At 74.1% G+C, this 57,671-nt stretch carries 42 protein-coding genes (1 of these 42 running past the window's edge); 26 read left to right on the top strand and 16 right to left on the bottom strand.

Translation table 11 applies throughout. The features are described from left to right. Positions 1–187 carry the 5' portion of a winged helix-turn-helix domain-containing protein gene (locus ABTZ17_RS00210; RefSeq protein ID WP_502994562.1) on the bottom strand. 542 nt of this gene lie to the left of the window's left edge, so only the first 187 of its 729 coding nucleotides appear in the window; it begins with the start codon at positions 185–187; its stop codon lies beyond the left edge, outside the window. On the opposite strand from ABTZ17_RS00210, the gene ABTZ17_RS00205 reads away from it, so the two are divergent. Both ABTZ17_RS00205 and ABTZ17_RS00200 read left to right on the top strand, forming a co-directional pair. Beyond that, the gene (locus ABTZ17_RS00205) at positions 130–750 is read left to right on the top strand and encodes an SGNH/GDSL hydrolase family protein (RefSeq protein WP_352193221.1); all 621 of its coding nucleotides are present in this window, start codon (positions 130–132) and stop codon (positions 748–750) included. The genes ABTZ17_RS00210 and ABTZ17_RS00205 overlap by 58 nt on opposite strands. Positions 751–760: 10 nt before the next feature. Then, on the top strand, positions 761–2,020 hold the full coding sequence (locus ABTZ17_RS00200) for an acyltransferase family protein (RefSeq protein WP_352193220.1): 1,260 nt from the start codon (positions 761–763) through the stop codon (positions 2,018–2,020). 114 nt (positions 2,021–2,134) lie between these two features. Here the strand turns inward: ABTZ17_RS00200 and ABTZ17_RS00195 are convergent, their stop codons facing one another. Beyond that, a complete protein-coding gene (locus ABTZ17_RS00195) occupies positions 2,135–2,731 on the bottom strand; it encodes a VOC family protein (protein ID WP_352193219.1) in 597 nt (198 codons plus the stop codon). 235 nt (positions 2,732–2,966) lie between these two features. Here ABTZ17_RS00195 and ABTZ17_RS00190 point away from each other — a divergent pair, with 235 nt between their 5' ends. After that, the gene (locus ABTZ17_RS00190; RefSeq protein WP_352193218.1) at positions 2,967–3,989 is read left to right on the top strand and encodes an NADP-dependent oxidoreductase; all 1,023 of its coding nucleotides are present in this window, start codon (positions 2,967–2,969) and stop codon (positions 3,987–3,989) included. A gap of 64 nt (positions 3,990–4,053) precedes the next feature. On the opposite strand, the gene ABTZ17_RS00185 is transcribed toward ABTZ17_RS00190, so the two are convergent. The 3 genes from ABTZ17_RS00185 to ABTZ17_RS00175 form a co-directional block, all read right to left on the bottom strand. Continuing rightward, positions 4,054–4,665, bottom strand: coding sequence for a dihydrofolate reductase family protein (locus tag ABTZ17_RS00185; protein ID WP_352193217.1), 612 nt, complete (start codon positions 4,663–4,665; stop codon positions 4,054–4,056). A gap of 204 nt (positions 4,666–4,869) precedes the next feature. Further along, positions 4,870–5,370, bottom strand: a complete 501-nt coding sequence (locus ABTZ17_RS00180) for an NUDIX domain-containing protein (RefSeq protein WP_352193216.1) — start codon at positions 5,368–5,370, stop codon at positions 4,870–4,872. A gap of 173 nt (positions 5,371–5,543) precedes the next feature. Then, a complete protein-coding gene (locus tag ABTZ17_RS00175) occupies positions 5,544–6,302 on the bottom strand; it encodes an SDR family NAD(P)-dependent oxidoreductase (RefSeq protein ID WP_352193215.1) in 759 nt (252 codons plus the stop codon). Positions 6,303–6,451: 149 nt separating this feature from the next. Here ABTZ17_RS00175 and ABTZ17_RS00170 point away from each other — a divergent pair, with 149 nt between their 5' ends. The 6 genes from ABTZ17_RS00170 to ABTZ17_RS00145 all read left to right on the top strand — a co-directional run bounded on the left by ABTZ17_RS00170 (position 6,452) and on the right by ABTZ17_RS00145 (position 12,635). Next, entirely contained in the window at positions 6,452–7,378 is a 927-nt protein-coding gene (locus tag ABTZ17_RS00170) for an AraC family transcriptional regulator (RefSeq protein ID WP_352193214.1), read from the top strand. Positions 7,379–7,543: 165 nt separating this feature from the next. After that, positions 7,544–8,044: an SMI1/KNR4 family protein gene (locus ABTZ17_RS00165; RefSeq protein ID WP_352193213.1), complete on the top strand. Its 501-nt coding sequence runs from the start codon at positions 7,544–7,546 to the stop codon at positions 8,042–8,044. A gap of 51 nt (positions 8,045–8,095) precedes the next feature. After that, the gene (locus tag ABTZ17_RS00160) at positions 8,096–8,482 is read left to right on the top strand and encodes a hypothetical protein (protein WP_352193212.1); all 387 of its coding nucleotides are present in this window, start codon (positions 8,096–8,098) and stop codon (positions 8,480–8,482) included. Positions 8,483–8,513: 31 nt separating this feature from the next. Continuing rightward, positions 8,514–9,359 carry a helix-turn-helix transcriptional regulator gene (locus tag ABTZ17_RS00155; RefSeq protein WP_352193211.1) on the top strand — a complete coding sequence of 282 codons (846 nt, stop codon included), beginning with the start codon at positions 8,514–8,516 and terminating at the stop codon, positions 9,357–9,359. Positions 9,360–9,408: 49 nt separating this feature from the next. Then, positions 9,409–10,026 carry a DUF3291 domain-containing protein gene (locus ABTZ17_RS00150; RefSeq protein ID WP_502994561.1) on the top strand — a complete coding sequence of 206 codons (618 nt, stop codon included), beginning with the start codon at positions 9,409–9,411 and terminating at the stop codon, positions 10,024–10,026. A gap of 470 nt (positions 10,027–10,496) precedes the next feature. Then, complete coding sequence (locus ABTZ17_RS00145; RefSeq protein ID WP_352193210.1) at positions 10,497–12,635, top strand: D-alanyl-D-alanine carboxypeptidase family protein; 2,139 nt, start codon at positions 10,497–10,499, stop codon at positions 12,633–12,635. Between the two features lie 84 nt (positions 12,636–12,719). Here ABTZ17_RS00145 and aroQ read toward each other — a convergent pair whose 3' ends face one another. The 3 genes from aroQ to ABTZ17_RS00130 form a co-directional block, all read right to left on the bottom strand. Next, positions 12,720–13,334, bottom strand: a complete 615-nt coding sequence (aroQ, locus tag ABTZ17_RS00140; RefSeq protein ID WP_352193209.1) for a gamma subclass chorismate mutase AroQ — start codon at positions 13,332–13,334, stop codon at positions 12,720–12,722. Between the two features lie 221 nt (positions 13,335–13,555). Next, a complete protein-coding gene (locus ABTZ17_RS00135) occupies positions 13,556–14,887 on the bottom strand; it encodes an MFS transporter (protein ID WP_502994566.1) in 1,332 nt (443 codons plus the stop codon). A gap of 651 nt (positions 14,888–15,538) precedes the next feature. After that, positions 15,539–16,954, bottom strand: coding sequence for an MFS transporter (locus ABTZ17_RS00130; RefSeq protein ID WP_352193208.1), 1,416 nt, complete (start codon positions 16,952–16,954; stop codon positions 15,539–15,541). Positions 16,955–17,246: 292 nt separating this feature from the next. Between ABTZ17_RS00130 and ABTZ17_RS00125 the strand changes: the two genes are divergently transcribed. After that, complete coding sequence (locus ABTZ17_RS00125) at positions 17,247–18,182, top strand: LysR family transcriptional regulator (protein ID WP_352193207.1); 936 nt, start codon at positions 17,247–17,249, stop codon at positions 18,180–18,182. Between the two features lie 42 nt (positions 18,183–18,224). Here the strand turns inward: ABTZ17_RS00125 and ABTZ17_RS00120 are convergent, their stop codons facing one another. Further along, positions 18,225–18,791, bottom strand: coding sequence for a hypothetical protein (locus ABTZ17_RS00120; RefSeq protein ID WP_352193206.1), 567 nt, complete (start codon positions 18,789–18,791; stop codon positions 18,225–18,227). Next, positions 18,788–19,510 (bottom strand): zinc metalloprotease, encoded by a 723-nt coding sequence (locus ABTZ17_RS00115; RefSeq protein WP_352193205.1) that lies wholly within the window; start codon positions 19,508–19,510, stop codon positions 18,788–18,790. Before ABTZ17_RS00115 ends, ABTZ17_RS00120 begins: the two co-directional genes overlap by 4 nt. 398 nt (positions 19,511–19,908) lie before the next feature. Here ABTZ17_RS00115 and ABTZ17_RS00110 point away from each other — a divergent pair, with 398 nt between their 5' ends. Further along, positions 19,909–20,463: a YbaK/EbsC family protein gene (locus tag ABTZ17_RS00110; protein ID WP_352193303.1), complete on the top strand. Its 555-nt coding sequence runs from the start codon at positions 19,909–19,911 to the stop codon at positions 20,461–20,463. Positions 20,464–20,675: 212 nt separating this feature from the next. Here the strand turns inward: ABTZ17_RS00110 and ABTZ17_RS00105 are convergent, their stop codons facing one another. Further along, the gene (locus tag ABTZ17_RS00105; RefSeq protein ID WP_352193204.1) at positions 20,676–21,416 is read right to left on the bottom strand and encodes a class I SAM-dependent methyltransferase; all 741 of its coding nucleotides are present in this window, start codon (positions 21,414–21,416) and stop codon (positions 20,676–20,678) included. Positions 21,417–21,805: 389 nt separating this feature from the next. Here ABTZ17_RS00105 and ABTZ17_RS00100 point away from each other — a divergent pair, with 389 nt between their 5' ends. Continuing rightward, positions 21,806–22,105: a hypothetical protein gene (locus ABTZ17_RS00100; RefSeq protein ID WP_352193203.1), complete on the top strand. Its 300-nt coding sequence runs from the start codon at positions 21,806–21,808 to the stop codon at positions 22,103–22,105. A 141-nt stretch (positions 22,106–22,246) separates the two neighbouring features. On the opposite strand, the gene ABTZ17_RS00095 is transcribed toward ABTZ17_RS00100, so the two are convergent. Further along, positions 22,247–23,398: a helix-turn-helix transcriptional regulator gene (locus ABTZ17_RS00095; protein ID WP_352193202.1), complete on the bottom strand. Its 1,152-nt coding sequence runs from the start codon at positions 23,396–23,398 to the stop codon at positions 22,247–22,249. Positions 23,399–23,776: 378 nt separating this feature from the next. Between ABTZ17_RS00095 and ABTZ17_RS00090 the strand changes: the two genes are divergently transcribed. Then, positions 23,777–25,198, top strand: a complete 1,422-nt coding sequence (locus ABTZ17_RS00090; protein ID WP_352193201.1) for an MFS transporter — start codon at positions 23,777–23,779, stop codon at positions 25,196–25,198. Between the two features lie 135 nt (positions 25,199–25,333). Here ABTZ17_RS00090 and ABTZ17_RS00085 read toward each other — a convergent pair whose 3' ends face one another. The 3 genes from ABTZ17_RS00085 to ABTZ17_RS00075 all read right to left on the bottom strand — a co-directional run bounded on the left by ABTZ17_RS00085 (position 25,334) and on the right by ABTZ17_RS00075 (position 28,430). Further along, positions 25,334–26,260, bottom strand: coding sequence for an NmrA family NAD(P)-binding protein (locus tag ABTZ17_RS00085; protein ID WP_352193200.1), 927 nt, complete (start codon positions 26,258–26,260; stop codon positions 25,334–25,336). Between the two features lie 46 nt (positions 26,261–26,306). Next, positions 26,307–27,239: a hypothetical protein gene (locus ABTZ17_RS00080; RefSeq protein WP_352193199.1), complete on the bottom strand. Its 933-nt coding sequence runs from the start codon at positions 27,237–27,239 to the stop codon at positions 26,307–26,309. A 237-nt stretch (positions 27,240–27,476) separates the two neighbouring features. Continuing rightward, positions 27,477–28,430, bottom strand: a complete 954-nt coding sequence (locus ABTZ17_RS00075; RefSeq protein ID WP_352193198.1) for a methionyl-tRNA formyltransferase — start codon at positions 28,428–28,430, stop codon at positions 27,477–27,479. 358 nt (positions 28,431–28,788) lie between these two features. On the opposite strand from ABTZ17_RS00075, the gene ABTZ17_RS00070 reads away from it, so the two are divergent. The 8 genes from ABTZ17_RS00070 to ABTZ17_RS00035 all read left to right on the top strand — a co-directional run bounded on the left by ABTZ17_RS00070 (position 28,789) and on the right by ABTZ17_RS00035 (position 49,665). Beyond that, complete coding sequence (locus ABTZ17_RS00070; protein WP_352193197.1) at positions 28,789–30,171, top strand: lysine N(6)-hydroxylase/L-ornithine N(5)-oxygenase family protein; 1,383 nt, start codon at positions 28,789–28,791, stop codon at positions 30,169–30,171. A gap of 157 nt (positions 30,172–30,328) precedes the next feature. After that, positions 30,329–31,393 (top strand): FecCD family ABC transporter permease, encoded by a 1,065-nt coding sequence (locus ABTZ17_RS00065; protein ID WP_352193196.1) that lies wholly within the window; start codon positions 30,329–30,331, stop codon positions 31,391–31,393. 76 nt (positions 31,394–31,469) lie between these two features. Beyond that, the gene (locus ABTZ17_RS00060; protein ID WP_352193302.1) at positions 31,470–32,522 is read left to right on the top strand and encodes a FecCD family ABC transporter permease; all 1,053 of its coding nucleotides are present in this window, start codon (positions 31,470–31,472) and stop codon (positions 32,520–32,522) included. A gap of 205 nt (positions 32,523–32,727) precedes the next feature. Further along, on the top strand, positions 32,728–33,636 hold the full coding sequence (locus ABTZ17_RS00055) for an ABC transporter ATP-binding protein (RefSeq protein ID WP_352193301.1): 909 nt from the start codon (positions 32,728–32,730) through the stop codon (positions 33,634–33,636). Positions 33,637–33,847: 211 nt separating this feature from the next. Then, positions 33,848–34,906 carry an iron-siderophore ABC transporter substrate-binding protein gene (locus tag ABTZ17_RS00050; RefSeq protein ID WP_352193195.1) on the top strand — a complete coding sequence of 353 codons (1,059 nt, stop codon included), beginning with the start codon at positions 33,848–33,850 and terminating at the stop codon, positions 34,904–34,906. 2 nt (positions 34,907–34,908) lie between these two features. After that, positions 34,909–36,720, top strand: a complete 1,812-nt coding sequence (locus ABTZ17_RS00045) for an ABC transporter ATP-binding protein (protein WP_352193194.1) — start codon at positions 34,909–34,911, stop codon at positions 36,718–36,720. A gap of 62 nt (positions 36,721–36,782) precedes the next feature. Further along, positions 36,783–47,876: a non-ribosomal peptide synthetase gene (locus ABTZ17_RS00040; protein ID WP_352193193.1), complete on the top strand. Its 11,094-nt coding sequence runs from the start codon at positions 36,783–36,785 to the stop codon at positions 47,874–47,876. Between the two features lie 169 nt (positions 47,877–48,045). Continuing rightward, on the top strand, positions 48,046–49,665 hold the full coding sequence (locus tag ABTZ17_RS00035) for an ABC transporter ATP-binding protein (protein ID WP_352193300.1): 1,620 nt from the start codon (positions 48,046–48,048) through the stop codon (positions 49,663–49,665). Positions 49,666–49,802: 137 nt separating this feature from the next. On the opposite strand, the gene ABTZ17_RS00030 is transcribed toward ABTZ17_RS00035, so the two are convergent. Beyond that, complete coding sequence (locus ABTZ17_RS00030; protein WP_352193192.1) at positions 49,803–50,984, bottom strand: alpha/beta hydrolase-fold protein; 1,182 nt, start codon at positions 50,982–50,984, stop codon at positions 49,803–49,805. A gap of 183 nt (positions 50,985–51,167) precedes the next feature. Here ABTZ17_RS00030 and ABTZ17_RS00025 point away from each other — a divergent pair, with 183 nt between their 5' ends. The 5 genes from ABTZ17_RS00025 to ABTZ17_RS00005 all read left to right on the top strand — a co-directional run bounded on the left by ABTZ17_RS00025 (position 51,168) and on the right by ABTZ17_RS00005 (position 57,587). Further along, positions 51,168–51,383 (top strand): MbtH family protein, encoded by a 216-nt coding sequence (locus tag ABTZ17_RS00025; protein ID WP_352193191.1) that lies wholly within the window; start codon positions 51,168–51,170, stop codon positions 51,381–51,383. A 146-nt stretch (positions 51,384–51,529) separates the two neighbouring features. Further along, positions 51,530–53,113 (top strand): amidohydrolase, encoded by a 1,584-nt coding sequence (locus tag ABTZ17_RS00020; protein ID WP_352193299.1) that lies wholly within the window; start codon positions 51,530–51,532, stop codon positions 53,111–53,113. A 444-nt stretch (positions 53,114–53,557) separates the two neighbouring features. Beyond that, positions 53,558–54,712: an IMP dehydrogenase gene (locus ABTZ17_RS00015; RefSeq protein WP_352193190.1), complete on the top strand. Its 1,155-nt coding sequence runs from the start codon at positions 53,558–53,560 to the stop codon at positions 54,710–54,712. Positions 54,713–55,368: 656 nt separating this feature from the next. Then, positions 55,369–57,207: an ABC-F family ATP-binding cassette domain-containing protein gene (locus ABTZ17_RS00010; protein WP_352193189.1), complete on the top strand. Its 1,839-nt coding sequence runs from the start codon at positions 55,369–55,371 to the stop codon at positions 57,205–57,207. Positions 57,208–57,380: 173 nt separating this feature from the next. Next, positions 57,381–57,587, top strand: a complete 207-nt coding sequence (locus ABTZ17_RS00005) for a hypothetical protein (RefSeq protein WP_352193188.1) — start codon at positions 57,381–57,383, stop codon at positions 57,585–57,587. Positions 57,588–57,671: the final 84 nt, after the last annotated feature.

Genomic DNA, 57,671 nt, shown 5'->3' with positions numbered 1-57,671 from the left:
TCGAGTGGCGGGGAGGAGGGGCGGTCCTCCGCGACCGTCCGTCAGGACGCCGGCACGGACAGCGGCGGCAGCACGGGTTCCGGAACCGGCAGCGGAGGCGGCGGCAAGCCGCCCGCCCGTCTGCTCTGGATGGGCGATTCGATCGCCGACGCCGAGTCCCCCGCCCTCCTGGCGGCTCTGAAGGCATCCGGCATCGAGGCCACGTCCATGGCGGCCGCGGGCGGCGGCGGGGTCGTCGGCGAGATCGGCGCGGGCACCTGGAAGGACCTGCCCGGCAAGATCTCCGCGGTGCGGCCGGAGGTCATCGCGTACCAGATCACCACCTACGACTGGGACACCCCCGAGGGCCAGAAGCGCGACTACGAACGGCTCGCGCGGGCCGCCGAGAAGGCCGGGGCCCGGCTGCTGCTGATCAGCGCGCCGCCGTTCGACGCCGACGACGCGTTCTACAAGAGCCACAAGAAGGAGATCGAGAGCGCTCCGAAGGCCGCGAAGGAGGTGGCCGACGCCCATCCGGGCAAGGTCACCTACCTCGACGCGAGCGCGCTGTGGGGGACCGACCGGACGGCGGAGAAGGCGTACCGCTCGAAGGACGGGATCCACTCCTGCCGGCAGGGGTCGGCGGCCTTCGCCCAGTGGTTCACGAAGGAGCTGTCCAAGGTGACCCCGTTCACCCTCGCCGCCCCCGACACGTGGGCGAACGGCCCGTGGACCGGCGACGAGCGGTACGCGAAGCTGGGTTGCAGCTGACGTGCGGACCGTGACCTCCCTTCCCCCGGGCCGGACGGTCGTTCCCCACCGGTCCCACATCGCCCCGCTGGACGGACTGCGCGGGATCGCCGTCCTCGGCGTGCTGCTCTTCCACGCGGACCGGTTCCCGGGCGGGTTCCTCGGTGTGGACCTGTTCTTCGTCCTGTCCGGGTTCCTGATCACCGGGCTGCTGCTGCGCGAGGCGGAGACCCGCGGCACCGTGGACCTGGCGGCCTTCTGGGGCCGCCGGGCCCGGCGCCTGCTGCCCGCGCTGCTGGCCACGGTGGCGGGGACCCTGCTCCTGGCCGCGTTCCTCGGCACCGCCGCCCAGTTCCGACTGGCCCGCGCGGACGCCCCCTGGGTGCTCGCCAACCTCGCCAACTGGCACTTCATCGCCGGACGGGACGGCTACTGGAACACCGACGGCACCCGCCTCTTCGCCCACCTGTGGAGCATCGCGGTGGAGGAGCAGTTCTACCTGTTCTGGCCGCCCGCCCTGCTGCTCCTGTGGCGCCTGGGCCGTACGGCCCGGATCCGGGCCCGGGCCCTCGCGGCGACCGCGGCCGGCGGGATCCTGCTGTCCGCCGTGGCGATGGCGGTGCTGCTGGACCCCGTCGACAGCACCCGCGTCCACGAGGGCACCGACACCCGCGCCTTCGCCCTGCTCCTCGGCGCGCTGGCCGCGACCCCCACCGTCCGCCGCCGCACCGCCCGCCTGGGCACCCGCACGACGACGGTCCTCTCGGGAGCGCTCGTCCTGGCGCTGGGCGCGGGCTGGGCCCTGGCCTCGGGGACCGGCGCGGGCTCGGCGGTACTGTTCCGGGGCGGCCTGCTGCTGCACTCGGCGGCCTGCGCGGCGCTGGTCGCCCTCCTCGCGCACGCCCCGGGCACCGCGCCGGGGCGCCTGCTCGCCGCTCCGCCGCTGCGCTTCCTCGGCGGGATCTCGTACGGGCTGTACCTGTGGCACTGGCCGGTGTTCCTGCTGCTCGACACCGCCCTCCCGCAGCCGGCCGGACCGTGGGAGGGTTGGCCGAGGGCCGCGCTGTTCATCCTCGTGTCGGTGGCCGTGGCGGTGGTGTCGAAGGCGTGTGTGGAGGACCCCGTCCGGTACCGGGCGCGTTGGGCGCACGGCCGCACCGGTGCGCTGGCCCTGGGCGCGGCGGTCCTCGCCGTACTCGCCCTGTGGTGGCTCCTCCCGGCCGCCGTGCCCGTCCCGGGCGGTCCGGCGGTGGACGTGACCCGGCTGGCCGTGGGGGCGGCGGCCCCGTGAGGCCGTGGCGGTGGAAGGCGGACGGTGGGCCGCGCGCCACCACGGGCCGTGGACTGCCGGTGGTGGGCGGTGGACGGTGGACGGTGGACGTGGGCTGCGCGTCCTGGCGGTCGGTCAGTTGACGAGGTGGTAGGCGTTTCCGGCGCTGTCGAGGTACTCGCCCGGCTTCCGGGACGGATCCGTGATCTCCGGGCGCAGCCGGTTCCGGCCCCGGGCGGGGGCCGCGGGCGGCCCCATGAGGAGGGAGACCGGGGCGGTGGGAGTACGCCGCAGCCGGAAGCCCCATTCCCGGGATTCGGCCACCGGCCAGCCCGCCAGCGCCGGCCACTGCTCCTCCTGCGCGGGACGGTCCGCCTCCGCCACGTCGAGGCAGACCGCGACGAGCCCGGAGTCGGCGAGCACCCCGTGGTGCCCGGGGCGCAGCAGGCAGAACTCGTTGCCCTCGGGGTCGGCGAGCACGTCCCAGGGCACGTCCCCCTGGCCGATGTCGGTGTGTCGCGCGCCCAGCGCCAGGAGCCGGTCCAGCTCGGCCTCCCGGTCCGGTCCGCCCGCGAGGTCCAGGTGGAGCCGGTTCTTGTGCCCGGCGGGCTTCGGCTCGGCGGCCGTGGCGAACCGCAGGCGCAGGCCGTGGGTCCGGCCGCGGGTGGCCTCGCGCCAGAAGAGTTCCAGGCGGGGGACGTCCAGTGCGTCGATCACGATCCCGGTCAACATGCGCGTGCTCCGTCCGACTCTTCTCCGGCCCCGCTGTGGTCGGTTGCCCATTCTGCCCTCGCCGCGTGACCGCTGATCCACGATCCGGTGATCCACGATCCGGCCGGCGAGGGTACGGGAGCGGTCGGCCGGACGTGGAACGGGAGGAAATCGGTCCGAGGGCCTGCTGGTTGCTCTGTGAGACGCCCGGCGAAAACCCTTGAGGATGTGGATTGTTGAATGAACAATGATCTTCATGACCGAGACTGAGAACGGCACCGCCTCCCTGTCCGCCGCCGCCGATACCACCGCCCCGACGGCCTCCGCCGCCGACCCCGCCACCCCGACGACGCGCGTGATCACGCAACGCGTCATCGGCGGCTCCGACGTGCTGGAGCAGGCCGAGGTGCCGCTCCCCGTGCCGGGGCCGGGTGAGGTGCTGGTCCGGGTACGGGCCACCGGCATGAACCCGGCCGACTGGAAGGTCCGGATCGGCAAGGTGGACTTCTTCGGCCCGCCGCCGATGGTGCTCGGGCACGAGTTCAGCGGCACCGTCGAGGCGCTGGGGGAGGGGGCCGAGCGGTTCGCCCCCGGCGAGGAGGTGTACGGCTGGACGACCCCGCCGCACGGCAGCCACGCCGACCACGTGCTGGTCTCCCAGGACCGCGTCGCGCCCAAGCCCCGCACGCTCGACCACGTGGGCTCCGCGGCCCTGCCGATCTCGGGGTTCACCGCCTACCAGGCCCTGATCACCCTCGCCGACGTGCGCCCCGGGCAGCGCGTGCTGATCCACGGGGCCGCGGGCGGGGTCGGGCACCTCGCCGTCCAGATCGCCAAGGCCCGTGGCGCGTACGTCATCGGCACCGCCCGCACGGCCAAGCACGACTACCTGCGCGGTCTCGGCGCCGACGAACTCCTCGACTACACGCTCACCGACTTCTCGGAACTGCGGGACGTCGACGCGGTCCTGGACACCATCAGCAACGACTACGGCCCGCGCTCCCTGCCCGTGCTCAAGCCCGGGGGCATCCTGGTCGACGTGGTCGGCGTCGGCGTCGACCGCACCGAGGTCACCGCCCGGGCCGCCGAACTCGGCATCCGCTTCGTGGAGTTCTTCCTGGAGCCCACCCCGGCCGTCCTCACCGCCTTCGCCGGGCTCGTCGACGAGCACGGCATCCGCCCGACGATCTCCGAGGTCCTCCCGCTCGCGGAGGCGGCGAAGGCCCACGATCTGAGCGAGACGGGCCGCGTCCAGGGCAAGATCGTCCTCGTGCCGTAGTCCGCGACCCGCTCCGCTGCCCGCTCCGCCGTCCGCCTCGCGGACCGCTCCGCGACTTCCGAGGTCAGAGGTGGTTGCGGGCCTCCTCGTAACCGGCGTCGGCCGGGGCGGGGGCAGGGGCGTAGAAGAGGTTCAGGACCCCGGTGGTGAAGGTCTCCGAGGAGACCAGTTCCAGCGGCACCGGGCGTTCGGCCTCCTCGAAGAGGCGGTTGCCGTGGCCCAGCACGATCGGGTGCACGAGGAGGTGCAGTTCGTCCAGCAGCCCCGCGGCCAGCAGGCGGCGGACCACGGACACCGAACCGCTCACCCAGATCGGGGAGTCGGAGGTCGCCGCCGGGTCGTTCTTGAGGGCGGTCACCGCCTCAGTGAACTCCCCTTCGAGCTGGAAGGACTGCCGCCACGTGAAGGACAGCGGGCTGCGCGAGACCACGTACTTGCGGGCGTCCCCGAGCGATTTGGCGAAGGGGGCGTCCGGCCCGCCCGCCGCCTCGCGCTCCGGCCAGGCCCCCGCGAAGCTGTCGTACGTGCGGCGCCCGAGGAGCAGTGTGTCCGCCTGGCCCAGCGTGCTGTTGACGGCGACCCCCATCTCGTCGTTGTAGTACGGGAAGTGCCACTCGCCGGGCTCCTCCACCACTCCGTCGAGCGAGATGAACAGCTGTGCCTTGATCTTCCTCATGCCTGGCTCCGGGGTCTCCGAGGGGCGGTCGGTCGTCCGCACCATCCAAACGGACGATCCCTCCTAAAGCGGGCGTCGGCGCCCGGGCCGGGGCCGCGCTCCCCCGTCCGGGGGACCGCGTCGGCCGCTTGGCCTACCCGGTCACCCGGTCACCGAGTCACCCGGGCACCCGGTCACCGGGTCACCCGGGCCCCTCGGCCGTCATCAGGTCGGCGAGGGCAGTTCCAGGTAGGAGGCCGTGCCCGCGCGTCGGGCGGCCTCCACGGCCTCCAGGCGGGCGAAGGTCACCGGGCTCATCAGCCGCCGCCACTCCTCGACCGAGTGCACCGCCACCGCGTCGTGCTCGGCGGGGTCGAGGACGATGCCCGCGATCCGCTCCCGGGTCAGGACGCCCCCGTCGAAGATGAACCCGATGTGGTTCGCGGGCCAGCTCCGCCCCCGGTCCGCCAGGAACACCGAGGCCAGCAGCCGCGGTTCGCCCTCGAAGCGGATCCCGGTCTCCTCGGCGCACTCCCGCACCGCGCACTGCCAGGGCGACTCGCCCGGATCCATGTTGCCGCCGGGCCACTGCCACCGCTCGGCCCCGTACACGGCGCGCAGTTGGACGGGCCGTCCCTCGGGGTCGGTGAAGTAGAGGCAGGCGTAGGAGGTGGCCCGCGCGATCGTCTCCACGTACTGCTCGGGCGGCAGCCAGTTGCTCGTCACGGTCCCCAGGGCCTTCCTCCTCGGACTGCGGGCCGTCCCCCGCCGGTCGCACGCCGCCCCAGCATCACAGCCGCCACCGACCCCGCCAACCCCCCGCTCGCCTGCGGGCGGTGGCGGGGGGAGGGGCAGAGGGTGCCGGCGGGTGGGCGGCGGCACCCTCTGGCTCCCGCGTGTCAGAGGGCGTAGCCGCCGGAGACCTCGATGTTCTGCGCGGTGATCCACCGCCCGTCCTCCGACAACAGCGTGGCGATGACGGCGGCGACGTCCTCCGGTGCCCCGAGGCGGCCCAGGGCCGTCTTCGCGACGAGGGGCGGGACGAGCTCCGGGAAGCGGTCGAAGGCGTCACCGCCGAGGCGCGTCCGGGTCGGCCCGGGGGAGACGGTGTTGACGCGGATCCCGCGGGGGCTCAGCTCCTTGGCCAGGTACCGTCCCAGCACGTTGACGGCGCCCTTCAGCGAGGCGTAGGCGGAGTACCCCGGCTCCGGGGCCGCCGCCGTGGCGGAACTGCTGCTCGTGTGGACGACGGCCCCGCCGTCCGCCAAGAGCGGGAGGAGGGCCTGCGTCAGGAAGTACGGGCCCTTCAGCAGCACACCCGTCAGTCGGTCGAAGTCGTCCTCCGTGGTGTCCTCGAAGAGGGCCATGTGGGCGGCGCCCGCGTTGTTCACCAGGTGGTCGAAGGTGTCCCGGTCCCACACCTCGCGCAGCGCCGCGGCCACCGCATCGCGGAAGGCGGGGAACCCGGCCGTGTCGCCGAGGTCCAGGGGCAGGGCCACGGCCGTGCCGCCCTCCCTCTCGATCGCCGCCACCGTCTCCCGGCCGCCCTCGACGTTGGCGCCGTAGGTGAGGACGACCCCGGTGCCCCGCCGGGCGACCTCGATCGCCGTGCTGCGCCCGATGCCGGAGCTGGCCCCCGTGATGACCGCTACCTTCATGATGATCTCCTCCTGGATCCGCGACCGGTTCTCTCTTCCCTTCCATTCAAGGCTTTGACCTGCGCAGACAGTAGAACGATCCGACTCCTCGCTTGCACGATCCTCCCGAATGCGGGAAGGGGCGACGGCTCCCGTGCTGCAATGACGGCATGTCCCTGGACGAGATCCGCACCCTCCTGGACCGGCACGCCCGGTCCGCCCGACGGAACGGTCCCGACGGGACCACCCCCGTGGACGGGGTCCTCGTCTCCCGGGTCGACCGTTCGGATCCCCCCGCCCCGGCCACCTCCGGCACCGTCCTCGCACTGATCGCGCAGGGTTCCAAACGCCTCGTGCTGGGCGATCGGGTCCTCGCGTACGGGCCCGGCGAATACCTCGTCGCCTCCGTGGACCTTCCCGTCACCGGACAGTTCGTCGGGGCCACGCCCGAACATCCGGCTCTCGGCTTCGGCCTGACGCTGGATCCCTCCGACGTGGCCGCACTGCTGCTGCGTTCCGGTACGGGCCCCACTCCGCGCGCCACGGGCGGCCCCCCGCCCGGCATCGCCGTCAGCAGGGCCCCCGACGCCCTGCTCGACGCCGTGGTCCGACTGCTCCGGCTGCTGGACGAGCCCCGCGACCGGGACGTGCTCGCCCCCCTGGTCAAACAGGAGATCCTCTGGCGCCTGCTCACCGGCGAACAGGGGCGGGCGGTGCGCCAGCTCGGCCTGGCGGACAGCAGCCTCAGCCACGTCTCCCGGGCGGTGCAGTGGATCCGCGAGCACTACGCGGAGCCCTTCCGGGTCGAGGAACTGGCCCGCCGGACCGGCATGAGCCCCTCCGCCTTCTACCGCAACTTCCATGCCGTCACGGCCATGAGCCCCCTCCGCTTCCAGAAGCAGATCCGCCTCCGGCAGGCCCGCCTGCTGCTCGCCACCCACCCGCGCGACGTCACCGGCGTGGGCCACCGCGTCGGATACGACAGCCCCTCCCAGTTCAGCCGTGAGTACCGACGGCAGTTCGGCCTGCCCCCGAGCGAGGACGCCGCCCGCCTGTACGGGGCGGTGCGGGCCGCGGAGGACGCGGGGGAGAGTTGAGGGATCCGGGTCCGGGTCCGAATCCGGTGCCGGTGTCGGATTCGGGCAGGTCGGGCCGGTGGCCGCGATCTCAGGGTCTTCTCGGGGTCGGCGGGAGGGATCTCCGGGAGTTCTCGGGGTACGGGGATCTTCGGATCGTCGGTACGGCTCTCTAGGATGCGTGCTATGGCTGGTTTTGCTGAGGTGAAGAAGTCGTTCTGGGGCACGGGGCTTTACGGGAAGCAGGACCCGCTGACCGACGAAGCGGTGCTGGAGGCCGAGCGCGAGCTCGGGGTCCGCTTGCCGGGCTCACTGGTGGAGTTGCTGCGCGTGCGCAACGGCGGTGAGGTCGCGGACCGGTGGAACGCCTTCCCCACCGAAGTGCCGAACTCCTGGAGCGAGGACCACGTCCCGCTCGACGACCTGATGGGCATAGGTCGCGCCGAGGGCGGAGCCTCGGTCCTCGACTCGGCGCGGCTGGTCAGGGAGTGGCGGCTGCCCCGCCAACTGGTGCTGCTCTCCGGCGACGGCCACTGGTGGATCGCCCTCGACTACCGCGCATGCGGGGAGGGTGACGAGCCCTCCGTCACCTGGTTCGACACCGAGACCGTCAGCGAGGTGCCGCTGGCCAGGGACTTCCGTAGCTTCGTCGAGTCCCTGACGGCGGCGGAGTCCTTCGCGGTCTGACGGAGCGGGAATCGGACCGAGGCGGGTGTGGGCGTGAGTTCGGGGGTGGGTGTGCGTCGGACGCGGACGCGGACGAGGACGCGGAAGCTGGGGTTCGGGCTGTACGCGGACGAGGAGGGGCTGGAGTGGGTCCGGGGGCTCGTCGACGAGGTCGTGGGGCGACACGCGGCGGGCACGGTGCGGATCGTGCGGACCGAGGTCGTCCGGGAGTACCCGGGAAGCGGGCTGACGACGGCCGAGCTCCACGAGATGCTGGCCGAGCAGTGGGCCGTGGAACGGCCGGGAGTGGACGGCGGGGCCCGTGAACCCGTCGAGCTGCACGTCCGGCTGGAGTGCTCCCTGCGGAACTGGCACGCCGTCCGCAAAGGGCTGATCGCGGCCCTGTGCCCCGAGGGGAACGGACCGCACGCCTGCCGGGTGCCCTGGACTGCGCTCTAAAGGTCACGTGCGTTGTTTCTAGACTGTGCGGATGGAGGAAGCGAACGAAGAGCGTTCCGGACGGGACGGCCGCGCCCGTTCCGGGGCCGAAGGCGTCGGCGGCGCGGGTGGCCTCGGCGGTGTCGGTGGTGTCGGCGGTGCCGCTGACATCGAGGCGGTCGCCCTGCTGCACGATCCGGTCCGCAGCCGCCTGTACGCGTACGTGGTGGCCCAGGGGCGCGAGGTCGGTCGCAACGAAGCGGCCGAAGCCCTCGGCATCGCGCGGACGCTGGCCGCGCACCACCTGGACAAGCTGACCGCCGCCGGCCTGCTGGAAAGCGGCAGCCGCCGGCTGACGGGGCGTTCGGGGCCGGGGGCTGGTCGCCCCGCCAAGGTGTACGCGCGGGCTCGTACCGAACGGGCGGTGACCCTCCCCGCCCGCGACTACCGCACCGCCGCCGAACTGCTCGCGGAGGCGGCCGAGGAGGCCGGACTCGACGCCGAGCTCTGCGCCGCCGCGCGCCGCCGGGGCGAGGCCCTGCGCGGCGCGGCGCCCCCCTGCGCGGACCTCGCGGAGGCCGCCGACACGCTCGCGGCCCGCGGGTACGAGCCCCACACCGAACCTGCCGCCCCTGAGACGAAGAGTGGGGCCGGGGCCGGGGGCGAGGGCGGGAGGCCGGCCGACGAGGGCGCGATGGTGGTCCGGATGCGCAACTGCCCCTTCCACGCCGTGGCCGAGCGCTACCCGCCCCTCGTGTGCGGGATGAACCTCGCCTTGCTGGAAGGGCTCATCGGAACGGACGGTCCCCTCCGCGCGCGGATGGACGCCCGCCCGGGCGAGTGCTGCGTGGTGGTCGAGGAGGTTCCCGGGGGCGCCTCCGGTGGGGAACCACTCTAAAAACAATATTCATTGACATAGAAAACCAGCCCGTGCTGGGATGTGACCCATGACCGCATCCCCGCACGCCTCCGCCCTGCCCGCCGATGCCGATGCCACGGAAGACGCCGTCGCCGCCGACGGCCGCGAGCCCGCCGCCCACCTGGCCCAGATCAACGTGGCCACGCTCCGCTACCCGCTCGACGACCCCCGCATGAAGCCGTTCGTGGACCTCCTCGCACCCGTCAACGCCGCCGCCGACGGCACGCCCGGCTTCGTGTGGCGCCTCGCGGAGGAAGGGGAGACCGACGCGACGGGGATGCGTCCGGCCGGAGAGGACGTCATCGTCAACATGTCGATGTGGGAATCCCAGGAGGCGCTCTGGGACTTCACCTACCGCAGCGGGCACCTGGACGTGATGCGCCGCCGCCGCGAGTGGTTCGACCGTCACGTGGAGGCCCACCACCTCGTCCTGTGGTGGGTGCCCGCCGGATACGTACCGACCGTGCACGAGGCGCTGGAACGACTCGCGGAGCTGCGCGCCAACGGCCCCACCCCCCGCGCGTTCACCTTCGCCTCCGGGCACTCCGCCGCCGAAGCGGGGTACGGGACCGAGGGCGCGGCCGGCACCCCGAGTGGCGTCTCGGTGGACGCCCCCGACGGCATCGGGTCGCCGGCCGGAATATGACCGGTCGGTCACAAGATCCGATCGCGGGAACGACTGGGCGACCCCGGACATCCTTCCTTGCGACGGCGCCCTGATGCGGCGCCGTCGCACGCAACGGCAAGAAGGACTGGGCTGGGATGAACACGGAAGCGGTGACGGGCGGCTCCCCGAAGAGCACGGGACCGGAAGAGGCCACGGCCCCGACGGTCACGGACACCCCCGGGCGGACGGTCGAACGGGAACCGCACCCGGAGCCGGCGTCCGAACCGGCGCCCGAACCGGCGCCCGGCCCAGCATCGGAATCGGTGTCCGAGACGGAACCGGAATCCGCGTCGGGGTCCGAAGCCGCGTCGGAGTCCGGGTCGGTGTCCGACTCCGAGTCGGTGTCTGACTCCGCGACGGCTTCGGGGCCCGCGACGGCTTCGGGGTGCGCGACTGCTTCGGGGGCCGAGTCCGTACCGGTGTCGGATCCTCGGACGGCAGCGTCCCCCGTGCCCGCCTCCGCAGCCGGCCCGACGGCCGAGGAGTCCGAGGCTGACGCGGAGCCGGCGCCGCGCGCCTCGGTGCCCGATCCGCGCTCCGCGGTGCGGGCCGACACTCCCGCCGAGCCCGAGCAGGGTCACGACCCCGAGCAGGGCACCGAGCCCCGTGCCGCTGCCGTCACGGCCGAGTCCGGCTCCGGGTCGGAGGGCGATCCCGGATCCGGACCGGAACCGGCTCGGGAGCAGCGAACGGAGTCGGAACAGGTGCCCGTGCGTGAGCACGCGCCCGCGACGCTGAACCTGAAGAACGTCACGCGGACCACCCCGGCGGGCAGCGACCCGGTCGCTCCCGAGTCGGACCGCCGGGTCCCCTCCTGGGCGCGGCGCCCGGACTCCGGTACCGCCGATCCCGGGAAGTCCGTCGAGCCCTCCCCGCAGCCCGCCGCAGAGTCTTCCCCGTCGGCGTCGGCGTCGGTGCCGGCCTCAGCGCCGGCCGCAGCCGCGAACGAAGCCCTGACCGAAGTGCTGCCCGAGGTCCGCGAGCAGCAGCCGACCGCCGCCGGCGGCAAGCGCCCCGGCGCGGACCCGGGTACCGACTCCGCACCGGACCCCGCGGACGACCCCGAGCGCACCAGTACGTTCATCCCGCTCAAGGACCTCGACGCCCCGGCCGAGCGGACGGCGGTCCTTCCGCGCGTCCCCGTCCGCCCCGTCGGCACGGCCGCCGGGACCGCAGCCGCCCGCCCGCCCGCACCGGTACGCACTCCCACGCCCACTCCCAGGCCCACCCCGGCCGCGGCCCCGCAGGCACCGGCCGGCCCCCGCACCCCCGAGCAGGCGCAGGCCGAGCCCCTCGATCTGCTCGCGCAGTTGACCAACACCCCGGAGCCGCCGGAGACCCCGCGTCGGACCGCCGTGCGCCGGGTCAAGATCTGGACGCCGATCCTGCTGCTCGCCCTCGGGGCCGTGGCGGGGGCGCAGTTGCTGCGGCCGCTCCCCGACACCCGGCTCGTTGCGGCCGAGCAGACGCACGCCGTGCCCGGTGCGTTCTCCGTGCCGTGGCCCGCCGGCGGGCAGGGTGCCGTGCGGGTGCCCGGCTCCGGGACGATCAGCACCTTCGGGGAGCAGAAGCCGGTGCCGACGGCGAGCGTCGCGAAGGTCATGACGGCCTACGTGCTGCTCAAGGGCCACCCGCTCCGCAAGGGCCAGGACGGCCCCGGCATCGAGGTCGACGCGAAGACCGTGGCCGACGGCAAGTCCGAGCACGAGTCCCGCATCGAGGGCCTCACCGAGGGCAGTACGTACAGCCAGCTGGACATGCTCAAGATGTTGATGATCCCCTCCGGGAACAACGTCGCCCGACTGTTGGCCCGGTGGGACAGCGGCGGCTCGGAGGCGGAGTTCGTGCGGAAGATGAACGCCGCCGCGGCGGAGCTGGGCATGAAGGACACCAAGTACACGGATCCCAGCGGCCTGGACGCGGGTACGGTCAGCACGGCCGTGGACCAGCTCAAGCTGGCCGAGGCGGTGATGAAGAACGAGGTGTTCCGTTCGGTGGTGCTGCTGCCCGACGCCGAGATCAAGAACCTCTCCCAGCGGCTCATCAACAACAACAGCCTGCTCAGCGCTCCCGAGCTGAGCGTCCGCGGGATCAAGACGGGGTCGAGCACCCCGGCCGGTGGCGCGTTGATGTGGGCGGGTTACAAGTCCGTGGGCGACGAGACGCCGATGATCCTGGGCGCGTTGATGGAGCAGCGCGCGGAGGGCTCCGACCCGAACGCGACCCGGAGCCTGGCCCTGGTGCTGGAGAACAGCAAGAAGGTCATCGAGGCGGTCCGCGGCGCGCTGGGCTCGGCGCGGGTGGTCCGCAAGGGCCAGACGGTCGGCTACGTGGACGACGGCCTCGGCGGCCGCACCCCGCTGGTGGCGACGAAGAACCTCGACGCCATCGGGACGCCCGGCCAGAAGCTCCGTCTGACGCTCGGGTCCAAGGACAAGGCGGGCGCGGTACCGCACGAGGCTCCTGCGGGCACCGAGATCGGCGTGCTGACGGCGGGGGAGGGCGCGGGCGCGAAGAGCGTCCCGGTGGCGGTCGGCACTGCCCTGTCCGAGCCCTCCTTCACCACCCGCCTCACGCGGCTCGGCTGATCGCCCCGCCGGATCGGGCCGTCCGTTCTTCTTCTCTTTCCTCCGCCCCCGACTGCTCCGGCAGTCGGGGGCGGCGGCCGTTCGTCAGCACGACGGTGAGGGGGAGGGGGAGGGGGACGGGGAGGAGGGAGGGGAGGGGAGTGGTACGAGTGCGTGGGGGTGAGCGTGAGCGTGGGCGTGGGTGAGGGCTCGGGTGAGGGCGGTGCGGTGGGTGGGGTCCAGGGCGAGGGTGGTGGAGACGCGCGCGTGTTGACGGGCCAGCTCGGCCCCGCCGAGGGGTGCGGTGAGGTGGGGGAGCGCCGTGGCCAGGGCGTGGAGGAGGCGGGCGTCCAGAGAGTCCAGGTGCGGGCGGAGGAGTGTCAGGTCGGGACGGTGTCGGGGTCGCTCGGCGGGGTGGGCGCGCCAGCGTGCGTGCAGGGCGTGTTGGACGAGCTTGGCCGCGTCCATCTGGTCCTGGGCGAAGCGTCGGGCGAGGGCGGGGCTCAGGCCGCGGCAGGCCGCCCGGGCCCGCGCGGCGGCCAGGATCTGCCGTTCGCGTACCGGGTCCTCGACGGGCCGGTCCGTTCCCCACTTGGCCGCCGCCACCTCCCGGGCCGAGAGCAATCGCTCGGCGGAGAGCCGGACGAGGGCGTGCACGGCGATGCGGGCCGCGGTGCCGGGGGTGGTGCTCGGGGTGGCGGCGGTGTGGGTGGCGGCCATGGCAGCTCCCTGGGGCGGGGACGCGGGGCGAGGGGTGGGCTGTGACACGTGATGCTCTGGTGCCACCTGTCATCGATGACACTGCAATGGCAGACCCACCGCACGGAACGTAACTCCCCCTGATCCGGGGCCGCCACCTCCAGATTGCCGAACCGGGGCGGCGTGACGAGGGCCCCGGTCCGTACCGGCTCACCTGCTCACCGGCTCAGCGACTCACTGGCTCAGCGGCTCAACTCGCTCTCGGGGTGCCCTGCTTGAGGTGCGGGCAGATGGTCCGCGCCCGGTTTGCGGTCCGCCTCCGAGAGGGGTGTGTCGCGGGTCTCCCGCATCGTCAGGTACACCACCAGCGAGACCGCCGCGCACCCGGCGACGTACCAGGAGTAGCCCGACTCGATCCCGCGGTCCTTGAACCACAGGGCGACGTACTCGGCGGTGCCGCCGAACAACGCGTTGGCCAGGGCATACGGCAGGGCCACGCCCAGGGCCCGGACCCTGGTCGGGAAGAGCTCGGCCTTCACCACCGCGTTGATGGAGGTGTATCCGGTGACGATGACCAGCGCGGTCAGGGACAGCAGCAGCGCCCCCGCGAAGCCGTCGGCCCGGGACAGGGCCGCCAGCAGGGGCACCGTGCCGAACGTGCCCCCGATGCCGAAGGCGATGAGCAGGGGGCGGCGCCCGATCCGGTCGGAGAGGGCTCCCGCGAGGGGTTGCAGCAACATGAACACGGTCAGCGCGCAGAAGCTGACCAGGGCCGCGTCGTCCTTGCTGAGTCCGGCGGTGTTCGACAGGTACTTGGTCAGGTACGTGGTGTACGTGTAGTAGGCGACGGTACCGCCCATGGTCAGGGCCATCACGAGGGCGAACTCCCGGCGGTGGCGCAGCAACAGCCGCAGCGAGCCCCGCGCCTCGTCGCGGTCCTCGTCGGAGACCTCCGTGTACGCCTCCGTCTCGGCGAGGTTGCGGCGCAGCCAGAAGACGACGGCCGCCCCCACCGCGCCGATCACGAACGGGATGCGCCAGCCGTAGGAGTGCAGGGCCGCCGCCCCCATCGTGTGCTGGAGCAGGATCTGCAGGCCCAGTCCGAGCAACTGGCCCAGGGTCATCGAGACGTACTGGAAGCTGGCGACGAATCCGCGCCGTCCCGGTGCGGACGCCTCCGTGAGGTAGGTGGCACTGGCCGCGTACTCCCCGCCGACCGAGAGCCCCTGGAGCAGGCGGGCCAGCAGCAGGACGCCGGCGCCCGCGTACCCGGCCGTCGCGTAGGTGGGGGCGCAGGCGATGAGCAGGGCGCTCGCGGACATCAGGGTCACGCTGAGGGTCAGCGCGGCCTTGCGGCCGCGGCGGTCGGCGTACCCGCCGAGCAGCCAGCCGCCGAGCGGGCGCATGAAGAAGCCCACGGCGAAGATGCCGGCGGTGTTGAGCAGCTGGGAGGTGGGATCGCCGTGGGGGAAGAAGGAGGCCGCGAAGTACGTGGCGAAGCTGGCGTAGACGAACCAGTCGTACCACTCCACCAGGTTGCCGACGGAGCCGCCGATCACCGCCCGCCACGGCACGCCGTCGCCTCCGGCGGCGGTGCGGCCGGTGCGGACGGTGGCGCCGTCGGCCGTGCGGCGGGCGGTGGGGTCGGGTGCACGGTCCGGTTCGTGTGCGGGGTCGGGCCGGGGTTCGAGGGAGGAAGGGGGCACGAGGGGGGTCCTCCTGGAAGTGCGGTGGGGCCGATCGGAGCCGGGGCTCGGGCATGGCGTACCACAGCGGAAGGGCGGTCCGGCCCGACCGTTGTCCCGAATCGGCCTGATCCGTCCGCCTGTTCGGTACCGGTGTGAGTGGGTTTCGGGGCGGCGGGAGACCGGGCGCGGTGCGCTGCGCGGTCGCGGAATCGGTCGAGGAACCAGCCGGGAAAGGCGTGCGGCAGGGGCGCGGGAAGGGCGCTGAAAGTGCGGGGGAGGCGCGCGGGGACGGGCCTGAGGACGGGCCCGGGGGCGGGCACGGGGAAGGGGCACGCACCGCATCGGGTCGCCGGGCCGGCCGTCCCGGCCCCCGTCGGCTTGAAGCGGTCGGTGCCGGATCAGGTCGGTCTGCGGTGGACTCGTGGACTCGCGGACCCGCGGACCTGCTGACTCGCGCACTCGTGGGCTCCGGGTGGGTGGTGGCGAGACCACTGCGTTCCGTCGCCGGCGCTCCTCGACTGCTGTCCCGGGCCCTGGTCATCGTCGGCCGGGGCGCTCGTCCGCGGGCCGTGCCCGTCGGCGCGGCGCTGCCGGTGAGCCGGGTCCGGGACGAGCACCCGAGCGAAACCGTCGCACGGCGCGCGTGAGGGGTACGGCGCGCGTGAAGGGGACGGCGATCAGGAGGAGACCCGTGACGGTGAGGGCGGGGCGGGGGCCGGTGGCCGTGGCGAGGAGGCCCACCACGGTGGTGCACACGGCCACGGCGACTCGTTGGCCGATGGCCCAGGCCGCCAGGGTACGGGCGAGGAGGTGGTCGGGGGTGTGGTCGAGGCGGTAGGTGGCCAGGACCGGCGCGTACATACTCATGCTGACCACGACGGCGAGTTCCACGACCATCACCGTGACCAGCCCGGCCGTACCCGGCCCGATGAATCCGAGCCCGACCGGCCACAGGACGCGCACGGCCCCGGCGGTCCGCAGCACCCGGTCCCGCCCGTACCGGTCCACGGCCGCACGGGCCAGCCGCGACCCCAGGAGCCCGCCGAGACAGGGCACGGCGAAGGCCAGGCCGTACTGCCAGGCGGGGAAGCCGAGCTCGCGGAGCAGCAGGACCGACAGCAGCGGTTCGGTGGCCATGACCAGGCCGGTGACCAGCAGGTTGTCCACGTACAGGGCGCGCAGCCCGCGGTGGCCGGCGAGGTGCCGCCAGCCGTCGAGCAGCCCGCCCGCGCGCACCCGATCCGGCTCACGAGGCTCCGCGCGACCGGTCCCCCGCGCCTCCGCCCCGTCTCCTGTCCGTTCCCGCTCCCGCTCCCGCTCCCGCTCTCGCTCCCGGACGCGAACGCGGGCGCGGACGGAGGTGAAGCGCGGGAACGGGCCCGAGGGCGCGGGCCGGCGCGGGAACGTGGGCGCGCGTCGCGTCCTCGGTCCGAGGCCCCGCCGGGGAGAGCCGAGGCAGAGGGCGGAGAGGAGGTGGCTCAGGGCGTCCGCCGCGATGGGCACCACCGGACCGAAGGCCCCGGTGGCCGCGCCGCCCAGGGGCGGGCCGATCGCCAGCGAGCTCCAGTTCGTGGACTCCAGGCGGGCGTTGGCCACGAGCCGGTCCTCCGGCCGGACGAGAGCCTTCAGGTAGGCCCCGGCCGCCGCCCCCGAGGCGATCCGAGCGGCCGCCACCACCACCGCCGTACCCAGGAGTTGGGCGTACGAGAGGACCCCGAGCAGGTGGGCCGCGGGCACGGCTCCGAGGGCCGCGCACCGCACCAGGTCCGTGACGACCATGACCCGGCGCTTGGGGCGGACCTCCACCCACGGTCCGAGCGGCAACGCCAGCAGCGCCCCCACGGCCGGCCCCACGGCCGCCAAGGCGGAGACCTCGGCGGGGCCGGCGTCCAGCACGAGGACGGCGATCAGCGACAGCGCCCCGAAACCGAGCCCCGACCCGTAGGCGCTCACCGCGTACGCCGCCCACAGCCGCCCGAACCCCGGGGACGCCCACCCCTCACCGCCCCCCGACTCCGACCCCGACCCCGGCGTCGGACCCGCCCCTCGCCCGCTCACCGGCCACCACTCACACCATCGCTCCGCCAGTCCACAAGGTTTCGTTGATGCATGGGAGCCAACCGTGAGAGGTCATGGCCGGTCAAACAACTACACTCGTGCCGATCCACAACCCTTGGTTGTGTGGCAAGGTCGGACGGTCGCCATGTCGAACCGCCAGTGAGCAGAGCTGCGGAAGGTGGATCCGATGGACCTCGAAGGGGTGCGCACGTTCGTCGCCGTCGCCGCGGCCGGCCGGTTCCAGCCCGCCGCCGACGAGCTGGGCGTCACCCAGCAGGCCGTCTCGAAACGGATCGCGGCCCTGGAGCGCGCGCTCGGAGTGCGTCTCCTCGACCGCGCCCCGCGCGGCGCCTCGCTCACCATCGACGGCCGTGCCTTCCTGCCGCACGCCCACGAGCTGGTGCGGGTCGCCGAGCGGGCCGCGGCGGCCGTGCGCCCCGGCAGCCGACCGCTGCGCGTGGACGTGATCAACCTGCGCGGCGCCGGCTCGGGGCTGATGCGGGAGTTCCACCGCACGCACCCCGCGGTGGAACTCGACGTGGTGAACCTCCTCGACATCGGGGCGGCCGTGGCCGCCCTCCGCACCGGGGAGATCGACGCCACCTTCCGCGCCGTCACCGCCCCCGGACGCCCCCTGCCCGCGGACGTCCTCTCGGCCCGGGTGCTCGACGAGCCGCTCCGGCTGCTCACCGGACCCGGCCACGCGCTGGCGGCGGCCCGCTCCGTGACCCTCGACGAGCTGGCCGGTCACCGCATCTGGATGCCCGGAATCGCCCCCGGCACCGAATGGGGCGCCTACTACGAGGCACTGGCGGACCGCTTCGGACTCACCGTCGAGGCCACCGGACCCAACTTCGGCTCCGACGCCCTCCTCGACACCATCGCCGACACCCCCGCCCTGGCCACCTTCATGGGCGAGCACACCCGCCTCATCTGGCCCGAGGGCCACGGCCTGCGGCTCGTGCCCGTGGTCGGTCCCGTGCCGGTGTACCCGCACTCCCTCCTCTGGCACCGTGACAACCCGCACCCCGCGCTGGCCGCGCTGCGCGCCCACCTCGCCGCCACCGTGCCGGAGCACTCCGCGCCCGGCACGTGGACCCCGGAGTGGACCGCCCCGCGCTGAGCCCGGGCTCCGCCGGTGTCGGGGCTCCGCCGGTGTCGTGGCTCAGCCCGTGCCCGTGGTGTCCTCGCAGTCGGGCTGTTCCTGGCGGGCGGCGACCGCCCGCCGCCAGTGCCCGGCCAGCTCCTCGCGGTCCTCGGCGGGGGCGACGGTACGGGAGAACATCACGTACCCGTCGCCGTAACTGCCGCCCAGATGGAAACCGACCACGTACTGCCGGTCCGGCACCAGGGTGGCCTGGGCGGGATCCGGCGCGGGGGCCGGCACGGGCTCGGGCTCGGGGGCGGTCGAGGCGGGGGCCGCCTCGGAGCTCTGACCGAGCACGAGATCGGCCGCCGTACCGCCCTTGAGGACCCGGTCCACGTGGACCCGGTACAACTGCACCCCGCCGGGGAGCTCCGGTTCCTCCTCCAGGTAGGCCTCCCGGCCCGTCACGGTGACCACGGCCAACTGCTCGTTGTTCGTGGCGACGTACTCGTCCCGGGAGGTGTCGGCGGCGCACAGCGAGTGGACGGTGAGGGCGTCCGCGGGGCCGGACAGCGCCGCGTACGAGACGGCCCCGCAGGTCAGGACGGTGGCGGTGGCCACGACGGCGACGATCGGACGTTTCATTGCGAGCCCCACAGTGTGCGGTAGTTGGCCTTGTCGGTGTCCGGGACCCAGGTCACCGGGGTGCTCGGGGCCGCCTTCCACATCAGCGAGACGACGGTGGTGGCCTTGTGGCACAGCCCCAGCGCGTGCCCGATCTCGTGGAGGGCGACGAACCGGCGGAAGTCGCGGGTGTCGTACGGCCTGGCGTTCAGCTTCTGCCGGTTGAAGCGCACCCGGTCCGTGGCCCCGAAGGCGGGCCGCCACTGGTACGAACCCAGCGGGGCGTTGGCGGAGGTGCCGCCGTTGTAGTCGACGAAGGCGAGGTCGTCCGAGGTGACGGCGGTGTCGGGCAGGATCGCGATCCGCGCGCCGCGGTACGACCAGCCCTCGGCCGAGACCGCGAACGCGCGGGCGTCGTCGTAGACGGTCCCGTCGGACCAGCGGATCTCGCCCTCGTCCACGGAGTTGTTCCGGGTACGGCTCTCCGGTCCCTCACCGGACACGCAGGGCGCCGGTGCCGCCGCCGAGGACGGCTCCGGACCCGGCCGGGCCTGGGCCGGGGCGGGGAGTGCCAGCACCGCCGCGGCCGCGGCGGCCGCCGCGAAGGGCAGCGTTCTCGTGCTCAGGGACCGGGGGACGGGCGCGTGCTGCGGGATCGACTTCCGTACGGCCACGGCCACGGCCACGGTCGGGGATGTGGTCGTGGTCGAGGTCGCGGGTCCGCGTGCGGGAGGTGTCACAGGGCACTCCTTCCGGTTTCCTTGTTCCGGCGGGCGGTCTCCACGGCCGCCGGAACGGCTCCGGCCCGGCCCGGGTACGTCGCCCGTCGCATCGGCGGGCGTCGCAGGTCCGGGCAGTGAGGGACCGTACTCCGTCCGGGCGGGGGCCCGCGGAAGCAGGAACGGTCCTTCCGGGAACATGGCCGAAACCCGGCAGGAACCGGGACAGACCGCGGCAGGTGCCTGGGATTCGTGGCATTGCGCTGTGACATTGCCCCGTGACGCGTGACATTGCGGTGTGACCTGTCATGCGGGAGGAGCGGCCGCCGGCACCCGTCGCACGCCCCGCATCCGACCGGAGGGGTCCGGATGGTGGAAGGAGGCCCGGGGAGAGGTCGGGACAGGGCAGCATGATCGCCATGCAGCCGCCCTTCGACGTCTTCACGGATCCCGCCCCCGCCCCCGAGCGCCTCGACGCGCTCGTCGCTCCGGTCGCCGCCGCGTTCCGCACCTGGACCGGCCCGGTCCCCGCGTCCGCCGTGGTGTACGTGGACACCGATCCGGCGGTCGCCGACACCGCGGCCTTCGTGGACCGCTACGGACAGGGCCTGTTGGCGGCCTCCGCGAACTGCGTGGTCGTCGCCGCCAAGCGCGGCGGGGAGGTCTCGTACGCCGCCTGCCTGGTGCCCTCGGCGGCCCGCGCGGACGTCAACGGGGTCGTCCGCCGCCGGCTCGGGGCCCGCAAGGTGTCCTTCGCGCCGATGGACACCGCCGTGGGGCTCACCGGTATGGAGTACGGGGGCATCACGCCCGTCGGCCTGCCCTCGGACTGGCCGCTGCTCGTGGACGCGTCCCTGTCCGGGATCCCGTACGTCCTCGTCGGCAGTGGCCGCCGCACCGGCAAACTCATCCTCCCCGGCGGGGCGTTCGGCCAGCTCCCGAGCGCCGAACTCGTGCCCGACCTCGCCTCCTGACCCCCACCCGCCCCGCCGCGTACCCGCACCGGAGCGGGTGGGCCCGGCCCGAACGGGGCCGGATCCGCATCCCCCGAACGGCTCAACGGCGGAGGCCCCGCACCGGCCGGCACCGGCCCGCACCCGCTCGTGTGCGGGCGTGCGTGCGGGGGCGGGTGCGGGGCGGGTGCGGGGCCCGGGGGTCCGTGGCGCGTACCGGTGCCGGTGGGGGTTCAGGCGCGGCAGCGGAGGAGGGTGAGGGCGGGGTTGGCGTGCCAGTCGGCCCAGTACTCCTCGCCGTGTTCGCGGACCCCGGCCTCGGAGATCCGCATCGGCACCCAGCTCACCTCCGAGAACCCCGCCTTGGTGAGGGAGTCCTCGAAGACTTGGCGGCTGGGCGGGTTCGCGACGAAGGAGATCGGCGGGTCCAGCAGCGCGGTCACCTCGATCCGCGGGCCGATCTCGGTGGCCTCGCCGGCGGGGACGCAGGTGAACCCGTACTTGGCCAGGGAGGGCCCGTCGAAGCGGAAGTCGGGGTCCAGGGTGAAGAGGAAGAAGTCGGCGCCGGGTGCGAGGCTGCGGTGCACCACGGCCAGCAGCCGCTCGACCTCCGCCACGTCCCGCGCGTAGTTGAACGCCTGGACGGCCACCGCGAGGTCGAAGGGCTCGTCGAAGTGGGGCAGCGCGCCGATGTCGCCGATCTCGTAGTCGATGCCGAGGGGTTCCGCCTCCTCCAGGGCGCGGGCGGCACCGATCATCTCGCCGGAGATGTCCACGCCGAAGACGCGGGCGGCGCCGCGACGCTTCAGCTCGCGGCTGTAGAAGCCGGTCCCGCAGGCGAGGTCGAGTACGGACGCGCCCGTCACGTCCCCGACGAGCGCGAGGAAGGCGGGCACCTCCCCGTAGCGGGTCAGCGGAAGGGTCTTGAAGCCCTCGAACGCCTCGCCGATGCCGTCGTACAGCTGGTCTCCCATGATCTCTCTCCCCGTGCCGGTGCCGTCGACTCCCTGGCGGGTCGCGGCTTCTGACGGGGAGTCTCCCCATCCCGCCAGGAAGATCCGTACTGGTGGAACGTACGAAGAGTCGAGGTCGGTGAGTACGTATCGACCGACAGGGCGGGACCCTGACCGGTGACTTCGCGCAGGTCAGGGGCCGCCGCTCGGACCGGCGCGGTCGGCTGCGAGGTGCAGCTTGTTGCACGCGGCCGGTTCCGGAAGCTGAGCGCCCCGAGGGGGCGGGTCGGGCCCCGGAAATGCGAGGGTGGGGGTGACCGAGCAGGCCGGGGCCCGCCGCGCCGCGGAAGCGGGCCGGGGCCGGGACCGGGGCTGCGGAGAACGAAGAGGAAACTGAGGGGGAATCCGTCATGTCCGTGCACGGAGACAAGGCCGAGAGCGGCACCGGCATCGATGCCGGTGCCGGTACCGGTGCCGCTACCGGTGGCAGCATCGATCTCGGAGAGGGGGCGGCCGCGGCCGGGGCGCAGCGGTTGCCGCTGGCGGTGCTGAGCTCGCTGGCCGTGGTGTTCCTGTGCGTCGCGAACACCGCGATGGAGGGTGGGGCCCGGATCGCGATGATGGTGGCCGGCGTGCTCTGCGTGGTGGGCTGCGCGGCGGCCCTGGGCGCCGAGGTGGCCCGGGCGAAGAAGCGGGGGAACGGGTCCTGACGGGCGGTGGTCCCGTCGCGGCGCGGCGCGAGCACCCGTGCCGGCCGGCCGGGGCTCCCACCTGAGCCCCGACCGGTGCCCCGGCCCTGCCCCGACCCGTGCCCTTGTCCGTAGCCGCGGCGGCCCCCGCCCCGCCCCGGGCTAGAGCCAGCCGCGTTCGCGGGCGCGGAGGGCGGCCTGGAAGCGGTTGACGGCGCCCAGGCGCTGCATCAGCGCGGCCACGTGCTTGCGGTAGGTGCGCACGGAGATGCCCAGCTCGCGGGCGCCCGACTCGTCCTTGTCGGCGGTGTGAAGGCTGTCGAGGATGCGGCGTTCCACCGGGGTGAGCGGGGCGGCCGTGCCGGGTGGTGCCGTGGCTCCGGGCAGGTCCACGGCCTCGTCCCACATCCGCTCGAAGAGGGACAGCAGGGGTCCGACCAGCCCCTGCCCCCGGACGAGCAGCGCTCCGCGGAGGGTGTCCGCGGGGTCCACGGGGGTGAGGGCGGCGGCCCGATCGCAGATGATCATGCGGTCGAGGGGGCGGTGCGAGAGACGTACCTCCGCGCCGTGCCCGGTCAGCTCGCGCAGGTAGGCCAGGGTGGGCGGATCGTGGAGGGCCGCCGCCGCCATGACCGTCCGCATCCGCACCCCGCGCCGCAGCACCCGCAGGTCCATGGTCCGGGAGACGGCGATGCTCTCGGCGGACAGGACCCCCACCGGGTTGACGGTGAGGGATTCGGCGCGGGTGTGGAAGGTCAGCTCGTCGATGGCGGCGCGGACCGCGTCCAGGCCGTCCAGCTGACGCACCGGGGGTCCGGTGAGCCGGTCCGGGCCGTCCCACCCGGTGAGGCCGGCGTCCCGGTCGGCGAGGAGGGAGTCCACGATCCCGCTGGCGGCCACCCGCTCCTCGTACTCCGCGCGCAGGGCGGCGGCCCGTCGCTCCACGAGCCGGGCCACCAGGTGTTCGACGGCGGTCGCGGGGGCCACCGGACGCTGGATCCCGCCGGGGGTCTCGGTCGCCAGCCCGAGTCCGGTCAGCTCGGCGGTCGCGTCCGCCGGGGCGAGGGCTCCGCCCGGCGGGTCCTCGACGCCTCCGGCATCCGGACCGTCGTTCCCCTTACTCTCGCTTCCCGGACCGTCGCTCCCCTCACCCCCGCTTTCCGGACCGTCGTTCCCCGTGCCCGTGCTCTCCGCACCCCCGTGGGTGGTGTCGCCGGCCCGGGCGGTGAAGGCGCTGCCGGAGCGGAGCAGCCGTCGGTAGGCGGCCTCGGTTTCGGGTGTCACGCCCAGGAAGCCCAGGCCCACCTCGTGCATCGTGCGTTCGTCTCCCCCGTGGCGTGGTCGCGGAGTGATCGTTCCGCCCAGGGACCCTAACGCGCCTCCGCCCCCGGCCCGGCCTGCTCCCCCCGGCCCCGGCCCTCGCCTACCCGCCCTCAGTCGCCTCACGCTCTGTGATCGGCGCGGGATCCGGCCCCGGGGCGACCCGGGATCGGGACGGGGGAGGGCGGAGGGTACCGATTCCGGGCGGATCCGTCACTCCCGGTGTCCGGGATGCCCGATGAGGGACCAAGGGCCCTACGGCGGGGCGGGTCGGAAGTCCCGTCATCCGGGACCTTCGGCGGCGAGGGCGGACCGCCCCGAGGGCATTTGGTGTAAGGCACATGCATTGCAGTCGTAACGAAAGGTGACTTCGTGGAACCCGCCGACATCACGGTGACCGACGAACGGGCGGTGAAGCGCGCCGTCAAGGCCACCGCCCTCGGAAACGCGATGGAGTGGTTCGACTTCGGGGTCTACAGCTACCTCGCCGTCACCATCGGAAAGGTCTTCTTCCCCTCCGGGAACGCCTCCGCGCAGGTCCTCGCCTCGCTGGCGGCCTTCGCCGCGGCCTTCCTGGTGCGTCCGCTGGGCGGCATGTTCTTCGGCCCGCTCGGCGACCGCGTCGGCCGGAAGAAGATCCTGGCCCTCACCATGATCATGATGGCGGCGGCCACCCTCGCCATCGGCCTGATCCCCGGCTACGCCACCATCGGCCTGTGGGCCCCGGTGCTGCTGGTGCTGTGCCGCATGGTGCAGGGCTTCTCCACCGGCGGCGAGTACGGCGGCGCCGCCACGTTCATCGCCGAGTACGCCCCCGACCGTCGGCGCGGCTTCTGGGGAAGCTTCCTGGAGTTCGGCACCCTGATCGGCTACATCGCCGCCGCCGGACTGGTCACCGGGCTGACCGTGCTCCTCGGCGACGCCACCATGCTCGACTGGGGCTGGCGACTGCCGTTCCTGATCGCGGGCCCGCTGGGCCTGGTGGGCCTGTACCTGCGCCTCAAGCTCGACGAGTCCCCGGCGTTCCAGGAGCTCCAGGACCGCGAGGCCGCCGCCCCGGCCCGCAAGGTGCCGCTGCGCAAGACCCTGTTCGCCGACCCGCGGGCGCTCGCGCTGTGCGTGGCCCTGGTCGCCGCGTTCAACATCACCGACTACATGCTGCTGTCGTACATGCCGACGTACCTGACCACGCTCGGCTTCGACGAGACCGGTGGCCTGATGGCCATCGTCGCCGTCATGGTCGTGCTGCTCTGCCTGGTCAACGCCGTGGGCCGGCTCTCCGACCGGGTGGGTCGGCGCCCCGTGCTGATCGGCGGCTCGGCCGCCTTCGTGCTGCTCTCCCTGCCCTGCTTCCTGCTGATCCGGCAGGGCGGCACGCTCGCCGTCTTCACCGGCCTGCTCGTCCTCGGCCTGGCCCTGGTGACCTACCTCGGGGCGATGTCCTCCGCGCTGCCCGCGCTGTTCCCGACCCGCACCCGCTACGCCTCGCTGTCCTTCGGCTTCAACGTCTCCGTCTCGCTGTTCGGCGGTACCACCCCGCTGGTCGTGGCCGCCCTGATCGACGCCACCGGCAACGACCTGATGCCCGCGTACTACACGATCCTGGCCGGTGCCGTCGGCCTGGTCGCGGCCCTGCTGATGACCGAGACCGCCGGCCGCCCGCTGCCCGGCTCCCCGCCCTCGGTGGCCAGCCGCGCCGAGGCCGTCGAGCTCGCCGCCCGCCTCTCCGCGCCCCGCGGGACCGCCGCCGCGGCCGACGCCGTCCCGTCCCGGCGCACCCCGGTCCGCGCCTGACCTCCGCGACGCCCCGCCCCGCCGGTCCCGTGGGGGAGCAGGCCCCGAGCCTGCTCCCCCACGGGACCGAGCGTTGTCACGGGCCGGGACACCGCGCTCCCGGGCCGCGCGGTGTCCCGGCCCGGGTCCGGGTGCTCAGCCGAAGGCCGCCGCGTGGTCGCGGGCCCAGTCCTCGAAGGTGCGGGCGGGGCGGCCGGTGAGGCGGGGGACGGTGTCGTTCACGGTGCTGCCCTCGGGCGGGGTGTTCCTGAAGACGTCGACCAGCCAGGCCACCGTCTCCTCGTCGCGGCCCTCGGCCCGCCAGACGTCCGCGGCCTGCTCGTCGTCCAGCGCCACCAGCCGCACCTCCCGGCCCAGGCCGGCGGCGAGGGCGGCGACCTTGGCGTGGACGGTCAGGGACTGAGGGCCCGTCAGGAGGTACTCCCGACCGGCGTGGCCGTCCTCCGTGAGGGCCACCGCGGCGGCCTCGCCGATGTCGGACTCGTGCACCATCGCGCTGAGCCCGTCCACGAACCCGGCCCGGACCTCGCCCGTCGCACGCACGGACTCGGCCCACTGGAGGGCGTTCGCCATGAACTCCACGGGCATCAGCACCGTCCACTCCAGGTCGGGCGCGGCCCGTACGGCCTCCTCCAGCGGGGTCGGGCCGCCGCCGTGCAGCACGGTGACCCTGCGGACCCCCGCGGCGCGGACCAGCTCCACGATCCGCGCTCCGGTGGCCAGCGGCTCGTACTCCCCGCCGAAGGTGATCAGGTGCACCCCGACCACCCCTCTCAGGGCGTCGGCCAGGCCGTCCGGACCGTCCGGATCGGTGAGGTCCCCGCGGACGACCTCGGCGCCCGCGGGGAGGTCGGCCCGCGCCGGATCCCGCGTCAGCGCCCGGACCCGGTGCCCGCGCGCCAGGAGGGCGCGCACCACCTCGCGCCCCACGGTCCCGGTGGCCCCCGCCACCAGGTACGTCCCCTGCCGGGTCTGGTCCCCGGCCCCGGCTCCTGCGTCGGCCGTTCCCGTGCCGCCGGTCTCCCCGGCTGCCACGGCCGCGCTGCTCTCGCTCTGTGTCATGACCCCACCGTAGGAACGCTTGCGGACAGGAACGGTCCGCAATCCCTCAGGCCCCGAGGTCGAACACGCCCCACTCGGTGTACGGCTCGGCCTGGACGTGGATCCGCGCCCCTCGGGCCACGACGCGTCGGCGACGGGGCGGCAGGCCGTCGGGCAGGGTGAGCAGGCCGGTGTCCGTCCGCTCGACGGTGCTCTCGGTGAGCTCGCCGAGGGCGAGCCGGTCCCGGTGTCCCGTGTATCCGCCGTAGAAGGCGACCCGCTCGCCGTGGACGGCCACGGCGCGGGCGCCGTCGACGCCGTTCGACCACACCCGCACCCGCCGGTCGTGGCCGTCGCCTCGTATCTCGACCAAGGGGAAGTCCGTGTACGTGCACGCCCAGGCGGTGGTGCCGGTGACGTTGAGGGCGTAGCAGTCGAAGAGGCCGGGGATGTCGGCGCCGTCGGAGGACCAGACGAGGGCGCCGGTGGTGCTCCAGCGGCGGATCCCGAGCGGGTTCTCGTCGAAGTGCCCGAACCAGATCCGGCCGGCCCCGTCGACGAGCAGGTGCTCCACGGCGTCCCCGACGGAGAACGAGGAGGTCTCCCGGCCGACGGCGTCGAAGAGCTGGACCTGCTCCCCGGCCGTGGTCCGGTGGGTGCGGGAGGCGGCGACGAGGAACCCGCCGTGGGGTAGGCGATCCAGGTGGGGCCGGCGGGCGCGGACGCCGGCCAGCGCGGTGACGGAGGTGGTGCCGTCCGGGTGGACGGAGACGACCGAGGCGTCGAAGGGCGGGAGTTCACCCGGCGGGAGCTCGCCGCCGGGCTGCGGGGGCCGTTCGGTCAGCAGCCAGTGGGCGGTGCCGAGTACGTCGACGGTGCTGGTCAGGACGGTGTGGCCGTGGTGCTCCCGCGGGAGCCGGGCGTAGGGGACGAGCGCGGTGTGCTGCGCGGGTGGGTTCTCCTGGGTGGGGTCTCGCGTTCGACGGGCGGTGTGGCGCACGGCTGTGGCGCACGTCGTCCGGAGGTCCGCGGGCCCGGGAGCGCCGGGTGGGCCGCCTACGCGGCATGGCCCTTTCTGGTCGTCATGGCGGAATCATCCGCGAGATCGCGTCGGCTCGCCGGCGCTTTTCCCCAGCGGGAGGGGCGGGCGTCGCCACGCGGCTGTGACGATGCCCGCCCGGATGTCCGGATGCCCAGGTGCCCAGGTGACGCGTCGGGTGACCTGTCGGGGGACCGGTCAGTTCTCCGCGCGGTGGGTGAGGTAGCCGCCCATGGCGGTGAAGTACTCGGTGGCGGGGAGTTCGCGGCCGTCCTCGGTGCGGACGCGGGTGATGGCCAGGCCGTGGTTGCGGCCGGAGCGGGCGTCGGCGCCGGCGACGATGACCACGCCCTCGCCCTCGCGGTAGAAGATGCGGCCGGGGGTGCCGCCGTAGCGGGCCTCGGAGACGAAGGCGGAGAGGACCTCCAGGCGCTTGCCCTTGTGGAAGGTGAAGGCGCTCGGGTACGGCTCGGACTGGGCGCGGACCAGGCGGTCCAGGTCCTCGGCGGGCCAGTTCCAGTCGATGCGGCTGTCCTCCACGGACCGCTTGTGGAAGAAGCTCGCCCGGGAGCGGTCCTGGGGGGTGAATTCGGCCTTTCCGGAGGCGATCAGGTCGAGGGCGCCGACGGTGACCGGGGCGATCAGGTCCACGGTGCGGTGGAACAGGTCGGTGGCGGTGTCGGTGGGGCCGACGGGGACGGCTTCCTGGCGCACGATGTCGCCGGCGTCCAGCTCGTCGTTCATGAGGTGGGCGGTGACGCCGACCTCGGTCTCGCCGTTGATGAGCGCCCAGATCAGGGGGGAGAAGCCCGCGTACTTCGGGAGCAGGGCGTCGTGGATGTTCAGGGTGCCGTGGCGGGGGAGGTTGAAGACGCGCGGGGGGAGCCAGGTGCGCCAGTTGTTGGCCACGATGATGTCCGGATCCACCTCCTTGAGGCGTTCGAACAGTTCGTCGTCGTCGGGCCGGTTGCGGATCAGGACCGGTACGCCGTGCTCCTCGGCGAGGTCGGCGACGGAGTCGCTCCAGATCTTCTCGTAGGCGTGCTCGCTCTTGGGGTGCGTGACGACGAGGACCACGTCGTGCTCGGAGTCCAGGAGGGCTCGCAGGGTGCGGTGACCCCAGGTCTGGTAACCGAACATGACGACCCGCATGGGTGTCCTCCTCAGGGCAGGGGGCTGGTCGCCCCGAGTAAAGCAAGGCTTGCCTAAGTCTGCAATGCGACCCCAAGTCCCGTGGTGGGATGGCTGGTTCTCGTCGGTTCCTTGGCCGGTGACGTGTCGACAGACTTGCGGGATCAGCTTAGCCTTGCCTAAGTTTCGGGTCGCGGTTCCGTCGGCGTGCCCGGCCTTCCGGCTGTCCCGGTCCTGTTCTCGGCACGCCTGGTTCACACGGATCCGCGTACGGGAGGTCCCCGCGCGCAGGGGTCCGCCGTACGACCCGAGGCTCCATCAAACGGCCGCCCGCGCCCCACCCGGTGCGCGGCCGTTCCCCCTGCACGATGGGAGTGACATGGCACAGGCCCGTCCGGGCGACGACCCGTTGATCCACGACCTCATTGGCATCGGCTTCGGCCCGTCCAACGTGGCCATGGCGATCGCGGTCGGCGAGCACAACGCACGCGTCGGCAGGGACGGAGGAGCCGCGCTCAGCGCGCGCTTCTTCGAGCAGCAGCCCCGCTTCGGCTGGCACCGCGGCATGCTCATCGACGACGCCACCATGCAGGTCTCCTTCCTCAAGGACCTGGTGACGCTCCGGAACCCGGCCAGCGAGTTCAGCTTCCTGTGTTACCTGAAGAGCAAGGGGCGGTTGATCGACTTCATCAACCACAAGAACCTCTTCCCGCTGCGCGTCGAGTTCCACGACTACTTCGAGTGGGCCGCCGCGCAGGTCGAGGACCAGGTCTCCTACGGGCACGAGGTGGTCGGCGTGACCCCCGTGGTCCGCGACGGCGTGGTGGAGCACCTGGACGTCACCGTCCGCTCCGCCGAGGGCCTGGCCCTGCACCGGGCGCGGAACCTCGTCATGGGCACCGGCCTGCGCCCCCGGATGCCCGAGGGCGTCCGCCGCGGGGAGCGGATCTGGCACAACTCCGAGCTGCTGCACCGGGTGGAGGAGCTCGACGGCACCGAACCCTCCCGGTTCGTGGTGGTCGGGGCGGGCCAGAGCGCCGCGGAGAACGTCGCCTACCTGCACCGGCGCTTCCCGCGGGCCGAGGTCTGCGCGGTCTTCTCCCGGTACGGCTACAGCCCCGCCGACGACAGCGCCTTCGCCAACCGGATCTTCGACCCCGAGGCGGTCGACGCGTTCTACAGCGCGCCCGAGCACGTGAAGCAGCAGCTCATCGGCTACCACGGGAACACCAACTACTCCGTGGTGGACATCGACCTCATCGACGACCTGTACCGGCAGATGTACCAGGAGAAGGTTCTCGGCACCGAGCGGTTGCGCTTCCTCAACGTGTCCCGGGTCACGGGCGCCGAGGAGACCCCGGACGGGGTCCGGGCCGACGTGCGCAACCTGGTCTCCGGCGAGGACAGCACCCTCGACGCGGACGTGGTGGTCTTCGCGACCGGCTACCGGCCCGCCGACCCGATCGGTCTCCTCGGCGAGGTCGGTCCGCGCTGCCTGCGCGACGAGGAGGGTCGGGTCAAGGTGGAGCGCGACTACCGCATCGCCACCGATCCGGCGCTGCGCTGCGGGATCTACCTCCAGGGCGGCACCGAGCACACCCACGGCATCACCTCCTCCCTGCTGTCCAACACGGCGGTCCGGGTCGGGGAGATCCTCGATTCGGTCCTCGACCGCGGTCTCAAGGCCGGGGTCGACGCGGTCCGCACCCCGGCCGGGTCGGTCCGCGCAGGCGCCGAAGGGGCGGGCGCCCAGGCCGGCTAGAGCGAGGCGGAGCGGTCGGGAACGACCGGGCGCGGCCCGCCGGACGGCGGGCCGCGGAAGGACCGGAGCCCCGGGCGGGGCTCCCCGGTGGAGGGGATCCCAGCCCTTCCGCCGCACCGGGCATCCATCGGGGAAGCGGAGGGTAACGTACAGCGACATGGGCACGATCGCAGTCGCACGCCCGGCTGAAAAGGGCACAACGGGCTTCAAGAACAGGCGAGTCGGCGGATTCTTCTGGCTCCTCGCGGTCCTTCTCGCCGTGGTGGTGGTGTCACTGGCGGTGGGGGCGCGCGCCCTCACCCCGGCCGAGGTGTGGCAGGGCCTGTGGGCGTCCCCGGACGCCGCCCTGAGCGCCCGTGAGACCGAGATCCGGCTCATCGTGCAGACCGTACGGGTGCCCCGTACGCTCCTCGCGGTCGTGGCCGGGGTGGCCCTCGGCGTGGGCGGGGCCCTGATCCAGGGCTACACCCGCAACCCGGTGGCGGACACCGGCCTGCTCGGGGTGAACGCGGGCGCCTCCTTCGCCGTGGTGACGGTGATCGCGGTGTTCGGGCTCACGAGCCCCTTCCAGTACGTGTGGTTCGCCTTCCTCGGCGCGGGCATCGCCGGCGTGGTGGTGTTCGGGCTGGCCAGCCTGGGCCGGGGCGCCGGGAACCCGCTGACCCTGGCCCTGGCCGGGCAGGGCGTCACGGTGTTCCTGGCGGCGATGACCACGGCGGTCGCGCTCACCGACCAGGCCTCGCTGAACGCCCTGCGGTTCTGGAACGCCGGGTCCGTCGCCGGAGTCGGCTTCGGGGTGATCTGGCCGGTCACCCTGTTCGTGGGCGTGGGTCTGCTGCCGGCGGCCACGGTGCTGCCCTCCGTGAACCTCCTCAACCTCGGCGAGGACGTGGCCCGCGGCCTGGGCGTGAACATCGCCCTGACCCGGACCGTCGGCATCGCCTCGATCACCCTGCTCGCGGGCGCCGCCACCGCGGCCTGCGGGCCGATCGCCTTCCTCGGTCTGATGACGGCCCACGTGGCGCGTTCCCTGACCGGTCCCGACTACCGTTGGCTGGTCCCGTACGCGGGGCTGCTGGGCGCGGTGGTCCTGCTGGTCGCCGACATCGCCGGGCGACTGCTGGTGCGTCCGGGGGAGTTGGACGCCGGCGTGGTGGTGGCCCTGCTCGGGGCGCCGTTCTTCGCGGTGCTGGTGTGGCGCGGAAAGTTCAAGAACGCATGACGGGGGCCGGATCGTGACGGGGGCCGGGATCAAGGGGACCGGGGTCGAGAGGTCCGCGGCCCAGCCGCGGGCGGACGTGGCGCGGGCGGCGACGGTGCCGCCGGGGCTGCGGGCGGGCGGACTGTCCTTCGTGTGGCGGCCGTGGCCGGTCGCCGTCACGGCGCTGTTGGCGGCCGTGGTGTTCCTGCTGTTCTGCCTGTCCATCGGGGTGGGGGACTTCCCCATCGGGCTGCCGCGGGTGGTCGCCACGGTCTTCGGCCGGGGCGAGGCCGTGGACGAGTTCGTGATCCAGGACCTGCGGATGCCGCGGGCCCTGGCGGGACTGGTGGTCGGATTCGCCCTCGGGGTGTCCGGGGCCCTCACCCAGTCCGTCGCCCGCAACCCGCTGGCCAGCCCGGACATCCTCGGCATCACCGGCGGCGCCATGGCGGTCGCGGTGTTCCTGGTGACGGCCACGGGCGCCACCGCCACCGCCGTCACCGACGCCGTCGGGCTCTCCGGGGCGGCCCTCGCGGGCGGCCTCGGCACCGGGCTGCTGGTGTACTTCCTGGCCTGGCGGCGCGGGGTGGACGGGCTGCGGCTGATCCTCATCGGGATCTCGGTGAGCGCCGTCATGGAGGCCCTCACCACGTGGATGCTGGTCCAGGCCGACATCCGGGACGTGGCCCGTGCCCAGGCCTGGCTGATCGGTTCCCTCGACGGCCGTTCCTGGGAGGAGGTGGAGGTGGCGCTGTGGGGCACGCTGATCCTCACGGCCGTCGTGGCCTGCGCCGCCTTCCAGTTCCGGCCGCTGCACCTGGGCGACGACGTGGCCGCGGGGTTGGGCGTGCGGTACACGGCCGTGCGGGCCGTGATGCTGCTGTGCGCGGTGCTGCTGGCCGGGGTGGCGGTGAGCGCGGCCGGGCCGGTGCCCTTCGTGGCGCTGGTGGCCCCGCAGGTGGCGATGCGGCTGGTGCGCTGCCCCGTCCCGCCGATCGCGGCCTCCGGGGTGACCGGGGCGCTGTTGTTGATCGGGGCGGACCTGGTGGCCCGTACGGCGCTGCCGGTGGCCCTGCCGGTGGGGGTGGTCACCGCCGCGATCGGCGGTCCCTTCCTCGTCTACCTGCTGGTTCGCGCCAACCTCCGGTGATCGGCACCGTCTTCGCAGGCTTCTCGCATTGCTCAGGTTCCTCCGGCTCCTCGGGTGGCTCCGGTTCCTCGGGTTCCTCGGATTTCTCGCACGCGCACCAGAAGTACGCACCACATCAGGGGGGTTCGTGACCGTACAGGACACTGCCGGGGCCGGTTCCGGTTCGGGCGGCCGGGCGGCGGCCGGGTCGGCGGCGGGCGCCGCCGTGCCCGCGGCCGGACCGGAAGCGGGCGGCGGGGCGGGCGGGGACGCGGGCGCGAGCCGGCTGGCGGCCCGGGGCATCACGGTCGGGTACGGCGGACGGACCGTCATCGACGGGCTGGACGTGTCGGTTCCGTCGGGGGTGGTGACGACCATCATCGGGCCGAACGGCTGCGGGAAGTCCACCTTGCTGCGGACCCTGTCGCGGCTGCTGAAGCCGAGCCGGGGCGCGGTGGTGCTGGACGGCGAGGACATCGCGCGGCTGCGGACCCGGGACGTGGCCCGCAAGCTGGGGCTGCTGCCGCAGACCCCGGTGGCCCCGGAGGGGCTGACCGTCGCGGACCTGGTCACCCGGGGCCGCCATCCGCACCAGAGCTGGTTGCGGCAGTGGTCCTCCGACGACGCCGACGTGGTGCGGCGGGCGTTGGCGATGACGGGGGTCGAGGACCTGGCGGACCGGCCGGTGGATTCGTTGTCGGGCGGGCAGCGGCAGCGGGTGTGGATCTCGATGACCCTGGCGCAGGGCACCGGGCTGCTCCTGTTGGACGAGCCGACCACCTACCTGGACCTGGCGCACGCCCTGGACGTCCTGGATCTGGTGGACGACCTGCACGAGGCGGGCCGGACGGTGGTGATGGTGCTGCACGACCTCAACCTGGCCATCCGCTACAGCGACCACCTCGTCGTGATGCGGGACGGTGCGATCCTGACGCAGGGCCACCCGCGCGAGGTGATCACGGCGGAGGTGCTGGAGGAGGCCTTCGGACTGCGGGCGGTGGTGATCGAGGATCCGGTCGGGGACCGGCCGATGATCGTGCCGGTGGGCCGGGCACACGTACGGGCCGGGTACGCGGTGCCGGCGCCGGTGACGGCGTCTCCGGAGCCCGAGGACCCCGCGGTCGCCGCGGACTGAGCCGGCCCCGAGGCGGGCGGGGGTGTCCGCCCGGGGGCGGGCCGTCGGGGGACGCCCTGAAGAACTGCGTGACCAAGAAAGATACGCTTTAACTTAGGCTAGGCTAACCTTAGTTGGCGGCGATATGGTTTGGCTGCTCACGGGGCTGTTGTGCCAGAACACCCCACATGAGCGAAATGCACTGGCTGGCGCGAATGCAAAGGGATTGCGGATGCTTCTCCGACGAACGGTACGTACGGGCCCCGCGCGCAGGACGGCCCTGGTCGCCGCCGTGGCACTGGCCGGCGCCCTGCTGACCGGATGCGGCGACGACGCGGCCGACAAGGCCGAGGACAAGAAGGACACCGGCACCCCGCCCGCCACCAGCGGCGCGTTCCCCGTCACCGTGGACCACTTCTTCGGCTCCACGAAGGTCGACAAGGCACCCCAGCGGGTGGTCTCCGTCGGCTACACCGACGATCAGGCCGTCCTCGCCCTCGGCACCAAGCCCGTCGGCATGGTCGACCAGTACCCCAACCCGCCCGGCACCAGCCCCGACATCAACACCCAGTGGCCCTGGGTCAAGGACAAGTGGGGCGACGCCAAGCCCGAGGTCGTCATGAGCAACGGCGACTCCGGCCCCAACTACGAGAAGATCGCCGCCCTGCGCCCCGACCTGATCGTCGCCGTCTACTCCGAGATCGACCAGGCCGCCTACGACAAGCTCTCCAAGATCGCGCCGACGGTCGGCCGCACCAAGGCCGAGAAGGAGCCCTTCAGCGCCCCCTGGCAGGACAACGCCGTCCACATCGCCAAGGCCCTCGGCAAGGAGAAGGAGGGCACCGCCCTCGTCCAGGGCATCCAGGACAAGCTCGACGCCGCGAAGGCCGCGCACCCCGAGTTCGCGAACCAGACCGCCGTCGCCCTGTCCTGGTACAAGAACGCCGCCGCGCCCTTCACCACCACCGACGTCCGCGGCCGCCTCGTGACCGGCATCGGCTTCAAGGGCCAGACCGAGATCGACAAGATCGCCGGCGGCAAGTTCTACACTACGCTCTCCCCCGAGCGCATGGACCTCCTCGACGTCGACCGCCTCTTCGTCATCAACGACAAGGCCGACATCGAGGCCATCAAGAAGTCCGAGCTCTTCACCAACCTCGACGCCGTCAAGAAGGGCAAGGTCTCCTACCTCCTCGACAGCGAGGGCCCTGCGGTCGGCGCCGCCATGTCCCAGGGCACCCTGCTCTCCCTGCCCTACGCCATCGACGAACTCGTGAAGTCGGTCCGGTAACAGTGACCGGCACCGCCACCGACCCCGCCCCCGACGTCCTCCGCACCACCACCGGACGCGAGGCCGCCCGCTGGGTCACCGCACACTGCCGGGAAACCCCCTGGCTGACCTCCGCCACCGTGTTCACCACGGTGGCGGGGGCCGCCCTCCAGGTCCTCCCGGTCCTCCTCCTCGGCCGCATCGTCGACGCCGTCGTCGACGGCGGCCCCCGCTCCGTCCTCGTCACCACCGGGGCCCTGATGGTCGCCGCCGCCCTCCTCGGCGCCGCCGCCACCGCCGCCTCCACCTACCTGATCGGCCGCCTCGGCGCCGACCTGCTGGCCCGGCTCCGCGAGGGCGCCGTCCGCGCCGTCCTCGGCATGCCCAGCGCCCGCGTGGAACAGGTCGGCCGCGGCGACGTCCTCTCCCGCGTCGGCGACGACGTCGCCGTCCTCTCCAAGGGCATCCGCAGCGCCGTCCCCACCGTCTTCTCCGCCGGCGTCCTCGTCGTCATCGCCACCCTCGGCATGTTCGGACTGGACTGGCGCCTCGGCCTCGCCGGCGCGGGCGCCCTGCCCGCCTACGCCCTCGCCCTGCGCTGGTACCTGCCCCGCTCCGCCCCCCTCTACCGCAAGCAGCGCGCCGCCCAGGCCGACCGCGCCCAGGCCCTCATCAGCGGCCTCAACGGCATCGGCACCGTCCGCGCCTACCGCCTCGAAGGCGCCGTCCGGGAAAAGGTCTCCACCGAGTCCTGGCGGGTCCGCGAGCTCGGCATCGAGGTCTTCCGGCTCTTCGGCCGCTTCGTCGGCCGCGAGAACCGCGCCGAGTTCATCGGCCTCGTCCTCATCCTCCTCGTCGGCTACGCCCTCCTGGAGACCGGCTCGGCCACCCTCGGCGAGGTCTCCGCCGCCCCGCTCCTCTTCCACCGCCTCTTCACCCCGCTCGGCTCCATCATGTTCACCTTCGACGAGGCCCAGAAGTCCGGCGCCAGCCTCACCCGCCTCGTCGGCGTCCTCCAGGAGCCCTCCGAGGAACGCCTCGTCGGCACCCCCGACGCCCGACAGGACCAGCGGGAGACGGCCGCCGCCCCCGCACCCGAACCCCTCGGGGTCATCGTCCGCGGACTCACCTTCACCTACCCCGGAGGCGAGGAACCCGTCCTCGAGGACGTGGACCTCACCATCCCCGCGGGCGGCTCCCTCGCCCTCGTCGGCGCCACCGGCGCCGGCAAGTCCACCCTCGCCGCCCTCGTCGCCGGCACCGGCCGCCCCCAGTCCGGCACCGTCCGCATCGGCGGCACCGACCTCGCCGACCTCGACGAAGCCGGCGCCCGCGCCCTCGTCAGCATCCTCACCCAGGAGACCCACGTCTTCTCCGGGCCGCTGTCCGAGGACCTCCGCCTCGCCGCCCCGCACGCCGACGACACCGCACTGCGCGTCGCCCTGGCCACCGTCGGCGCCGACGGCTGGGCCGAAGCCCTCCCCGAAGGCATCGACACCCCCGTCGGCGAAGGCGGCGACCGCCTCGACGTCACCAAGGAAGCCCAGATCGCCCTCGCCCGACTCGTCCTCGGCCGCGCCCCCGTCGTCGTCCTCGACGAATCCACCGCCGAAGCGGGCAGCGAAGGCGCCGCCGAACTCGAACGGGCCGTCCTCGCCGCCTGCGCCGGACGCACCACCCTCTTCGTCGCCCACCGCCTCACCCAGGCCATGGCCGCCGACCGGATCGCCGTCCTCGACGCCGGCCGCGTGGTCGAACAGGGCACCCACGAGGAACTCGTCGCCCTCGGCGGCCGCTACGCCCGACTCTGGCGGGCCTGGCGCGAGGGCAGCTGACCCCACCCACCCGGACACCGGGTACCCCGACACCGTGAAACCGAAAGGGCGTTGAGTACTCCATGACGGATCCGACCGCTCGTCCCGTGCGGCTGTCCGCCCCCCGGCTGGCCGCCGCGCACCGACGCACCGGAGGCCACTCCGACCGGGCCCTCACCGAAGCCTGCGCCCTCGCGCTCGCCTACTGGGCCCACGGCCGCAGCCCCGCCGGCATGGAACTCACCGACACCACCCGGTTCACCGAACTCCTCGGCCGCACCCGCCCCGAAGGCACCACCGACGGCTGGGAACTCACCCCCGACGGCCTCGGCATCACCGTCCCCGCCGGGGTCACCACCGAAGAGGCCCAGGCCGCCCTCGACGACCTCGCCGACTTCCCCGACCGCACCCTCGGCACCATCGCCCCCACCGGCGCCGCCGAACGCCTCGCCCAGCTCGCCGCGTGGAACGACACCGACGCCGACCGCATCCGCCCCACCCTCGTCGAACTCTTCCGCGAACAGGCCCGCAAGCGCCCCGACGCCATCGCGATCACCGACGAACACCGCACCCTCACCTACGCCCAGGCCGCCGAACTCTCCGCCCAGCTCGCCCACACCCTCCTCGACCGCGGCATCACCGCCGAACAGGTCGTCGGGATCTCCCTGGAACGCTCCGCCGACCTCGTCATCGGGCTCCTCGGCGTCCTCCAGGCCGGCGCCGCCTTCGTCCCCCTCGACCCGGCCTGGCCCGCCGCCCGCCGCGCCGTCGTCATCGAGGACGCCCGCGTCGCCCTCCAACTCGACGCCACCGGCGGCCCCCGCACCGGCGAACCCGACGCCGTCCCCGTCGACCTCGCCGCCTGGGCCCACACCGACCGACCCGGCCACGCCCCCGACGTCACCGTCCCCGGCGCCGCCCTCGCCTACGTCATCTTCACCTCCGGCACCACCGGCCGCCCCAAGGGCGCCATGATCCGCCACGAGGCCATCAGCGAACGCCTGCTCTGGCAGTCCGCCGAGATCCTCGGCTTCGGCACCGACGACGCCTCCCTCTTCAAGGCCCCCCTGTCCTTCGACATCTCCATCAACGAGATCTTCCTGCCGCTGGTCTGCGGCGGTCGCCTCGTCGTCCTGCGCCCCGGCGGCGAACGCGACCCCCACCACCTCCTCTCCGTCATCGCCGACCAGCGCGTCACCTTCACCTACCTGGTCTCCTCGATGCTCGACGTCCTCCTGGAGATCAACGCCGACTCCGACCGCCTCGACAGCCTCCGCCACGTCTGGTGTGGCGGCGAGGTCCTCACCCCCGAGCTGTTCGAACGGTTCCGCACCCGCCTCGGCATCCCGCTCTACCACGGCTACGGCCCCGCCGAGACCACCATCGGCGTCTCCCACGTCGTCTACCGCGACACCGCCGAACGCCTCTCCACCTCCATAGGCAAGGCCAACCCCAACACCCGGCTGTACGTACTCGACGAGGAACTCCGCCCCGTCCCCACCGGCGTCGGCGGGGAACTGTACGTCGGCGGCTTCCTCCTCGGCCGCGGCTACGCCGGCGCCCCCGGCCTCACCGCCTCCCGGTTCGTCGCCGACCCCTTCGCCGCGGACGGCTCCCGCCTCTACCGCACCGGAGACCTCGCCCGCTACGCCCCCGACGGCTCCCTCGACTTCCTCGGCCGCGTGGACAACCAGGTCAAGGTCCGCGGCATGCGCCTGGAACTCGAAGACGTCGAGGCCGGACTCGCCGAACACCCCGGCATCCGCCACACCTGCGTCGTCGCCCGCAAGAACCCCGCCGGCACCACCCAGCTCCACGGCTACGTCATCCCCGCCGCCGGCCACGAGCACCTGACGGAGGAACAGGTCCGCGCCTGGGCCGCCGACCACCTCGTCGAGTACATGGTGCCCGCCCGCATCGTCGTCACCGACGCCTTCCCCCTCAACGCCAACGGCAAGACCGACCGCGGCGCCCTCCCCGAACCGCCGCCGCTGCCCGGCGCCCACCGCGCCCCCGCCACCGAGGCCGAACGCCTCGTCTGCGCCGCCGCCGCCGGCGTCCTCGGCCTGGAGGACACCGGCCCCGACCAGGACTTCTTCCAGCTCGGCGGCGACAGCATCCTCGCCATCTCCCTGCTCAGCGGCCTCCGCTCGGCCGGCCTGCACGTCACCGCCCGCCAGGTCTTCACCCACACCGTCCTCGGCGACCTCGCCGCCGTCGCGGGCACCGAGGACCCCGCCGGCACCGACCACGCCGACACCCCCACCGGCACCGTCACCGGCTCGCCCGTGCTGCGCTGGCTCGGCGAGACCACCGACGCCGTCGACGGCTTCGTCCAGTCCGTCGTCCTCAACACCCCCGACACCCTCACCGAGGACACCCTCACCACCCTCCTCGACGCCCTCACCGCCCACCACCCCGTCCTCCGCGCCCGCCTGCTCCGCGGCGACGCCTGGGGCTTCGAGATCCCCGCCGCCGACCAGGCCGGCGCGGCCGCCGGCTGGGAACGCAGCGACGACCCCCTCGACGTGTGCACGGCCCGCGCCACCGCCGCCCTCGACCCCGACCGCGGCCACATGCTGCGCGCCGTCTGGCGCCCCGCCCACCGCCAACTCGTCCTCGTCGCCCACCACGTCACCGTGGACGGAGTCTCCTGGCGGATCCTCCGCGAGGACCTCGCCACCGCCTGGCAGCAGCTCACCGCCGGGGAGGAGATCCGCCTGCCCGCCGCGGGCACCTCCTTCCGCCGCTGGACCCAACTCCTCGAACAGGCCGACTTCACCGCCGACCTGCCCGCCCTCCGGCAGCCCCTGCCCGGCCCCGACGCCCTCCTGGGCCGCCGCGCCCTCACCCCTGAGGACACCGTCGCCCGGGAACGCACCGCCACCGTCACCCTCGACGCCGACGCCACCGCCGCCCTCCTCGGCACCGTTCCCGCCCGCTTCCACGCCGGCGCCAACGACGTCCTCCTCACCGCCCTCGCCGTCGCCCTCGCCCGGCTCCGCCGCGACCTCGGCCAGGACCAGACCTTCGCCCACGTCGAACTGGAGGGCCACGGCCGTGAGGCCCGCCACCTCGCCGCCGGCGCCGGCTTCGAGCCCGACCTCGCCCGCACCGTCGGCTGGTTCACCACCCTCTTCCCCGTCACCGTCGACCCCGGCACCGCCGACGCCGACGGCCCCGACGCCCCCGCCCGCCTGACCGCCGCCCTCAAGGCCGTCAAGGAGGACCTGGCCCGCACCCCCCGCAACGGCCTCTCCCACGGGGTGCTCCACCACCTCCACGGCGCCGTCGACCCCCGACCCGCCCCCCAGATCCTCTTCAACTACCTCGGCCGCTTCGACGCCGGAGCCGCGGGCGACTGGGAACTCAGCGGCAGCACCGACCAACTCGGCGAACGCCGCGACCCCCGGATGCGCCTGCCGCGCGCCCTGGAGTTCAACGCCATCGCCGAACCCTCCGCCGACGGCGCCTACGAGCTCGTCACCACCGTCTCCTGGCCCGACGGCGTCTTCACCGACGACGACATCAGCACCCTCACCGACCACTACCGGGCCGCCCTCACCGCCCTCGCCGCCCTCGACACCGGCGGCCACACCCCCAGCGACTTCCCGCTCGTGCCCCTCAGCCAGGCCGACGTGGACGCCCTCGACACCCCCGCCCTCCGCGAGGTCCTGCCCCTCACCCCGCTCCAGGAGGGCCTGTACTTCCACTCCGTCTACGACGAGGACTCCGCCGCCACCTACGTGGAACAGCAGCTCCTCACCCTCGAAGGCGAGGCCGACCCCGAGCGCCTGCGCGCCGCCGCCGGCCGCCTGCTGGTCCGCCACCCCAACCTCGCCGCCCGGTTCACCGCCCTCGGCGACGGCCGCGTGGTCTCCGTCCTCGACGGTGGACTCCAGGCCCCCTTCACCGTCCTCGACCGACCCGGCCTCACCGAGGAAGCCCTCCGCGAACTCGCCGAGTCCGACCGGCGCCTCGGCTTCGACCTCGCCACCGGCCCCCTCATGCGGTACACCCTGGTCCGCACCGGCCCCCAGCGCAGCGTCCTCGTGCAGACCGTCCACCACATCATCGCCGACGGCTGGTCCGTACCCCCCATGCTGAAGGCCCTCCTCGCCGAGTACCACGCCCCCGGCAGCTCCCGCCCCACCACCGGCTACACCGAGTACGTCCGCTGGCTCGCCGCCCGCGACGCCGCCGAGAGCGACCGGGTCTGGGCCGCCGAACTCGCCGGACTCCCCGGCCCCTCCCTCGTCGCCCCCGGACACACCCCCTCCGGCCGGTTCGCCGACACCGCAGTGGACGCCGACCCCGGCACCGAGACCGCCGCCCGCGCCGCCGGCGTGCCCCTCTCCGCCGCCGTCCACACCGCCTGGGCCCTCACCCTCGCCGGCCTCCTGCCCGGCCGCGACCTCGTCTTCGGCTCCACCGTCTCCGGCCGCGACGCCGACCTCCCCGGCATCGCCGACATGGTCGGACTCTTCATCAACACCGTTCCCGTCCGCGTCCGTTGGGCCCCCGGCACCACCGGCGCCGAACTCCTCGCCGCCGTCCGCGCCCACCAGGGCGCCGTCCTGCCCCACCAGCACGTCTCCCTGGCCCGCACCGCCCGCCACGCCGGCACCGGCCCCCTCTTCGACACCCTCGTCGTCTTCGACCTCGCCACCGACCCCGCCGAACTCCGCACCCCCGGCGACACCCTGCGCATCACCCGCATCACCAACGAGGGCGCCCCGCACTACCCCCTCACCCTCGTCGTGGAACGCACCGCCGAGGGCCACCCCCGCTTCAACCTCATCCACGACACCGCCCTCCTCGGCCACGCCGGCGCCCGCACCCTCCTGGAGACCTTCGACCGCGCCCTCACCGGCCTCCTCACCCGGCCCGAGACCCCCGCCGAGGAACTGACCGCCCGCGACTCCCGGCCCTGGCCCCTCGAACCCGCCACCCTGCACGGCCTGTTCGACGCCGCCGCCGACCGCGACCCGGCCGCCACGGCCCTCACCCAGTGCGCCCTCGACGGCACCACCCGCTCCCTCACCTACGGCGCCCTCGCCACCGCCAAGAACGGACTCGCCGGCGTGCTCCGCGCCGCCGGCGTCGGTCCCGGCACCCGCGTCGCCGTGGCCGTACCGCCCTCCCTGGAGCAGGTCACCGCCCTCCTCGCGATCGTCACCGCCGGCGGCGCCTACGTGCCCCTGGACCCGGCCCACCCCGACGACCGCCTGGCGTACGTCCTCGCCGACTCCGCCCCGCAGGCCGTCCTCGTCGACCCCGGACAGCGCGACCGCTTCACCGCCCTCCTGGACCGCGTCGGCAGCACCGCCCGCGTCCTCGTCCAAGGCGAACCCGAAGGCGGGCACGAGGGCGGACCCGAAGGCGAGCGCGAAGCCGCCCGCCACCACCGACCCGCAGCCGACGACACCCCGACCCCGGCCGCCCCGGCCGCCGCGGACTGGCGCGACCCCGCCTACGTCATCTACACCTCCGGCTCCACCGGTCGCCCCAAGGGCGTCGTCGTCCCGCACTCCGCCGTGGTCGCCCTCCTCGACCGCACCCGCCCCGCCATGGACTTCGGCCCCCGGGACGTCTGGGTCCAGTTCCACTCCTACGCCTTCGACTTCGCCGTCTGGGAACTGTGGGGCGCCCTCGTCCACGGCGCGGAACTCCTCCTCCCCGAGTACGCCCTGACCCGTTCCCCGGTGGACTTCCACCGCCTGGTCCGCGAACGCGGCGTCACCGTCCTCAACCAGACCCCCTCCGCCTTCCACCAGTTCGCCGAGGCCGACCGGATCGCCCCCGCCCCCGCCGCCGCGCTGCGCCGCGTCGTCTTCGGCGGCGAGGCCCTCGACCCCGTCCGGCTCCGCGACTGGGCCCGCCGACACGGCACCGACCGGCCCGAACTCGTCAACATGTACGGCATCACCGAGACCACCGTGCACGTCACCCACCGCGTCCTCACCGACGAGGACCTGGCCCGCGAGGGCGCCAGCCCCATCGGCGGACCCATCCCCGGCCTGCGCACCCACGTCCTCGACGGGAACCTGCGCCCCGTCCCGCCCGGCGTCACCGGCTCCGTGTACGTCTCCGGGGACCAGCTGTCCCTCGGCTACCTGGGCCGGACCGCGCTGACCGCCTCCCGGTTCGTCGCCGACCCCTTCGCCGCCGACGGCTCCCGGATGTACCACACCGGAGACCTGGCCCGCCGCACCCTCGACGGCGGCCTGGAGTTCGTGGGCCGCGCCGACGACCAGGTGCAGCTGAAGGGCTTCCGGATCGAACCCGGCGAGGTCGAGACCGCGCTGCGCGCGATCGACGGCATCACCGACGCGGCCGTCACGGTCGCCGCCACCGCCGACCACCTGGTGGCCCACCTGGTGGGGGAGGCCCCCGCCGACCTGGCCGCCCGCCTGGCCGCCACGCTCCCCGCCCACATGGTGCCCGCCCGCACCCTGACCGTCGCCGCCCTGCCGCTGACCGTCAACGGCAAACTGGACCGCCGGGCCCTGGCCGACGAGGCCGCCCGCACGGAGCACGAATCCGGCACCGGCCCCGCGTCCGCCGCCGGCGGCGCCTCCGCGGCGGCGGCCCTGACCGCCCTCACCGGGGTCTTCGCCGACACCCTGACCGGCGCCGGCACCGGTACGGACCTCACCGTCGACGCCGACACCGACTTCTTCCGCGCCGGCGGCGACAGCATCCTCGCCATCACCCTCGTCAACCGGGCCCGCGCCCTCGGCCTGCCCGTCGCCCCCCGCGACGTGTTCCTCCTGCGCACCCCCCGCGCCCTCGCCGCCCACCTCGCGGACCGCGCACCCCGCCCGACGGACACCCCCGCGAAGACCCCCGAACGCGCCGACGGCCCCCTGCCCGCCACCCCGATCGTGCTGCGCCAACGCGCCCTCGGCGGCTCCCTCGCCCGCTTCGCCCAGGCCCGCGCCCTCACCCTGCCCGAGGGCACCACCCCCGAGGCCGTGGCCCGCGCCGCGGCCGCCCTGGTCGCCCGCCACCCCGCGCTCCGGCTCCGCCTGGACACCGCCCACGGCGTGTGGAGCCTCGCCACCCTTCCCGAGGCCGAGACGGAGCCCGCGAGCACCCTGCTCCACCCGGACACCACCGACCCCTCACGGGCCGCCGAGGAAGCCACCGACCGGCTCGACCCCGCCACCGGACGCGTCATCGCCTTCAGCCTGCTCGCGGACGCCCGCACCCTCGTGGTCACCGCCCACCACCTCGCCGTGGACGCCGTCTCCTGGCTGATCCTCCTCGACGACCTCGACACCACCCTCGGCGGCGGCACCCCCGCCCCGCAGACCACCCCCTACGCCGAGTACGCCGAAGCCCTCACCCTCGGCGCCACACACCTCACCGACGGCCTCGACCACTGGCTCCACACCCTCCAGGCACCCCCGCTGCTCCCCGCACCGCACCCGGCCCCCGACACCGCGCCCACCGGCGCCGCGGCCGCCGCCGGCCCCTGGGAGACCACCGCACTGCGGATCCGCACCACCGTCCTCGCCCCCGCCACCGCCGACCTCCTCACCCGCACCGCCCCCGACACCCTCGGCACCGGCATCACCGAGCTGCTGTGCGGCGCCCTGCGCACCGCCCTCACCCGGATCCGCCCCACCCCCGCCGACCTCGCCGTCGACCTCGAACGGCACGGCCGCTTCCCCGCCCTGCCCCACCACGACTACAGCCGCACCACCGGCTGGTTCACCGCCATCGCCCCCGTCCGCCTCGGCCCGCACACCGACCCCGTGGCCGCCGCCCGCGAGGTCACCGAGCGCCGCCCGGACGAGGCCGCGCACGTGGCCTACGGACAGCTTCGGCACCTGCACCCGCAGACCGCCCCGCTGCTGGCCGCCGCCCCGCACCCGCAGGTCCTCTTCAACTACCTGGGCCGCGGGGACGAATCGGAGGTCCCGCGGATCGCCCCCGCCGCCGACGGCCCGCTCAGCCCCTACGCCGTCGAGGTCAACGCCTGGACGGACGCCGCCACCGGCGCCCTGCACGCCGAGTTCACCCTCGCCGACGGCATCCCCGACGCCCTCACCGACCACTGGACCGACGCCCTCGAAGAACTCGCCTCGGCCGCCGCCACCACCGAACGCAGCGCCCCCGTCACCCCGCTCCAGCGCGGCCTGTACTTCCAGGCCCAGCTCACCGGACCGGCCGGGCACTACGTCGCGCAGAGCTGGTTCACCTTCGACCGGCGCCTCGACCCCGACGCCCTCGCCGAGGCCATGGCCTGGGTCATCGACCGGCACCCCGTCGTCGGCGCCGGCTTCGGCACCGACCCCGAGGGCAACCCGGTCCAGCTCCTCGCCGGCGACCGCCGCCCCGAGGTCCGCGTCCTCACCCCCGACACCACGGCCGAGGTCGAGGAGTTCCTCGCCCGGGACCGCGACACCGGCTTCGACCCGGCCGCACCCCCGCTGATCCGCCTCACCGTGGTCCGCCTCCCCGAGGGCGGCGACGGGCTCCTCCTCAGCTACCACCTGCTGCTGTGGGACGGCTGGTCCCGCGAGACCGTCCTGCGCGACCTCTTCGAGGCCTACCGGGCCGCCCTCGCCGGCGAACTCACCCCGGCCGCCCCGGCCCTGCCCCGCTTCGAGGACCACGCCCGCGCCCTCGCCGCCCGCGACCCCCGCCCCGCCCAGGAGTTCTGGAAGGACCACCTCGGCGGACTCACCGGCCCCACCCTCCTCGCCGGACCCGCCCCCGTCTTCCCCGAGGGCCTGCCCGGCACCCTGCTGCACACCCTCACCGCCGAGGAGTCCGAGCTGCTGCGCACGGCCGCCCGCACCCACGGCGTCACCCTCAACACCCTGCTCACCGGCGCCTTCGGCCTGCTCCTCGCCGCCCGCACCGGCCGCACCGACGCCGTCTTCGGCGTCACCGTCTCAGGCCGTGAGGGCGACGGCCTCGCCGACATGGTCGGCGTGCTCCTCAACACCGTCCCCCAGTGGACCCGCGCCCGCGCCGACCAGAGCCCCGCGGACTACCTCACGGCCGTCCAGGACGCCCGGACCGCCGCCATGGACCACGAACACCTCGGCCTCGGCGAGATCCAGCGGGCCGGCGGCCACGACGCCCTCTTCGACAACCTCTTCGTCCTCCAGAACTTCCTCGACCTCGACGCCTTCGCCGCGATGAACGCCCGCCACGGCATCACCTCCGTCCGCGCCGAGGACTCCACGCACTACCCCTTCACCTGGGTCGTCACCCCCGGCGAACGCCTCACCGTCAAACTGGAGCACCGCGACCACGACACCCCGTCCGCCCGCCGCCTCCTCGACGACTACCTAGCCACCCTCGGGCACCTCGCCCGCGCCACCGGCCCCCTCGGCGCCCTCCCCGGCCTCGCCGGACGCCCCGAACCCGGCCCCGTCACCCCCATCGGCACCGACACCGTCGTCGACCGCTTCGACCTGGCCGCCGACCGCCACCCCGACCGCACCGCCCTCGTGGCCGACGGCGCCACCATGACCTTCGCCGAACTCCGCGACCGCAGCCGCGCCCTCGCCGGAGTCCTCGCCGCCCGCGGCACCGGACCCGGCTCCACCGTCGGCATCGCCGTCCCCCGCTCCCTCGACTCCATCACCGCCCTCTTCGCCGTCCTGCGCACCGGCGCCGCGTACGTCCCCCTGGAGCTGGACCACCCCGACGAGCGGATCGCCGCCATCACCGCGGACGCCCGCCCCGAGGCCGTCCTCACCACCAGCGCCGTAGCCCCCCGCCTCACCGGCGACCTGATCCTCCTGGACCGGCCGCTCCCCGAGGCCCCGCCCCTCACCACCTTCACCCCCGAGGACCCCGACCGGCTCCGCCACCCCGCCTACGTCATCTACACCTCCGGCTCCACCGGCCGCCCCAAGGGCGTGGTCACCGAGTACGCGGGCCTCACCAACATGCTGATCAACCACCAGCGCCGGATCTTCGAACCCGTCCTCGCCGAACACGGCCACCGCACCTTCCGCATCGCGCACACGGTGTCCTTCGCCTTCGACATGTCCTGGGAAGAACTCCTCTGGCTCGCCGACGGCCACGAGGTCCACGTCTGCGACGAGGAACTCCGCCGCGACGCCCCGCGCCTCGTCCGCTACTGCCTCGACCACCGCGTCGACGTGATCAACGTGACGCCCACCTACGCCCAGCAACTCCTCGCCGAGGGCCTCCTCGACGACCCCGACCACCGGCCCCCGCTCGTCCTCCTCGGCGGCGAGGCCGTCACCCCCAGCCTGTGGCAGCGCCTCGCCGACACCGAGGGCACCGTCGGCTACAACCTGTACGGCCCCACCGAGTACACCATCAACACCCTCGGCGTCGGCACCTTCGAATGCCCCGACCCCGTCGTCGGCGTCGCCATCGACAACACCGACGTCCACGTCCTCGACCCCTGGCTGCGCCCCCTGCCCGACGGGGTCCCCGGCGAGCTGTACGTCACCGGCATCGGCATCGCCCGCGGCTACCTCGGACAGTCCGCCCAGACCGCCGACCGCTTCGTGGCCTGCCCCTTCGGCGAGCCCGGCAGCCGCATGTACCGCACCGGCGACCTGGTCCTCCGCCGACCCGACGGCAACCTCGTCTACCTCGGCCGCACCGACCAGCAGGTCAAGATCCGCGGCCACCGGGTCGAACTCGGCGAGGTCGAGGCCGCGTTCGCCGCGCACCCCGCCGTCCGCTTCGTCGCCGCCGTCGCCCAACCGGACCCGCAGGTCGACGGAGCCCACCGACTGGCCGCCTACCTCGTCCTCGAAGACGGCGACCTCGCCGAGGTCGCCGCCGAGGTCGGCGCCGCCCTCCCGGACTTCCTGCGCCCCAGCCACTACGCGCGGGTCGACGCCATCCCCCTGACCGTCAACGGCAAGGCCGACACCAAGGCCCTGCCCGAGGCCCGCCCCCTCGGCGCCCTCACCACCGCCGGGGAACGCGCCCCGGAGACCGAGACCGAGCTCGTGGTCCGCGACTGCTTCGCCGAAGCCCTCGACCTCGACGAGGACGAGGTCAGCGCCACGGGCGACTTCGTGGCCCTGGGCGGCCACTCCATGCTCGCCGTACGACTGGTGGGTCTGATCCGCCGCGAGTACGGTCCTGTCCTCACCATCCGCGACCTGTTCACCCTCCGCACCCCCGAAGCGATTGCCCGGCACCTCGATGACCAGTCCTGACACCCGGCCGTCCGGTACGGCCGCCCCCGACGACCGGACCGCCCCCGGCACCCCAGCCGCCCCCGGCTCCCAGACCGGCGACGGCCGGGAGCCCGGCGGCGAACGCCCCGACGACGCGAGCTCCGGCCCCGCGATCCTGCGCACGGCCCTGCGCCGCAACCTCGGCGCCATGGCCGCGGGCACCCTCCTCATGGGCCTCTACCAGGCCGGGGAGACCGCCTTCCCGATCGCCCTCGGCATGATCGTCGAGCACACCATGCAGGACCGCAGCCCCGGCGCCCTGGCCCTGTCCGTGGCCGCCCTGGCCGTGATCATCACGACGGTGTCCCTGTCGTGGCGGTTCGGCATGCGCGTCCTCCAGAAGGCCAACACCACCGAGGCGCACCGCTGGCGGGTCCGGGTCGCCGACCACGGGCTCCAGCCCGTCGCCCGCGACATGGACCTCAAATCCGGCGAGGTCCTCACCATCGCCACCGAGGACGCCGACCAGACCGCCGACATCATCGAGGTGGTGCCGCTGCTGATCAGCTCCCTGGTGGCGGTCGTCGTCGCCGCCGTCGCGCTGGGCCTGGCGGACCTGCGGCTCGGCCTGCTCGTCATCGTCGGCACCGTCGCGATCCTGTCGGTGCTCAGCGTCATGTCGAAGACCATCGGCTCCCGCACCAAGGAGCAGCAGGCCCGCGTGGCCCGCGCCGGAGCCAAGGTCGCCGACCTCATCAGCGGACTGCGCCCCCTGCACGGCTTCGGCGGCAACCACGCCGCCTTCGGCTCCTACCGCAGGGTCAGCGGCGAGGCCCGGCAGCAGGCCGTCACCGTCGCCGCCGCCAACGGCGCCTACGCGGGCACCGCCCTCGCCCTCAACGCCGTCCTCGCCGCGGCCGTCACCCTCACCGCGGGCTGGCTGGCCTTCGAGGGCCGCATCACCATCGGCGAACTCGTCATGGCCGTCGGCCTCGCGCAGTTCATCATGGAACCGCTGCGGCTGTTCTCGGAGATGCCCAAGTACGTGATGATGGCCCGCGCCTCCGCCGAGCGGATGGCCCTGGTCACCGCCGCCCCGCCGGTCGCGGAGCCGGGCACCGGGCGGCCCGGCACCGGCGGACTGGAGGTGGACGGGGTCCACCACGGCACCCTGCGCGGACTCAAGTTCCACGTCGCGCCGGGCGAGTTCGTGGCCCTGGCCGCGTACCGGCCGCGCGCCGCCGCCGACCTCGCCGCCGTCCTCGCCGTCCAGGTCCCGCCCCAGGAGTACGAGGGCGTGGTCCGGGTCGGCGGGCAACCCATCGCCGAGCTGTCCGTGGAGGCCGTCCGCGCACACCTCCTCGTCAACCCCTCCCAGGCCGAGATCTTCGCCGGCACCCTCCGCAGCAACATCGACCCGGCCGGCACCGGCACCGCCGTGGAAGAAGCCGTGGCCGCCTCCATGCTCACGGACGTGGTGGCCCTGCACCGGGAGGGACTGGACTACGGGGTCCGCGACCGCGGCGCCAACCTCTCCGGCGGCCAGCGGCAGCGCCTCTCCCTGGCCCGCGCCCTCGCCGCCGACAGCGAGATCCTGGTCCTGCACGATCCGACCACCGCGGTGGACGCCGTCACCGAGCAGCTCATCGCCCGCCAGGTGGCCGAACTGCGCCGGGGCCGCACCACCCTGGTGATCACCAGCAGCCCCGCCCTTCTCGACGCCGCGGACCGGGTGCTCGTGGTGGACGAGGGCATCGTCACCGCCGAGGACACCCACCGCAACCTCCTCGCCGCCGACCCGGAGTACACGCGGGCGGTGGCGCGGTAGGGGAGCGGGGGCGCCCGCGGATCGCGAACACGGCCGTGGGGCCGTCGGGTGTCCCCGCCCGACGGCCCCACGGCCGTTCCGTGCCCCGCACGCCCCTCGTACCCGCGCCGCCGTCTCGCCCCGGCGCGGGGGCGGGCTCAGCCCAGCGCCCAGGCCACGTCCCGCAGCAGGGCGTGCCGCCAGCCCGCCCGGTCGTGCCCGGAGGGCGAGCGCGAGACCCGTACGGCCGCCCCGGCCCGCTCCGTCAGCGTCTCGGTCAGCTCGCAGTGCGGCAGCATCCGCGGCTCGTGCTCGCCCACGTCGAAGGCGATGCGCAGCCCCGACAGGTCCGCCCCCGCCCGCAGTCGTTCGGCGAGCGCCCCGCCCACCGGGCCGCCCAGCGGGTCCGGCCGGCTCGTGGCCCCCGGCGCCCACCAGAAGGAACCCGACTGGCAGGCCACCCGGGACACCAGGTCCGGGAACTCCAGCGCCGCGTACAGGGCGCTGAGCCCGCCCAGGCTCTGCCCGGCCACCACCAGCCGCTCCGGATCGCAGGGCACCCCCGATTCGGCGATCAGCGGCAGCAGTTCGGTGCGGACGGCCTCCCACAGCGCCGGTCGGCAGCCGAACTCGCCCTCCCGGTCCCCGGAGGGCAGGAACACCAGGGTGACCGGCTCCAGCGCCCCGTCGGCCACGGCCGCTTCGAAGGCGGTGACGGCCGGGTGGAGGTACAGCCAGTCGTCCCCGTCGAGGAGGAGGACCAGGGGCCCGCCGCCGCCCACCGCCTGTACCCGGACGGTCCGCCGGCCGCCGAGCGCGACGGAGGTCCAGCGGATCCGGGTCCGCGGTACCGGCAGCACGTCCTCGGGGCCGAGCAGGGGCCAGTACGGCTGCGGGGGAGCGTCCGGGGTGGCCAGGAGGGAGCGGTCCCCGCCCGCGCCGGCCGGGTTGAGGGGGTCGGCGTGGCCCTCGCGGCCGCCGTACCCGTCCGTCGGCCCGGATCCGTCGGTGGGCCCGTCCTCGCCGGCGGTCAGGAAGCGGTAGGTGACCCGCAGTCGGGCGGGCATCGGCACTTCCGCGTACCAGCAGTCCGTACCCGCCAGGTGCCCGAGCGGCACCGGCTCCGACCAGCTCTCGAACTCGATCACCGGACGGTCCGCGGAGGACCCCCGCCACAGGAAGAGGGTGCTCCAGCCCGCCCCGTCCCGGACGGACACGGGCCCGCCGACGGCGGCCCAGAAGGCCGCGCCGCCCGGTTCGGCGCCCGGTCCGGCGGGTAGGCCGTAGCGGGCGAACGGGGCCGTGGCGTCGGCGACTTGCTCGGGCCGGGGAGTGGTCATGGGCGGTCCTCCCGCTCGGTCGGCAGGGGCATGGAGGTCTCCTTGTGGGGTGCGCGGGGAAGGGGTTAAGCTCGACATGGTTAGGCGAGCCTAACCTAATGGACTCGATCGGCACCGCGGATTCCCCCGGAACCCGCCCCGGCACGGAGCAGGCCGACCACCGGCCGCGAGGAGGCACCGCACGTGAGCAACACCAACCCCTTCGACGACACCGAAGGCCGTTTCCTGGTCCTCGTCAACGAAGAGGGCCAGCACTCCCTGTGGCCCGCCTTCGCCGAGGTGCCCGGAGGCTGGACCACCGTCTTCGGCGAGGCCGACCGGGCCGCCTGTCTGGAGTACGTGGAGACCCACTGGACCGACCTGCGTCCCCGCTCCCTCACCCCGGCCGCGGAGGGCTGAGTCCGGTCGCCGTACCGGCCCCGCCGATCGGCCCCGGCCGCACCCGCCCCGCCCCTTCCGACGACCCGCCGCGGACACCCGGCCGCCCGCGCCCCGGCGGCGTACGGGCCCGGGTGCCGCCGCCCGACCTCCAGGACGCCGCCACGATGCTCTGCACCCGGCTGACGAACGCCCGCTTCCTCACCATGGACCCCGCCCGGCCCGTCGCCCGCGAACTGGGCATCTGGCAGGGCCGGATCGTCGGAGTCGACGAGGAGGTGGCGGGGCTCCCGGCCCGCGAGACCGTCGACCTCCAGGGCGCCACCGTGCTCCCCGGCTTCATCGACGCCCACGTCCACCTCGCCTGGACCGGCTTCAAACAGCTGACCCCCAGCATCGCCGGCAGCACGAGCCCCACCGAGGCCCTGGCCCGCGTCGCGGACGCCGTCACCCGCGCCGAGAAGGACGGGGCGGGCCCCGGCAGCTGGGTCAGCATCGCCGGCTACGACCAGCGGGCGCTCGGCCGGCACCTCACCGCCGCCGAACTCGACACCGTCAGCCGCGGCCGCCTCCTCTACCTCCTCCACGAGTCCGGACACGGCTGCGCCGTCAACACCGCCGTCCTCGACCTCCTCCCCGCGGACCTCCCCCACGAGAACGGCTTCCTCGCCGAGGGCGCCATGGGCGCCGCCCGCGCCCTCCGCCTGCCCTACTCCCAACGGGAACTCGCCGAAGCCATTGGCCGCGCCGCCCGCACCTGCGTCTCCGAGGGCGTCACCGGCTGCGCCGAAGCCGGCATCGGCGGCATCCTCTTCGGCCACACCCCCGTCGAACTCGGCGCCTACCAACTCGCCCGCGAACAGGGCCTGCTGCCCCTGCGCGTCCAACTCATGGTCTCCGCCGACCGCCTCGGCCCCGTCGCCGCCCACGCCGACGACGGCATCCCGCGCGCCCTCGACCTCGGCCTGCGCACCGGCTTCGGCGACGACCGGCTCTCCATCGGCGCCCTCAAGGTGTTCACCGACGGCGGCATGATGGCCCGCACGGCCGCCCTCACCACCCCCTACGAGGGCCTCGACCACGCCGGACAGCTCCAGGACGACCCCGAGACCCTCACCCGGACCATCGTCGACGGCCACCTCGCGGGCTGGCAGCTCGCCGTCCACGCCATCGGGGACCGCGCCGCCGACGTCGCCCTCGACGCCATCGAACGGGCCCAGCGCCTCCGGCCCCGCCCCGAGGCCCGCCACCGGATCGAACACGCCGGCCTGATCCGCCCCGACCAGCTCCCGCGGTTCGCGGAGCTCGGCGTCACCGCCGTCGTCCAGCCCAGTTTCCTCCGCTACTTCGGCGACGACTACGCGGCCATCATGGGCCCCGACCGCGCCCCCTGGCTGTACCGCGGCCGCGCCTTCCTCGACCACGGCGTGCCCCTCGTCGGCAGCTCCGACCGCCCCGTCACCGAAGGCTCCCCGCTGCGCGCCGTCCAGTTCATGGTCGAGCGCGCCTCCGAGTCCGGCACCCTGATCGGGCCCGAGGAGGCGATCTCCGTCCAGCAGGCCCTGCACGCCTACACCGTGGCCGGCTCCCGCGCCTGCCACTGGGACGGCACCGCCGGCACCCTCACCGCCGGCAAGCACGCCGACCTGGCCGTCCTCGGCGACGACCCCACCCGCGTGGACCCCTCCCGCATCGGCGACATCAAGGTCGTCGCCACCTACGTGGCCGGCAAGCCGGTCCACCAGGGCTGACGGCGGCCCCGGGCCCCACACCCCGTCCCGGCCGGCTCGGCGGTCGGCGCGGTCCCCGTCGTCCTCGCGCTCCCCGCCGTCCGGAACCGTCAAGTCCGGTCGGTGGGACAGGGGTTGGCGGGCCGCGAACCCGCCCGGTCGCAGGCCCGCCAACCGCCGGACGGACGCTCGGGCGGACGGGTCGGGCGGAGCCGGTGCGATAAGATCACTCATGGCGCAATGGAAGTCAGTGCCTGTGCAGCACCGTGCGAAGGATCCGGGGCTGCGAGGCCCCCACCGGTCCGCCCGCGCGCGTGAGCACCGCTCCGCCGGGTCCGCCCGCTCCGACGGACCGTCGGAGCGCCCCTTCCCCCAGCGCGCCCCCGGCCGGGCACCGGTCCGCACCGCCCGAACGAGCCCCGCCGGTCCACCGCCGACCGGCCCCGGGGCTCCCCGCTGGAGACGATGTTGAAGATCCTGCCCGAGATTTCCCGCACCCTCAGCGAATACCTCCTCCTCCCCGGCCTGACCACCGAGGACTGCACCCCGGACCGCGTGGACCTGGGGGCGCCCCTGGTACGACACCGGAACGGCGAGGAACCGGCCCTCCGGATCGCCCTCCCCCTGGTGAGCGCCATCATGCAGGCGGTGTCCTCCCCGACCCTGGCGGTGGCCCTGGCCCGAGCCGGCGGACTGTCCTTCGTCCACCAGAACCAGCGGGTCGAGGACCAGGCCGCCGACGTACGGGCCGTCAAGCGCCACGGCGCCGAAGCCGCCACCTCGCCCCACGCCTCGCTCGACCCCGCGGGGCGACTGCGGGTCGGCGCCGGCATCAACTCCCGTGACTTCGCGGACCGCGTGCCCGCCCTGGCGGAGGCAGGAGCGGACCTCCTCTGCCTGGACTCCTCCGACGGCTACTCCGTCCACCAGGCCCGGACCCTCGCCCACGCCCGGGAGACCTACGGGGAGGCCCTCCCCGTCGGAGCCGGCAACGTCGTCGACGGCCGGGCCTTCCGCTACCTGGCCGACGCGGGCGCCGCATTCGTCAAGGTCGGCATCGGCGGCGGCGCCATCTGCACCACCCGCGCCCAGAAGGGCATCGGCCGCGGCCAGGCCTCCGCGCTGATCGACGTGGTCCGCGCGCGAGACGCGTACGCGCAGGAGACCGGCACCTACGTCCCCCTGTGCTGCGACGGCGGCCTCCTCGACGACGCGCACATGACGATGGCCCTGGCCATGGGCGCGGACTTCATCATGCTCGGCCGCTACTTCGCCCGACTCGACGAGAGCCCCAACCCGAAGGTGGAGCTCGACGGCCGCTGGTACAAGGAGTACTGGGGCGAGGGCTCGCGCCGCGCCCAGAACGCGGCCCGGTACGGCCAGCGCGGCCGGATGGTCTTCGAGGAGGGCGTCGACGGCTACGTCCCCTACGCGGGCGGCCTGCCCGAGGCGGTGGCCCGGACCCGCGCCAAGATCACCTCCACGATGATCAGTTGCGGCTCCACCACCCTCCGGGACTTCCACCGCGACGCCGTCCTCGTCCCGGTCTCCGCGGAATCCTTCAAACAGACCGGCGCCGAAGTCCGCCTCCGCCGGCCGGCCCTCACCCCGGGCGGCTGACAACCGCCGGCGGCCCCACTCCCGGGCACCGGGGCGCGCGAGCACGGGGCCGCCGCCGGACCACGGCGCGGCGACGCCGGCAGGCCCGGCGTAAGGTCCCGCTCACCCCCTTCCCTTTCGCTCCACCGTGTGGTTGCTGTGGTGGGACTGAGCGGGACCGGAAGGGGGCGGGTGGGGTGAGCGGGAAAACCGGGTGAGTGGGGGTGGGGGTCCGGTTAGGGTGGGGGTATGTGCAGGCATTACTTCTTTCTCTGAGAGCCGGGACCGGGAACGGACCGGACGGTTCTGCGCGTCCGCGGGTGAGGCCCGTGGGCGGCGGTGGGGTGCCATGTCACGCCGCGCGTTGTGGGGTCACATGTCACCGTGCAAGGTGATCGCCTCCTGAGCGGCGGCCTCGCGCCCCGGACAGTCCTCGGCCGACGGCACCGTGGTGTCGCCTCGCGGCCTCGTCTGCTGTGGGGTGTCACGGTGCAGTGTGCTGTGTGACCCTGCAACGTCACCGCGCGCGCACGCACCGGGTGTGCCCTCACCCTGGCGCCCGCGCGCGCCGACCGACTGGTCCGCGTTCCCCACGACATGCCCCCCGAGCCCTTCGCGGTCCCACGCGCTCCCCGTCCCGCACGGGGGCCGGCCGCCCCATGTCAGGGAAGACGATCATGCGCGCACGCGCCCACCACACGCACTCCACGTCCGCCGCGACGGAATCACCCACACCTACCCCCGCCCCCGCCCCGGGTCCGTCCCCGGCCGCTCCCACCTCCGCGACGGATCCCTCCCGCTCCGGGGGCCGGTTCCAGCTCTCCGTCCGGGGCCTGTCCAAGGACTTCGGGGCGCGCCGCGTCCTGGAGCGGGTGTCCTTCACCGTCCGTCCCGGCGAAGACGTGGCCTTCGTCGGGGAGAACGGGTCCGGGAAGTCCACCCTGGTCCGGATCCTCGCCGGCCTCGACCTCCCCGACGAGGGCGAGGTCATCCGGCACGCCCCCGGCGGCACCGCGCACCTCGCACAGGTGTCACCCCTGCCCCCCACTGCCACCGTCCAGGACGCCATCGACGCCGACCTGGCCGTGCTCCGCTCCCTGGAACGCGCCCTCCGCGCGGCGGAAGAGCGCCTCGCCACCGCCGACGAGGCCGCCCTCGCCCACTACGGCGAACTCCTGGAGACCTTCGCCGCCCGCGGCGGCTACGAAGCCGACGCCCAGGTGGACGCGGCCCTCGACGGCCTCGGCATCGCGGGCATCGGCCGCGAGCGTCCCCTCGGCACCCTCTCCGGCGGCGAACGTTCCCGCCTCGCCCTCGCCGGGGCCCTGTCCGCCGGCGCGGAACTCCTCCTCCTCGACGAACCCACGAACCACCTCGACGCCGACGCCGTCACCTGGCTGGGCCGCCGCCTCGCCGCCCACCGCGGCACCGTCGTCCTGGTCACCCACGACCGTGCCTTCCTCCGGGACTACGCCCGTACCGTCCTCGAAGTGGACGCCGACTCCCGGACCGTGCGCCGCTACGGGGACGGCTGGGAGGGCTACCGCACCGCCCGCGCTGCCGAGCGCCGTCGCCTCGCCCAGGAACACCGCGAGTGGCAGGAGGAGACCGCCCGCGCCGAAGCCCTCGTGGAGCGGGCCGGAACCCGGCTCGCCGGCACCGGCAAGGACCCCGGCCAGGGCTTCGGCAAGCACCGTCGTTCCTCCGAGGCCAAGCTCTCCGGCCGGGTCCGGGCCGCCCGTGCCCGTCTCGACGAACTCCGCGCCCACCCCGTGCCCCCGCCCCCGGAACCCCTCCGCTTCACCGCCGCCTTCGGCACGGTCCGCGGCGGATCCGCCCCGGGTGCCTCCGCCCCCTCCGACGCCCCCGCCCCCTCGGGCCCCGGCACGCCCGCACCCCCCACACCCTCCACACCGCCCGCGGCGGCCACGCCCCCCGTGGTCGAGGTGCTGGGGGCCGTGGTCGGGGACCGGCTGCGGGTCCCCGAGCTCCGCCTGCCGCCCGGTGGCCGGTTGCTCGTCTCCGGGCCCAATGGTGCCGGGAAGACCACTCTGCTGAGGTTGCTCGCGGGCGTCGCCCGCCCCGACTCCGGGCAGGTACGGCTGCGCACCCCCGTCGGCTACCTCCCGCAGGAACCGCCGCCGCTGCCCGACACTCCCGGCGCGACCCTGCTCACCCTGTACGCCGAGGGTCGCCCCGGCACCCGCGAGGAACACGCCGAAGCGCTCCTCGCCACCGGCCTGTTCCGTGCCGCGGACCTGACGGCGCCCGCCGCCGGGCTCTCGGCCGGGCAGCGCCGTCGCGCCGAACTCGCCCGCCTGGTCGCCCGACCCGCCGGACTCCTCGTCCTCGACGAGCCGACGAACCACCTCTCCCCGGCCCTCACCGACGAGTTCCAGGAGGCACTGCGCCACTACTCCGGCGCCGTCGTCCTCGTCACCCACGACCGCGTGCTCCGGGAGGAGTTCCGCGGCGACCGGCTGCACCTGGTCGCGGGGCGCCCCACCGGCCCCTGACCTGCGGGCGGGTGGAGGACCGCCGGCCCCGGGAGACCAAGCTCTGGACTCGCTCAAATCGGGTTCCGGACCCCGGGTCCGGCGGGCATCGTGCTCCCACGGGCGCTCGACCGGGCCCCGACCCCCGCGGAACGACCGTCCGCGGGACCGACCGTACCTCCAGGGGGAACCCCATGTCCGTAGTCCTGCTCGTGGCCGTCGTGATCGTGCTCGCGGTGCTCTCCGGCGTCTCCAGTGGCGCCGCCGGTGTCCTCGGCGGCACGAAGAAGCGGAAGAGCGGTGCCTCTTGGTTCCTCGGCGGAGACGGGGGCAGCGGCGGAGGCGGTGGCTTCGGTTGTGGCGGAGGCTCGTCCTCCTGCGGCGGTGGCGGCGGGGACTGACCCCCCTGACGGGGCCCCGGTGACCCCTGAGGGTGACGGGGGGACCCCGGGGGAACCGGATCCGGGCCCGCTCCGTCCCATCCG

Origin of the sequence: Streptomyces sp. NPDC097619 (genome assembly GCF_040302735.1) — a bacterium.
GTDB lineage: Bacteria > Actinomycetota > Actinomycetes > Streptomycetales > Streptomycetaceae > Streptomyces.
The sequence above is the reverse complement of the archived record's forward strand: the minus strand, read 5'-3'. Positions and strand labels throughout refer to the sequence as shown.

Coding starts and splice junctions, on each gene's coding strand:
- ABTZ17_RS00015 (WP_352193190.1), top strand. CDS start 53,558: ATGTTGAAGATCCTGCCCGAGATTTCCCGCACCCTCAGCGAATACCTC.
- ABTZ17_RS00020 (WP_352193299.1), top strand. CDS start 51,530: ATGCTCTGCACCCGGCTGACGAACGCCCGCTTCCTCACCATGGACCCC.
- ABTZ17_RS00050 (WP_352193195.1), top strand. CDS start 33,848: ATGCTTCTCCGACGAACGGTACGTACGGGCCCCGCGCGCAGGACGGCC.
- ABTZ17_RS00165 (WP_352193213.1), top strand. CDS start 7,544: ATGGCTGGTTTTGCTGAGGTGAAGAAGTCGTTCTGGGGCACGGGGCTT.
- ABTZ17_RS00205 (WP_352193221.1), top strand. CDS start 130: ATGGGCGATTCGATCGCCGACGCCGAGTCCCCCGCCCTCCTGGCGGCT.
- ABTZ17_RS00190 (WP_352193218.1), top strand. CDS start 2,967: ATGACCGAGACTGAGAACGGCACCGCCTCCCTGTCCGCCGCCGCCGAT.
- ABTZ17_RS00010 (WP_352193189.1), top strand. CDS start 55,369: ATGCGCGCACGCGCCCACCACACGCACTCCACGTCCGCCGCGACGGAA.
- ABTZ17_RS00005 (WP_352193188.1), top strand. CDS start 57,381: ATGTCCGTAGTCCTGCTCGTGGCCGTCGTGATCGTGCTCGCGGTGCTC.
- ABTZ17_RS00065 (WP_352193196.1), top strand. CDS start 30,329: ATGGGCACGATCGCAGTCGCACGCCCGGCTGAAAAGGGCACAACGGGC.
- ABTZ17_RS00075 (WP_352193198.1), bottom strand. CDS start 28,430: ATGCGGGTCGTCATGTTCGGTTACCAGACCTGGGGTCACCGCACCCTG.
- ABTZ17_RS00105 (WP_352193204.1), bottom strand. CDS start 21,416: ATGGGAGACCAGCTGTACGACGGCATCGGCGAGGCGTTCGAGGGCTTC.
- aroQ (WP_352193209.1), bottom strand. CDS start 13,334: ATGGCCGCCACCCACACCGCCGCCACCCCGAGCACCACCCCCGGCACC.
- ABTZ17_RS00040 (WP_352193193.1), top strand. CDS start 36,783: ATGACGGATCCGACCGCTCGTCCCGTGCGGCTGTCCGCCCCCCGGCTG.
- ABTZ17_RS00070 (WP_352193197.1), top strand. CDS start 28,789: ATGGCACAGGCCCGTCCGGGCGACGACCCGTTGATCCACGACCTCATT.
- ABTZ17_RS00085 (WP_352193200.1), bottom strand. CDS start 26,260: ATGACACAGAGCGAGAGCAGCGCGGCCGTGGCAGCCGGGGAGACCGGC.
- ABTZ17_RS00170 (WP_352193214.1), top strand. CDS start 6,452: ATGTCCCTGGACGAGATCCGCACCCTCCTGGACCGGCACGCCCGGTCC.
- ABTZ17_RS00155 (WP_352193211.1), top strand. CDS start 8,514: ATGGAGGAAGCGAACGAAGAGCGTTCCGGACGGGACGGCCGCGCCCGT.
- ABTZ17_RS00035 (WP_352193300.1), top strand. CDS start 48,046: ATGGCCGCGGGCACCCTCCTCATGGGCCTCTACCAGGCCGGGGAGACC.
- ABTZ17_RS00110 (WP_352193303.1), top strand. CDS start 19,909: ATGCAGCCGCCCTTCGACGTCTTCACGGATCCCGCCCCCGCCCCCGAG.
- ABTZ17_RS00150 (WP_502994561.1), top strand. CDS start 9,409: ATGACCGCATCCCCGCACGCCTCCGCCCTGCCCGCCGATGCCGATGCC.
- ABTZ17_RS00120 (WP_352193206.1), bottom strand. CDS start 18,791: ATGAAACGTCCGATCGTCGCCGTCGTGGCCACCGCCACCGTCCTGACC.
- ABTZ17_RS00125 (WP_352193207.1), top strand. CDS start 17,247: ATGGACCTCGAAGGGGTGCGCACGTTCGTCGCCGTCGCCGCGGCCGGC.
- ABTZ17_RS00100 (WP_352193203.1), top strand. CDS start 21,806: ATGTCCGTGCACGGAGACAAGGCCGAGAGCGGCACCGGCATCGATGCC.
- ABTZ17_RS00030 (WP_352193192.1), bottom strand. CDS start 50,984: ATGACCACTCCCCGGCCCGAGCAAGTCGCCGACGCCACGGCCCCGTTC.
- ABTZ17_RS00095 (WP_352193202.1), bottom strand. CDS start 23,398: ATGCACGAGGTGGGCCTGGGCTTCCTGGGCGTGACACCCGAAACCGAG.
- ABTZ17_RS00175 (WP_352193215.1), bottom strand. CDS start 6,302: ATGAAGGTAGCGGTCATCACGGGGGCCAGCTCCGGCATCGGGCGCAGC.
- ABTZ17_RS00195 (WP_352193219.1), bottom strand. CDS start 2,731: ATGTTGACCGGGATCGTGATCGACGCACTGGACGTCCCCCGCCTGGAA.
- ABTZ17_RS00185 (WP_352193217.1), bottom strand. CDS start 4,665: ATGAGGAAGATCAAGGCACAGCTGTTCATCTCGCTCGACGGAGTGGTG.